This window comes from Metabacillus sp. RB-C-LZQ-3-1, assembly GCF_058315175.1.
On sequence record NZ_JBZFLI010000027.1, the window covers coordinates 1 to 52681 of the forward strand.

Below are 52681 nucleotides of genomic sequence, written 5' to 3' on the forward strand. Positions count from 1 at the left end.
AAACAAATAGAAAATGATCTATTTGTTCAAAGAAGAAAATGTACTTATTTGAATGTAAAGTTGAACAATTTTTCAATGTGGTTCAAGAGCTGGCTTGTCTATAACCTTTCGGTGTGACATGTAAGACCCTCTTAAAAGCCCTTCGAAATGAATGGGCAGAATTATAGCCAACTTCACTTGATATCTCCTCTATTGTCATATCGGTCTCTAGGAGCAACTTTGAAGCCTTATTAATACGGATTTTTTCAAGATAATCTGATACATATTCACCTAGTTTTTCTTTAAAGAGCTGGGAAACAAATTTTTCAGGAAAACCTACCTTTTCCGAAATTCGATATAATGATAAATCTGGATCATGATATTGATCTTCTAAAAAATCAATAATTAACTTAATTACCTGATCATTTGATTCCTTTTTTCTTTTATTAACCAAGCTACAATATTCATCAGCTATCGATTCAAATTCCTTCCAAACATGATTTATTCCAAGATTTAAATGAACTTGTAAAACTCTATTCACCAATTTGATCGAATTCTCGGAGCTTTGAGAAGTAGCCGAGTAACAAGCCTTTATCAGCGTGGATTTTATTTCTTCCAGTAATTGTTCCACAATCTTTGGTGATAGTTCTCTATCACCAAAATTCTCTTGAAAAATTTGTGTCATTATTTGTTTTATATCGTATGCTTCCCCTGTTTTCATCGCATTTATCAGTCGAAGTTCAAGATCCATTGGATAATAATACATACTTGTTTCTCTAGCCATATCTTGATACCAAAGTATCTCACTCTTTCTTATTTCAGCGAAGGTGGAATCTAATGCCTGCTTCGCTTCGGAATAAGAACGATTTATTTCTTTAAAATTTTGAAATGGTTTCCCTACATAGGCTGATATAGATATACGATAAGAATTAGCTACTGATGAACTAAGTTCTTTTAAAAGATGTTTTAACTCATCCGAGGCATTTATTTTATTTTCACGATTATCAGTTAAGATCATAACAATCTTATCTAAATTTAAATCCGTCATAATAATGGAGGGTTCTAGTTCTTTAATCGTTCGTTTAATGAGGAAACGGGATGCACTTAACTCATTATGAATTTCTTTATTCTCCATATCACCATAACCATTTATTTTTAAAATACATACATATCCAAACTCTCCTCTAAAGAGCACATTTAATTGTTCTGCCCTTTCAATCATACCTTCTTGATAATAAAATTCTCCACTTAGTAAACTTTTTATAAAGGAATCCTTCAATATATCTTTATGGTTCGTTATTTCTCTCTTTAAAAGTTTGTTATTAGATATTAACTTCGAAATATTACCATGTAAAAAGTCAAACTCATTATGATGTTTAGAAGTATCCGGACCAATTTGCTCTCTAACAACATCTATTAAGTTGTGGATTGGTGTACTATCACGGTAAGCAAGAATTAAACAGAGTAACATCCCTATGATAAGCGTGCTAAATGTAACAACCAAAGTTATTTGTTTGATAGCCTCCGCTTTTTCCATTAATCCTTCTTTAGGTATACCTGCAACATAATTCCATCCATTGAGATCAGACTGTATAGATAATAACATCGTTTCATCTTCTATTACTTCGTTAATTGAGCCTGTATCTTTTGTATACTTTTTGACAATTTCTTTAGCATGAGATTCATTAATACCCATTATTGTAATTAGATTTCCTTCTTTATCAGTGATAATGGCCCAGCCTCCATACTGCTTAGATATTCCTTCTAATAGTACATTTATTTTCCGCTGATCTATTGTCAAAACTGCTGTACCTAATGGTTGATTAAAACTATTGAAAGGAAGAGATTGAAGATATGTAATGACAGAAAGCTCCTTATTCTTACTCGTATATGAGCGAAGCGGGAGTATTTCGCCTTGATAATTTCCATGCAAAATAGTATTTTTCCAATGGACGAAGGAGAGATCATTATAATGGTAAGTTTCATAGAAGTGGTCAACTCTAAAAAAAACGGCACCCTCTTTTAGTACAGCATCATAATTTTTTAAATAAATATAAAAATCCTCTAAAAAATCGTTCGAATGAGTATATTTTGAAATAAAACGTGAGGTTTCTCTTAAGCTATAAATATCAATCGCATTAGATTCTGTTCTTGCCGTTAAATGTTGATTAAAATCCTCTAAAGCAATCTGTCTTGTAAATCTTTCAATCTCCATGATTCTGCTCTCTAAAATTTCTTTACTCTTGTTTAAAATCAATTTGCTCGTATCAATGGAGCTTGTCTTTGCAACATCAATTGACACTTGGTACGATATAAATCCGGTAATAAGTGGAAATATAAGAATAATAACATAAGATAATAAGAATCTTCTAAATACTTTGGTTGTTTTTGTTTTCAAGTACAAAGCCCCCCTTCCAAAAAGACAACGCTTTCATTTTGTGTGTATTTAAAAGAGGAATCACCATCCTGCCCCAACATTAAAAAGCTATCCTACCTTCATCTTATCACTTTTTTCTAATTATAAAAATAAAATTTAAGACCTAATCCTTTCTGCACTAAGGATAAAATTTCGTTTAATAGAAAAAAGTGTATGAGCTCCTTCGTATATTGGAGATCTTCCGGAACAATTGGCAGCACTAAACGTACAAATATTAATACACAACTTTTAACTATCGGAGCAGCAGTTTCTCGAAAGAGAGGGAACATATTTATCAAGCTTCAATGCCAGTGAGTTAACCATCGATAAGATCGTTGCAATGTGTGCGAGTTAATTGAAGCACATGGCTTCCAAAATTCGAAAGAGGTAAACAATATAGTAATTCATATTAATATTACTAGTATCATTAGGTATACGCATTACTGTCCAAAACGAATCAAGAACAAAAAAAGATCCAATCCTTTTTCTACCGAGGATTTGGCTCTTCTTTGTTTGATGATAATCCGTGAGGGATTCGATCGCACCCTACCATGTCAATAATGGGTGGGGAAAAACATAGGTAAATGTAATAAAACTGAGTTAAATAAGTATTAGTCCATTTATTTGAGCTCATACCTTACAAAAGCAATTTGTTTGCTATCTTTAGACCAAGAATTCACATTAATAGTACCTTGACCCCCAAACAGCTTTAGGAGCAAGCGGGAATCACCACCGGTACTTGACATTATTCGCAACTCAACGTCTTTATTAGCTGGGTGATCTCCAGGTTCGACATCCCCTTTACGATAAGAAATATACACTACTTTTTCACCATTTGGAGATACATGAGGAAACCAATTATTGCTTTCTTCAAATGTCATTTGTGTCTGTTCACTGCCATCAGCATTCATGCGCCATATTTGCATTAACCCAGAGCGTGTTGAATTAAACCAGATATGCTTACCGTCAGGAGAATATTCTGGACCATCATCAAGTCCCGGGAGGTCAGTTAACTGCTTTTCCACCCCACCGCTTGATGGGATTGTATAGATATCATACTGCCCGTTCCGTTCAGCACAGTAAGCCAATGTACTACCATCAGGTGACCAGCCGTGCAAATAGGATGGTGCCATAGGCGTAATGAGAGTCGGATTCCCCCCCTTCATCGGGAAAATATAAATGCGCGATTGACGGTCTTCCAAAGTATGATGACTAACCGCAATATGAGATTCGTCTGGAGACAAGACATGATCGTTGTTACAAAAAGTAGCAAATCCCGAATCTAGAACATTCGATTTGAGAGTAGTGATGTCAAAGGAGTAAATATAACCCCCACTGTTATAAATAAGCTTGCCATCACGAGTCCAATTTGGCGCTTCTATAACTTGATCAAATGTTGCCAACGTTCTTTTTACACCAGTTTCTACATTTAAGATTTCAAGAAAACTTTTTGTGTTTTCCCGTACCGGAAAATTAAATGGTTCTTTCAGTGTATTCATCCCTTTTTCTCCTTCTTTTTTAATTTTCACACCGTGGTATATGCTACTCGTTGAATTCTTAACAACATTGCTCCAGGTATTTTAAACGATACTAATAATCTCTTAAAACTAAAACCCAAATCTTTTAAATTGGACTTTTGACTATTGATTTTTATGCAAAAGCATACAATTTAGAGTACAATGGCCATTTATATTAGTGAAATATTATATAGTAAGTAAAGTTATTGTAAGTATCTTAAAAAATTTTCAGTACTATAAATATTTTCCTTACTTTATTAAAATAAAATTAGGTAATCAATAATACGATAATGTGGTTAACCGTATTTTTAAATTACCTATTTTATTCAATTGTGAATGAAGAAAGGAATTTAACTTAGTCATAGACATATGAGGTGGAAATAAAGAAAATGCCTTATTTTTTCACATTGAATAAGGTTTATATGTCACTACATGTAACTGACGCTTAATCTAGTACTCTATTACAAGAATAAGGAGATTATAATGATGAAAACAATTAAACTTGGAAACAGCATATTAGAAGTGCCAGCCGTTGCTGTCGGGTGTATGCGTATTAATTCACTTAAAAAAAATGAAGCTGAGAAATTTGTTCAAACAGCACTGGAATTAGGCGCTAACTTCTTCGACCATGCTGATATTTACGGTGGTGGAGAGTGTGAAGAAATTTTTGCAGATGCGATTCACATGAATGATGATATTCGTGAAAACATCTTTCTTCAATCGAAGTGTGGTATACGAAAAGGAATGTTCGATTTTTCAAAAGAACATATATTAGAATCTGTTGACGGAATTCTAAAACGATTAAATACAGATTACCTAGATGTTCTTCTTCTTCACCGTCCAGATACATTAGTTGAGCCAGAAGAAGTTGCAGAGGCTTTTGATACACTTGAAAGTTCAGGCAAAGTGCGTTATTTCGGTGTTTCCAACCAAAACCCAATGCAAATTGAACTCCTAAAAAAATCAGTTAAACAAACGATTGTGGCAAATCAGCTTCAATTAAGTATTACGAACGCAAACATGATCTCAAATGGTTTTAATGTGAACATGGAGAATGATTCTGCTATAAATAGAGATGGCAGCATTCTAGATTACTGCAGACTACACGATATCACGATTCAGCCTTGGTCTCCTTTTCAATATGGATTTTTTGAAGGTGTATTCCTTGGAAACGACAAATTTCCGGAATTGAATGAAAAGATTAATGAAATCGCCAACAAATATGAAGTTAGCAATACTACTATTGCAATCGCATGGCTATTACGCCATCCGGCAAATATGCAACCAGTTATCGGCACGATGAATATAAACAGGTTAAAAGATTGCTGTAATGCAAGCGACATACATCTTTCGCGTGAGGAATGGTATGATATCTTTCGTGCAGCAGGCAATGTACTGCCTTAATCATCTATTGATTAATCTTTACATAAGTATAAATAGACTAAACAAAGCACCCCTTACTTCTTGACTAAGAAGTAAGGGGTGCTTTGTTTTACAAACTTATCATCATTTCAGTACCTTATCTTTACTGAAAGTAATTGATGACTGTAGTATTCAATTTTGTTCTGTAAATCCCCCGTATAACTTCATTAGACTTCTTACTTTATTTTATTGTCCTTTGTATATATTACCTTATTCCAGCTTTCCTTGCTCCAATTATATCGTGTTTTCATCTCTACTCATTATCGTTATTGAAAACCTTCCAATCATTTCACCATACATTATAATCGGACAAATTCAAATTGAGCTTGAGCCAATTTCCTCATCTCTTTAGTCTCTTATAGGACTCCATGGTAAGCATTTTCAATTATTGCTTTTATATCTGTTGCTTTAGTTAATCTTGGATTAATTAAAACGTTTCCACTTCTCATCGAGTCTTCGACAAGCTTTGGTAATTTATCTAAAGTGACTCCCAATTCTTTAATATTTAAAGGAATATTTAATTGTTTATTTAAGTGAATCACAGCATCAATGGCTGATTCTGCCGCTTGTTGAACAGTTAACTGACTTGTATCCACACCTAACGCTCGTGCGATATTAGCCATTTTTTCAGGGCAAGCTGGTAAATTAAATTTCAATACGAATGGTAATAATGTGGCATTAGCTATACCGTGGGGGATATTAAAAACACCGCCAAGCGTATGTGATATGGCATGAACATTCCCTAAACGAGATTGAGAAAAGGCTGCACCGGCCAACATTGAAGCCACGAGCATATTCTCACGGCTGGAAAGATCACTTCCAACGAAATAAGCTTTTTCTATATTTTTCGCTATCATCTCAATCGCATAAAGGGAAAATGCTTCACTTGCAGGATTTGTCGTTTTTGATGTATACGATTCAATCGCATGAGTGAGCGCATCCATTCCAGTTGCAGCAGTAATATCACTTGGTAGATTAATAGTTAATTGAGCGTCAAGAAATGCATAAGTTGGAAAAAGAAATGGACTAATGACAGCTGCTTTAAAATGAGTTTTCGTATTTGTTACAATTGTAGAAGCTGTCACTTCACTTCCTGTTCCAGCTGTAGTAGGGATTACTGTTAATGGAAGACCAGGATTTGATATCTTGCCAACTCCCTCGTAGTCTAAAATATCACCTGTATTACCGGCCATTATCGCAATTGCCTTAGCAGTATCAATGCTACTACCCCCTCCAACAGCTAAAACACTATTCGGGTTATATTCCTTTAAAAGTTGAACCCCTAACATAATATTCTCTGAAGTTGGGTTAGGAACGACCTCATCGAATGTCTCATAAGAAATCGACGACTTATGTAAAGAGCTTTCAATTGATTCTAAAACACCAGCATTTTTTACTCCCTTGTCCGTCACTAAAAATACTTTTTCATGACCCATCGATTGAAGAAAGCTACCAATACTATTGGATATCCCTCTTCCCACTTTTACCGTAGTGGGAATAAAAAAGTTAAAATTCATATTAAACCGCTCCTTGATCATCAATTGGTCAACCAAAATGAACAGAAAAGGCAGGCTTCTACTGCCTCTTATTAAATTCTTCAATCTCTTCAATTAACCTTCGAGTTGCATCCTCCATATGTTCCCTCATGGCTTTTTCAGATGCCGCTACATCTTTCTGAGATACTGCTAAATAGATATTTAAATGATCTTGATAAGAAAAATCTGTATCGGTAACCTTACTCATTACAAGTTTTATCCAAGTTCTTAGAAGTGTTTGAATACTCATAAATATACTCTTAAAAACTGAGTTCTTAGACATTTCTACCAGTTTTAAATGGAAAGCAATATCGAGTTCAACAAAATCTTCTACTGATGAATCTTTAAGCTTTTTTAAAATAACCTCTAACTCCTTAATTTCTTCTTCGGTGCAACGCTCTGCAGCAAATTTCACAATGGAGATTTCTACTTCTTTCCTCGCTTCAATAATATCCATTATATGCTTTTCACCTAAAAGCAATCCCCATTCAATTGACTCTAGTAAGAACCCTGAATTTGCTTTTGTAAGATATGTGCCGTCTCCTTGTCTAACTTCAAGGATCCCTAATACATTAAGCACTTTAATCGCTTCTCTAATAGATGATCGGCCAACATCTAGTGCTTCTTGTAGTTGGCGTTCAGTAGGCAATTTTTCTCCTGGTTGAATACTTCCGGAAAAAATATAGTCTAATAATTTTCTCGTCAATTCTAACACGATTGAATTTTTCTTTATTGGTTCAAACTGAAATGTATTTGTCTGCATTGTTCAATTCCTTCTCTCATTTATCGATACCAAGACTCTAAATGATTACCCATAGAATATGAAAAGCATCGTAACCAAAGGTAGTCAAAGAGGTGATACCCCTTTAGAAATGTTATTTATGGTGATAGTTAAAAAAGGAAAGGAACCACTTTTCCAAAAGATAAAAAGTGGCTCTAGAAATTAAAATTGGCAAACAAATTATTTCTTATTTTGAGCATTGTAATTCTTTACATACTCATCATAAACCGCCTGTCCTCCCTGCGCCATGTACTGATCAACCAATGTTTTGTACAGGCTGTCTACTTCTGATGGCTTAGCAGCAATTAATTTTGCAAGCATCTGAGCAGAGAGATTCTTAAGCGAGGCATTGTATTTCGCATCGGCAGAATTCGGTGTCGAATAGTAGTAAGGAGGATAGTAATCCACAGACCCCACCTTTAATGCATTCTCTACTTCCTTTTCAAAACCTGGATATCCTGCAGAGATAGCTGCAACGTTCTTCTCTGGATCACCTAGCTCGATACCGTTTGAAAGGATATCATAGTCAAGGTTGTTTGCAACAGTCATCATCTTCTCACCTGAATTTGTCGTTCCTGTCTGTACTGGAACACCATTGACCATGTTGTAATCTTCGCCTTCCTTACCATTCTGAAGGAAAAGGGTTACCTCCGGGTCAGCCATCCAGTTAAGATATTTTATTGCAAGGTCAACATTTTTACTTGCTTTCGGTATAAGTATATACATACCATTAGGAGCGTAACCTGCCTTCGGATGTTTTCCTGCATCATTCATCCAAGGATCAATAGGCACAAGTTCTGCACCAGGGACGTTCTTTTTAAGATTGGTAAGGGTACCAGGAGCTGTCCTGAACGGACCATCCCAGTTCGAGGTAAATGCTCCAACTTTCCCATTGGAAACATCTGCATCTAACTGTTTTGCATCTTTGTCCGTAGCGAAACCTTGGCTAATCAATCCTTCATTATACATCTTGTTCATATATTGAACAGCTTGTTTAAATCCTGGTAAATTCCAGTTGTCCTGGTAACCTGGACTTGTCTGAAGTGTAGCAAACTCTTTTTCAGACAGATCAGATGGTTTAAAGGCTTCTGGTATATAACCTAACCCTGGATATGCAGGTTGAAGTGCATATCCATAAGGAATAACACCGCTTACATTTCCGGGATTCTTCTCTTTGAATGCAACCATAGTGTTATAGAACTCTTCTGGTGTAGTAGGAACAGGTAGACCTAGTTTATCGAGCCAGTCTTTACGGATAAATGTATTCATTCCCAGAAGTACAGTTCTCTTACCTGGTATTGCATACTGTTTACCGTTAAACTTACCATACTTTAATAAATCTTCCCCAAGATAATTTGTGAGGGTAGATCCATGCTCCTTAAGAGCTGAATCAAGTTCTGCCAATCCACCTTGTTGTGCATAATTATAAACAACACCCTGGTTGTAAGTGAAGACGATATCAGGTGCCTCACCTGCTGCCATCAATACATTTAACTTGTCTACCTCCTGTGTTCTAGGAACTGGAACAAACTTAACTGTTGCATTATACTTCTTGCCGAAAGTTTCGTTGATATACTTTGTCCAGTAGTTATTATTCAAATCTGGCTGTCCAGGTTTACCTCTGTCAAAAACTTCAACAGTTAAAGTTCGATGTTCTGTTGTATCCTCGGTTGTACCACTTTGTTTGCCACTTGATTCGTTACTCTGACAACCGACCAAAGCAGTAGCAAGTGCCAGCGCAGTCAAAGAAGCAAAGAAAGACCTTAGTTTCTTTACCTTCATAAAAAATCCTCTCCCTTTGTAAATTTTAATTTTTTATATAAATTTGCGAATAGATTAAAATAACCAATTTCACAAACCCATATTAACCTTTAGTTGCACCAAGAGTAATCCCGGATACAAAGTATTTCTGGAGCCAAGGGTACACTAGAAGAATTGGAACTGTACCAAACATAATACTGGCTGCTTTCAGTCCCTCTGAAGGAAGATTTAAGTTAACATTCTCTCCAGCCATTTGTTGTGAAATATTGATCACATTGTACAGCTTAAGCTGTATTGTATATAGATTTTCGTCTGTAATATAGAAAAGAGCGTCCTGAAAATAATTCCATCTGAATACCGCGTATAATAAAGCAATTGTGGCAAGTGCCGGCTTGGAAAGAGGCAGCATGATCTGAAGCAGCACCTGCAGATCATTGCATCCATCAAGGTAGGCAGCTTCCTCAAGGCTTTCCGGCAAGTTCTCAAAAAACGATTTCAAGATAATCATATTGAATACGCTCATCATACCCGGTAGAACCAGAGCATATGGGGTGTTCAACAGATTTAGGTCCTTTACAAGCATATAATCCGGAATCAAACCACCGCTAAAATACATGGTAAACACCATCACTAACAATATAACTTTTCTTCCCTTGAGCCTTTTTCTACTCAACGCGTACGCTGCCAAAACGGTGACCGTCAATGCAAGGAGAGCATATACCAGGACCAGAATGACAGTGTAAAACAATGAGTACAACATACCAGCGTCAGTAAATACAACTTTATAGGCTTCTATATTAAAGTCTATAGGGTATATAGTAACTAACTGGGATATAATCGCCCTATTGGAACTAAGTGAAGCCGAAAGCACATATAGAAAAGGAACTAGGCATACAAACACTGCTATTAAAACAATAAATGCTGCTGTATAGTCAAAAACTCTATTTCTTAATTTTTGTGACATTGTAAGTCCCCCCTTACCATATTCCTTTCCCGCCTAATTTCTTAGTAATAAAATTGGAAGCTAACAGAAATATTAAGCAAATTACGGATTGGAACAGACCCACAGCTGCACCAATTGAAAAATTTGCCGATTGAATACCTACACGGTAAACATAGGTACTGATAACGTCACCATAATCCATAACAAGGTTGTTTTGCAGCGTGAATGGACGGTCGAAATTAATGGCCATAATATTACCGAGCTGCAAGATTAGAAGGATCGCAATGGTCGGTCTAATACCCGGCAGAGTAATATGCCAAATTTTTCTTAGCCTTCCTGCGCCATCCACGTCAGCAGCCTCATATAGCTCTTTGTCAATTCCTGTCATAGCAGCAAGATACAAAATTGTCCCCCACCCTGCACTCTGCCATACTCCAACTAAAGAATAAGTTCCAATCCATGCAAATTTATCTGTTAGAAACGGTAAAGCCTCGCCACCCATACGGGTAATTAATGAGTTAATCATTCCTGTAGGTGAAAGCAACTGAGAAACAATCCCTCCGATAATAACCCAGGACAGGAAATGCGGCATATACAGTATTGTCTGACTTATCTTCTTAAACCTTTTAAATACCAGTTCATTTATTAGGATAGCTAATATAATTGGTGCCGGAAATCCTACAATTAAATCCAAGCCGTTAAGCACCAATGTGTTTCTAACAACCTGATAAAATTGTGGCGATGCAAATATTTCCTTGAATGTTGCAAAATTATTCCATTGACTCTCGCTCAAACCCGAAAACATGTTGTAATCCTTAAAGGCTATCTGTATACCATACATGGAGCCATATTTAAATAACAATATATAGGCCACAGGGATAATTAACATGAGATAGAGTACAATATCGCGCTTAATATAATAAAGGAATCCCTTCTTCTTTTGCAGAGGTGTTACTATGGTATTCTTTTTATTCAGAGCAAGATCATTTTCCATTCCTTTCATAAACTACAACCTCCGTTCTACTAAATAGAATCGTTTCCTTAATTTACTCGAGAATGAACGACATTTGGCGCATTCCCTGTTCAAAAGCACACTTGATTATGTAATCCATCTGCCATTCGTAGTTATTGTATTAGGTCACTAAGTTTAGAGACCTCATTCATGAGAATAAGCTCTTAATCGGAATATAGACAGAATTGCGGAGTTCAGCATCAAGGTATAATCCTTAAAGAACGAATTTTGTGTTGATTCACGCTATTATTTTTCAATGCTTTTTTAGAAGTTTCGAAGTTTCATTAGTTGCATTCTAATCACACTAGTATGCTAGTATGGTTAAGTAGAGAGCTCTAATTACTTCCTAGATCACGATTGAAGATTCCCTTTTGCTATTTTTCCGTTTATTTCTCTAGTGTAAAATGTTATGAGTTTGTTTTCATTTTTTGATCTGATGTTTCATCAATAACTTCGGCCTCTTCTTGGGCTATAATGCATAACTCTGCCGCCTTGAATGCATGAGCTTGCGTCATAGCATGTTCAGTTCCGTTTAAACAATCGAGAATAAATTCACCGAAGTACGGAAATCCGACCCTTCCGGTTACCTGCATATGCTTTTCACCTTCATGGTTGACTAAATATACATGATCAGCGGTGCTCTCTCTGCCGATATCTATATATTTCCGAATCTCTATATATCCTTCTGTTCCTAAAATCACAACTCGTCCATCTCCCCATGTTCCAAGTCCATCAGGTGTAAGCCAGTCTACACGAAAATAGAAGGTAGCCCCATTATCGGCTACAAGAGTGGCATCACCAAAATCCTGGAAAGATGGATAGTCTTTAAACTTGTAATTTGCCACTTTACTATGAAGGACTGTTGCATCTTTTGCACCTGAATAAAACAAAAATTGCTCGATCTGATGGCTTCCAATATCACATAAAATTCCACCAAAAGATTCAGGATCAAAAAACCAGTCTGGGCGGCTGTTCACGTTCGCTCGATGGGGACCAGTTCCAATTACTTGGACCACTCTTCCTATAGCGCCTTCTTCTATAAGCTGTCCTGCAAACACAGCACTTTCGACGTGGAGACGTTCACTATAGTAAATCCCCCATTTCAGTCCTGTCTCAGCTGTTTTTTGCTGAGCTTTTCTTAGTTGTTCTCTTTTTGTGAATGCTGGTTTGTCGACAAAGTAGTGTTTACCATGCTCCAGTACCTTCAAGCCTAAAGGACCTCGATCCGAAGGAATACAAGCACTTGCTATCAACTTAATTTCAGGATTTTCAAGAATTTCTTCTCCTGATGATGCTGCCTTAACTCCAGGATATTTTTCACAAAAGGCTTTTACCTTCTTAGTATCTGGATCATATACATGGGTTAATTCCCCTCCTGCTTCAATTAATCCATTACACATCCCATATATATGACCATGATCCAACCCAATGGCTGCGAAAAGAAATTCTCCCTCTTTCACTACTTTAGAAACATGACCTTTCGGTGCATAATTCATTCCATCCATTTTATCCATTTGGTTTCCTCCGCATCTTTTCAAATTAAAACAATTTTTATAGACTTATAGAGTTAGTTCCGAAGTTTTCAATGGCTTTTGTTTTTTCATAGAACTTAACTGATTGTTTTAACACCCCCTCTCTAGTATAAAAAGGACTATCCTCCTTTAATGGCAGTTTCACTGTTTTTCCAAAGCTTGCCGATTCATAAATCGCTGTAATTAATTCAAGTGTTTTTCTGCCTTGATATCCATCAATCATAACTTCTTCATTATTTTCAATTGCTGTTAACACATTGTGAATCTGTCCAGGATGTCCTTCATATGGAATATCCGGAAGTGCATCGTAGGCACGTTGAATTTCTTCTTCTAATTGAGTATCTTCCTCAGGAAACCCATTTTCTTTGGATTTTGATGCTTTTAATTTCCAAGGTGATGAAATTCGGGCATTTTTCCCTTGAAAAATTAATTGCTGTTCCTCACCATGATGGACGACAGAACTTGTAATCTGTGCCAAACACCCGCTATTGTATCGTCCAATAGCAATCGAGATGTCTTCTACTTCCGCATTATCATGAGAGGTATTACTCATAACAGCCGTTATTTCAGATGGCATCCCATTCATCCATTGGAATATATCGATATGATGAACAGCATGATTCAATGTGGGACCGCCGCCTTCTTTTTCCCAAGTTCCTCGCCACCATAAATCATAATAGCAGTGACCTCTCCACCAAAAGGAATCCACTTGTACGTGTACAATTGGCCCAATCAAATCTTGTTCCAGTATGTGTTTTAACTTCATCATTGGGTTAAGGAAACGGTTCTGAGCCACAACCGATAAGATTTTGCCGTTTCTGTCAGCCGCTGCATTCATAGCATCACATTCTTCCAATGAAGAAGCCATTGGTTTCTCCACCAAAACATGTTTACCTGCATCTAAGAAATCAATGGCTATTTGAGCATGTGTGTATGGGGGGGTACAAACGGAAACCAAATCAATATCCTTCCGATCCAGCAATTCCTTGTAATCTTTAACCGTTACAGCTTCGAGATTATATTCGTTGACAAGTTCAGCTGCCTTTTCCTGATAAATATCTGATATGGCTACAATTCTACATTTCTCTGGAAATTCCAAATATCCCTTAATATGTGCGGGCGAAATAGCTCCTGCCCCAATAATCGCTACATTAATCAATTTTCTGCCTCCTTAAAGATATTTTCCAATGGTCGTAGACCCTAAGACTTAATCAAAATAATTAGGGTACTTTTCCTTTAAAACTCTTTTTTCTATTCCCACTAACTGCAAATGCTCTGTAATCACCTTCTCTACAGAATCTGCGTCTCTACTCTTAATAAGGTTAAAAATCTGTTCATGCTGATAAATAATAAAATCCCATTCCATCCCTGAGGATGTACGCAAAGTTCTTAATCTTTTAAAGTGGGTGTTCATCTGCTGCAAAACTACCCATGTTTTGCTTTTCTTACAGCCGTCAAAAAGGATTTGATGAAATTGATCGTCTAATTCATAAAGTCTAGTAAAATTTTTCTTAGCATCGAATAATTTCTGCATGGCAATATTGGTTTCTAATTGGATAAAATAATCCTCAGGAAAATGTTCACAAGCAAGTCGAGCAATTCCTCTTTCAATGTTTTCCCTCATAAACCTAGCTTCTTCCACCTGTTCTAGATTAATCCTTGATACAAACGTTCCTCTTTGAGGATAGATTTCCAATAACCCTTCTTGCGCTAGCTTTTGAAATGCTTCCCTAACTGGTGTTCTGCTTACTTGTAATATTTCACTTATTTCCTTTTCAGAAATCTTTCTTCCAGGCTCGAGTTCTAATTTTAAGATTTGGGTCTTTATTGCCGTATAAACATGATCCCTGATAGACCCTTTATTATTTATTTTTGTTTCCGATAATAAATTCATGCTTCACCTCCAATAGACCACCTATTCATATAACTTGCGCGTATGTATACTACCACACCAGCTGATAGCTAGTAATGCGCCCTTTATTACTCTTAAATGATTGATAACGCTTACAAACACTCGTGAAAAAATCACTCTTGAACCACACTAGTATAGTTAAAATACTAGTACACCAAGAATTATATAATGATTTCCCAAATATTCCAATGAGAATTTTGAATATTTTTAATATTCTACACAAAAAGTGAAAATCTCCAAAAATTCGAGAATATTCTATTTAACATGTTTACAAAAAACGCATAACAGCTCCTCCGACAAATAGAGGCAGTTTTCACTTTTTAGATACACTACAAATTGTACTAATGCTAAATTAAAAATGTTAATGGAGAGCTTGAAAATGAAAATTAATTAGAGTAAATTGGCTCGGACATGGGAGTTGATCGGAGGACGATTGATAAATACCTTAATGGCTACGAGCCGAAAATATCCGTTAACGGACATTTTAGTAAAATAAAATAAGCTCCAAACCCTTATCTAGCAAGGGTTTGGAGCTTTTCAATTCGATGATCCGAGAGGGATTCGAACCCCCGACCCCTACCCTGTCAAGGTAGTGTTCTCCCACTGAACTATCGGATCAATATTTGATTTTATGTAACACTTAAAGCTACATATTCTATTATATTCAGTTAATCACTTTAAGTCAATACCTCTTCTCTATCACTGTTCGACTTATTTCCCAGAAAATATTTGAATCATGTCAAAATGGGAGTGGCGATATGACAAACCTCTTCCATTTTGACACGATTCTCATCATTCCTTTTCAAATTTAAACCTTTTTGCTTCTATTGAATGCCTTTTTCTTCAAAATACTTAGCTGCACCTGGATGTAGTTCCAGGTTTCCTAGTCCTTCAAGAGCTGTTTCAGGTGTGATAAATTCGCCCTTAGCATGTGTGATTTTATCTGTGTTTTCGAATAAGGATTTTGTCATCTCATAAACTAGTTCCTCATCTAAGTCGTCAGTAACTACTAACATCGCTTTTACTGCTACTGTATTTACATCTGCTTCAATATTATATGTTCCTGCCGCAACGGTATCTTTCGCATAGTATGGATACTGATCAATTAACGCTTGGATTTTGTCATCCTCTAGCGGGACAATTACGATATCATTTTGAGCTGATAATGCTTCTACTGCTCCTGTTGGAGTTCCAGCTGTAATAAATGCTGCATCAATTGTGCCTGCTTGAATACCATCAGTTGATTCATCAAATGATAGATTTTGCGGTTTGATATCTTTATCTGTTAAACCGTGAACCTCTAATACTTGCATCGCATTAATATAAGCTCCGGATCCAGGTGCTCCTACTGAAACAGCTTTGCCCTTTAAGTCTTCAACTGATGTAATGCCGCTATCTTTCGTTGTGACAAGCTGAACTGTTTCCGGATACAAAGATCCGATTGCCTGAATATTGTCAATGGCGTTTCCTTCAAACATTTCTAGTCCATCAATTGCGTATGCCGCAATATCTGTTTGTGAAAAGGCGATTTCTGCTTCACCCGCCCTTAAGGTTTCCATGTTCTCAGCTGATGCACCTGATGTTTGTGGTGTAATGTTGGCATTTGTGTTGTCTGTGATGATTTTCCCAATTTGGCCCCCGAGAGGATAGTACGTTCCACCTGTACCTCCTGTTAGTAGGCTTAAATCTTGCTTTTCACCTGAATTGCTTTCGGTTTCTGTCGTGCCTTCTTCCCCATTTGCATTCCCAGAATCAGTTCCGCTGCTACAAGCAGCAAGGACCATCATGAACGAAAGGACGAAGATAAACAACAAGCTATGGCGCGTTTTTTTCATCTCTGTTCCCCCTTTTATAAAATTGAGTTAAAGCGCAAGCTCTCTTTTATATATGATGGAATGATGCTGTACATGCATATGAATCTCAATCCTTTTTCCTATTTATCCCACTTTGAAGGAAAGCTAGCTCTCTAATATTTCGATGTAGTATCTTATTCCTAATACAAGAACTCTATAGTTTGTAACGAATATCAAGCTTATTATTTGGTAAACCTCCTCCCTCTTTAATTATATAAATACAAAATAGAACTGACCCTAAAAGAGTCAGCTCTATCCTTTAAACATTCACATTTTCACTTTTCTTTACAGCCGGAACCTTCTCCAGAGCTGCATCGAAATCCTTAATCAAATCTTCAACTTTTTCTAATCCTACACTTAACCTCAGCAACCCATCAGAAATACCTCGTTTTTCCCGTTCTGCTGGCGGCATTGCTGCATGTGACATTTTCGCTGGATACGAAAGGATCGATTCAACCGCACCTAAGCTTACCGCAAAAACTGGGAGCTGAACATTCTCAACTAAAGTCCTTACAGCATCCCCATCTGCTAATTTAAATGATAACACTGCTCCTGGCCCGTCTGCTTGATATCGCTGTGTATCATGCCCTGGATGGAAGCTTAATCCAGGGTAGTACACCTCTTCTACTTTTGGATGCTCTGATAAAAACTCGGCGATCTTCAACGCTGATGCTTGTGATTGCTGCAGGCGAACATGTAGTGTTTTTAAGCCTCTAAGGACTAACCACGCATCCTGTACGCCAAGTACTGCTCCAAATGCATTTTGCAACTTATATAAACGATCTCCCAATTCCGGGTCCTTAACTACAGCAAGACCTGCTAGGACATCACTATGACCTGCCAGAAATTTCGTTGCACTGTGAAGCACAACATCTACACCTAGCTCCAATGGTCTTTGAAGCTCTGGTGTTAAAAACGTGTTATCCAAAAAGGTTAAGCAATCATTTGCTTTTGCTAAATTCACGATGCCTTGAATATCTGTTACCTTTAGCAATGGATTTGAAGGTGTTTCCATATAGATGACCTTCGTGTTTGGTCTGATCTCAGATGCAACCTGATGAAGATCTGTCATATCTACAAACGTATGCTCAATACCAAAACGAGTTAAAACATCTGTAATAATACGAAATGTTCCCCCATACACATCCTCTGTCACCAATACGTGATCACCTTGTGATAATAATAAGAATGCGGTAGAAATAGCAGCCATTCCTGAAGAAAACGCTAAGCCTCTTGATCCGCCTTCAAGCTCTGCAATAGCTTGCTCTAATGCTTCCCGCGTTGGGTTTCCTGACCGTGCATAATCATACTTTCCAAATTCATCAATATTAAATTGATGAAAGGTTGAGGAATGGTGGATGGGCACACTTACCGATCCTGTGCTGCGATCCACTTTCGATTCATTATGAAGTAATTTTGTTTGAAATGACCAATCATGATTGCTCAACTGTTACCGCTCCCTTCATTGCCTTAAATGCTTGTGTTAAGTCCTCAATAATATCCTCAGCATGCTCAACACCTACTGAAAAACGCAACAATCTGTTACAGACACCATTTGCAATTCGAATGTCCTCCGGGATATCCATGTGAGTTTGAGTAGCTGGATACGTAATGAAGCTTTCAATACCACCTAAGCTTTCTGCAAACGTAATAGTTTTCAAGTTTTTCAGGAAAGGATTTACCCATGTTTCATCTTGTAAACGGAATGAAAGCATGCCGCCTTTTCCCGGATACAAAACATCTAGGACATCTGGATGCTCCTCTAAAAACTGTGCAACCTGCCCGGCATTTTGTTGATGCTGTCTCATACGAAGGGATAATGTTTTCATTCCTCTCATTAATAACCATGAATCAAATGGTGATAAAACCGCTCCGATTGCATTTTGATGCTGGAAGAACTCTTCACTTAATTCTTGACCTTTTGTCACAACTAAGCCAGCAAGAACGTCGTTATGTCCGCCTAAATATTTTGTTGCACTATGAATGACAATATCCGCTCCATCTAAAATAGGTGTTTGAAGCACTGGAGTGTAGAATGTATTATCAACAATGACTAAAATTTCATGTTTTTTGGCAATAGCTACTAATTCCTTAATATCTGCTTCCTGCATTAATGGATTTGTTGGTGTTTCAATGAATAGAGCTTTTGTCTTATCATTAATCCGTTTTTCCGTTTCTGCAGGATTTGTGAAATCATCATACTGGAAAGATAATCCGTACTTTCTCCACTCTCTTTCAAACAAACGGTATGTTCCCCCATATAAATCAGAGGATACGATTAATTCGTCGCCACTTTGGAATAAAGCCATGATCGTTTGAATTGCTGCCATACCTGAACTAAAAGCAAATCCTCGATCTCCATGCTCTAAATCAGCAATCGCTTGCTCTACAAGTAATCGAGTCGGATTTCCTGTACGTATATAGTCAAACCCTGTCGATTCTCCAATCCCAGCATGGCGATAAGCTGTTGAAAAATAAACTGGTGGATTAACAGTACCTGTTACTTTTTCACTTCGATTTCCAATTTGCGCTAATTTCGTTTCGATTCGTTTGCTCATGTTTGTGTCACTCCTAAAGTTTGAATTATTGATTATGGACATGAGAGAAAGCGTTCTGAGGCAAAATAAAAAGTCTTCCTCGTTAAGAAGAAGACTTTGCTGTTATTTAAAGTTCGCTTCTTCTTATCTCTCAAGCATAAAGCTGGTGTGGCTTGCTGGATTTAGCACCTTGGCACTCGTGGAAGATCTTAAATAGGAATTTGTTAACTTAATATTTACTTATTCACTAGAAGCTACATAAATTGTATATGGGCTTTTTAAAAGCACTCAAGTGCTTGCGGCTTGCGATGCAAGCCAGCGACAGATGATGGAAAATGCTTCGAACAAACAAAACCGCTTTGTTCGCTTCATTTTCCATCATCTGTCGGTGCTTTTAAAAACCAACTTTAGGTATCTTCTATGAAAGAAAATATCAATTACCTGATCTTCATTCGTTTTGAACCGGTTGCTGAGGCTTCATAGGGCCAGTCCCTCTGCCTCTCTTGATAAGAAATATATGAAATTTTTAGGTTTACTTTTTTTTACTACTTTACATGATTCAAGTATAGAATGCAATATAATTATTGTAATAGTTTGACTTGTTTAATCAATTTTAATTGTAAAATAAGTATAACTTTAATTGATACACGAAAAAAAACCGACATATTGTCGGCTTTTTCTCTACTTCGTTTTCTCATCAAAATAATTCACAGAATACATAGAACCTTCCGCAACCATTGTATTATCTTCTATATCATATGGATCTGGATGGCCAGCTTTTTCTACGACCGCTTTTTTTCTAGACAAAAGTATTTTCGCTTTATTTTTTATTCGTTGTATTCCATAGTTCATCTTTTCTTTTCTCTTTTTATCCTTCAATAAATATGAAGTAACACCTATTGTTGATAGTGCAACACCGGATAAAACCACTTTCCTTTTTAAAAAGGTTTGTTTGTTCATTTGTGATTCTCCTCCCACTTTTTATTTAATAGGTTTACTAGATACATTCCCTTGTCCCAATTTTTTAAACCTTTTTCCCCCTGCTTCTACATGCATTTTTAAGGATGAATCCCTGTCATCGTGTTAAAATAGTAAGGGGTTTCAAACAAATATGTTAAAGAGTATCATCAAGGAGGAGAATTATGAGTAAACAAACAGGTATCATAAAGGAACGTTCCTTTTATTCAGCTTCGCTAGAGGAAGAAATGACATTACTTATTTATCTTCCTGAAAACTTTTCTCCTTTGTACAAGTATAGTTTATTAATCGCACAAGACGGCCAAGATTATTTTAAGTTGGGCCGTGTTGGCAGACAAATTGAAGCACTCATGAAAGAAGAAGAAATTGAGGATGTTATTGTTGTTGGAATACCATACAACAATGTAGATGATCGAAGAGATAAATATCATCCAAATGGTGTAAAGGTTAAACAATACATACGGTTTCTCGCCCATGAGTTAGTTCCATATCTGGATCAAGAATTTCCAACCTACCAAATCGGCTATGGCCGTGCTCTTATCGGCGATTCTTTAGGAGCAACAGTATCGTTGCTTACAGGGTTAACATATCCAAATATCTTTGGTAAGCTTGTTTTGCAATCACCGTATGTAAATGATGACGTAATTGACATCGCAGAAAATTTCACTTCAACTACACGCCCTATTATCTATCATCAAATAGGTAAAAAAGAAACAGCCGTAAAAACGACTGATGGAGAGATCGTTGATTTTGTCACACCTAACCGCAAGCTTGCAAAGGTAATAGAGAAGAAAGGATTCTCTTATACATATGAAGAATTTGATGGCGATCATACGTGGAAGTATTGGCAGCCTTCATTGACGCCCATTTTCAAACACATATTTGAGTAATTTCAGGAAGAACGCTACGTACATATGTTTATTTTTAAAAATTTGTTATACTAACATTAAAATGATTCGTTTGGAGGGAATGACATGAAATACGGAATTGCCCTTTTTCCATCAAAAAAGCTACAAGACTTAGCTAATTCCTATCGCAAAAGATATGACACTCACTATGCATTAGTACCGCCGCATTTAACATTAAAAACACCATTTGAGGCAGAAGACAATGAAATAGAAGTCGTTGCCAAAGAGTTACGCGAGATTGCAGAAGCAACAAAACCATTGCACATATCGATTAAAAAGGTAAGCTCATTTTCACCAGTGAATAATGTTATTTATTTTAAGGTGGAACCAACTGACGAGCTAAAATCCCTTCATGAAAAATTACATACAGGATCACTGGCTGGTCAACCAGAATATGCATTTGTACCACATATTACAATCGGACAAAACTTATCAGATGATGAGCATTCTGATGTTCTAGGCAGTCTCAAAATGCTTGATATTCATCATGAAGAAGTTATTGATCGTTTTCACCTATTATATCAATTAGAAAACGGCTCCTGGACTGTCCATGAAACATTTTTATTAGGAAAGGAAAACGAATAATTGAACATACAACACGTGACAACAAAAGAACAACTAGAAGATGCATTTTTTGTTAGAAATACTGTTTTTGTAGATGAACAGCAAGTACCTGCAGAAGAAGAAATCGATCAATTTGAGAATGAAGCTGAACATGTTGTTTTATATGATGACAGACAGAACCCTGTTGGTGCCGGACGCGTTCGTATCGTCGATGGCATTGGAAAGCTTGAAAGAATTTGTGTTCTATCAACAAGCCGTAAAAATGGTGCAGGTCGAATAATTGTTGAAAAACTAGAGGAACTTGCAACTCAACAAGGTGTTAGCAGGCTAAAGCTAAATGCACAAACACACGCGATTCCCTTCTATGAAAAATTAGGCTATGAGGTTGTGTCAGACGAATTTATGGATGCAGGTATCCCACATGTTACGATGATTAAGGAAAGCGCAAGCGCCTTAAACAGCCTCGGGCAATAAGACGATTTAGAATAGAAGGCGTTCTTTGCCTTCAATTCTAAATTGGCTTATGACCTCGAGGGGCTAGGCGCTGGAGCTGGATGTCGAAGTGTTATCCATAATTCAAGAAATTTATAATTTACAATGTAGAAAAAAGCTAACCTATCTATGGTTAGCTTTTCTTCGTTACAAGTTTTTTTCGATCCTTTAATCCCGGCGGCTGCTCAAGCCAATTATGTTTAATCATGATATCCGCCCCGCTTTTTGCATATTCAGCAATTTCTATCGATAACCGCTCATAATCAACCGCTAAATCTGCTCGTTGGCTTGCCCCGGCTGCCGCAGAATAGTTTCCTATACCCGCAGCACTAAGTAACGATATTTGAAACATCATAAATTTATCTGAGTATGTTTGTGATGTTGACTCAGTTACACAAACGTCAGGAGAACCAGGAGCGATTATATCACTTTCTGATAATTTGTCTGTAAAGATCTTTACATGTTTTTTTGAAATTTCGCTTCCTTTTAACATATATTGTTGGATTTCCTTGTTTTGAGATGTCTGTCCAAAGCTCAGACATAATTTATTGCCAATTGAATTGGTTTGAATATTCATATAAAGATGAGAAATTTCAACAGCATTTAATGGTCTTTTTTCCGAAAAAGGATTTAATCCCCGAAGATATTTTTTTGAATCCACAAAATCATTGTCCTCAGGTACTTCTATGTATGGTGCTTGCACAAAAAAGCCTTTAGACATTGCCATTTCTAAGGTAGAATTATATAAATTTGCCGCTCCTTGCAAACATTTTGTAAAGAAAAGTCTAATATCTTCTCGGAAACACATGGCTAAAAATCCTGAATATCCAAGCATAGCGACCTTTGACATGTGATTTACATAAATTAATGTAAAGGTGTCAGAGTATAATTTAGGTGCATTTGTATAAACATCTTCATCCGAAAATCCTATTGGTTTCGCAAAACCTTGCTGCTGAAAAAATTCAACTAAAAAATTGATGTTATTTTGGGCCATTTGATAGGATTGCTGGACTTCTGCTTTTATTTCTTGATCGTCCAGGTTTGAGAGCATATGTGTTAACATGGACTTCACCATACTCTCGTTCAAATAGGTCGTCCAAAGAGCTGTGATCTCAGTTGAGGTCAGTGTATTATAGCCTGCCGACACTTATATCCCCCCTTCATTAGATGAAGATTTTTTAATTATTCTTTACTAACTTTCCTTTTTTATTACATTAATCTCTCTCCTAATTCTCATTGTATAAAAAACATGATGTCGCTAAAGATACTATATATGGACTTGTGTGACGGAGGGATTGGACATGCATTTTGGACAAATAACAATTGAACTGTGCTTTGGGTTTATTGCTCTTTTTGCCATCACAAGAATATTAGGCAAAACACAAATCACACAAATCACTACCTTTGACTTTATCTCGGCTCTTGTTTTAGGAGAATTAGTTGGGAATGCAGTTTTTGATGATCAAATTGGCATAGGTGAAATTATTTATGCTGTTGTGGTTTGGGGAATTTTAATTTTTACATTAGAAATGATTACACAAAAATTCAGCAAAACTAGAGGCTTTCTTGAAGGAAGTCCAACTATTATTATAAGAGATGGCCAAATATTAAAAGAAAATTTAAAAAAGTGTAAGCTCGACATTAATCAGTTGCAACATTTAATCCGATCAAAGGGTGTTTTTTCTATTCGTGAGCTTGAGTATGCTGTTCTGGAAACGGATGGTACAGTTAGCGTTCTAAAAAAAGCAGAATATGAAAACCCTACAAAATCAGATCTTCAAGTTAATCAAGAAAAAGTGTATATTCCGATCACACTCATTAGTGATGGCAAAGTATTAAAAGAAAACTTAATAGAAGCCGGTTTCAACTACACATGGCTTAATGAGCAATTAAAGCAACAGAATATATTTCGAACTGAGGAAGTTCTCTATGCAGAGTGGCAAAAAGGAAAAGGATTGCACGTCCAATCTTTTTAGAAAAGCCAAAAGGACTGTTTCAACAATAGACAGTCCTTTTTAACAGATAAGAAAGTATAAAATTTTGTACTTAGTTTTAGTAGTAGCTCCGAAGCACAGGATGTGCAAGTGCAGTCGTTGCAACAGATTTTGCGGTTTTAGACTGTCAGCGCTTATCACCTATCAAACTTCAGATCATCACCCTACGATAAGTCAACATCGGTTCGGTTCGCTTACCGTGTTTCCTAAATCTTTAGTCGATGCTCCTCTTAGTTTGTACGGCGATGACCAAGGCGCTTGCGCTTTTTATTGCTTTGGTTTTATCTTTAAACAATAATTTTCTATTTCTAGCTGTACCTTGTTCTCTCTAACAAGCATTGTCACATAGGCAGTAACAGCTGTTCGAAATAAAAGCCAAGAAGAAACCTTTACATTCCCAATATTCCATTTCATACATATTTGGCTAACCAGCTGTTCATGGGAAATGCCTTCCTTAAATTCATATACAAGCTTTTCTATCGATTTCTTAATCGAAACATGATAAGCAATATTTCGTTCAACCGTTTCTTGAAAATGTTCCTCAAACATACCATGTCCCGGTACAGCACCAGCACACGTAATGGTTTTAAGAATTTCAAGAGATTCGATTGTATCCTGTCCATCAATGATATATGGGATTTTGTGCTTCTCTAGCTGTTCAACCCCAAAATACGAATCAGCAGCAAAAAGAATTCCATCAATCAATAAGCCAAACTGATTAATGCTGTGTCCAGGAAGAGCGATGCATTGAAAAGCGGTTGTTCCAAAAGGATAAATCCCTTCTTTCACCACTTCATCAATCTTGATCGGTTTCCCTTCCAAAAATTTATTTCTCATTTCTGGCAGCGGCTTATTTCCTTGAAATAAATAAAGAGGCTCTAAAATTGGATTTTGCAGTATGGCCGACTCTAATTGAGGTGCGTATGTATAAATCTTTTCAACTGATTGGAGATATTCAGCACCACCATAATGGTCAGCATGTGCATGTGTAACGAATAAATGAGTAATCGGCAATTGCAGTAAGTGTAATTGCTTGATCACTTTTTTTATTGTTTGCTTGTCAATTCCAGCATCAATTAACAATCCATTGTCTTCATTTTTTACATACCCTATATTTACAGCGCCTTGAAAATAGTAACAGCTCTCATTTAGTTGGTGAAAATTCATGTTTTCCCCTCATATTTAACGTTTTTATACGTATTCGTTAAAGAGCTGCCCTTTTCCTGTATACACTGATGAATAGTGATTATTTTTCATTTTTTCCTTTAATATATCTGCAAATTTATTTGTTTCCGTTTTTGTATTTTCTCTGAGATGTTGTTGGTTTAGTTTAATTGAAGATGTTGGCAAAACATGTGCATAATGTTGCTGAACAGAGACAGACCGATTGACATATTGAGTGTATGTATCATGTTGTATTGGCAGGATATATCCCATTATTATCACCTCGTATTCTTTATTTCTCTATATTTTTGAATGATGAAACTATTTTCTTTCACTTTTCGTTCGGTTCTCATTCTGTTATCATAGTCCTTGTCGCTTAATTGAATGAACGTTAACTGAATTTTTATATACATACGATCAAAAAACCTATTTTATGGGAGGAGGACAACTATGAATTCAGCAAAAATGAAGGAATCAATTATCTCCTTAGCACAATTACCTCAACAAGAATTCCAGAGAATATATGAAGAAAGCTTAAAAGAAGCTGTTATTTGCAGGTGCTGTGAAAAGCCAGTGAAGCTATATTTAGGAATAAACCATCCTCCCTATTTTTATCACTCCAATCAAAAGCTGAATGAAGCATGTCAGAAGCAATTTAAGGTGGATTTTCCTGTTCAATTAGAGCCAGCTGTGGAGGTAAAGACAACAGAGAATTTCTCCGAACAAAATGGTTTTCGAATTCCAAAGTCAAGAAGCATTGCTACAGTTGACAAACCAGAAGAAAATGAATGGCGCGAACCAAAAACCCTTAAAGGGAGATCTCCATTTGTCATAAAAGTGAAAGCTCCTACGTCACTTTTAGGCATTCCTTTAGATATGGAACAAAAGGAAGCCGTCATAACAACAGAAGGACCTTTGCTTATTTTGGCTGGTGCTGGCAGTGGAAAAACACGTGTTTTGACAACAAGAGCCTTATACATGATCGAGGAAAAAAAGATCTCCCCTACATCAATGATGCTTGTCACATTTACTGCAAAAGCAGCTAAAGAAATGCAGCAACGGCTACTTGCAAATTCTTCTATACAAGCTTCAAAACTTAACCAATTGGTTATTGGAACTTTTCATAGCATCTTTTATAAAATTCTTCTTCATCATGACCGGGAAAAGTGGAATAGCGGGCGCCTTTTAAAATGGGATTGGCAAAAAGAGAGCTATTTAAAAGCTTCATGCAGAGAATTGGGAATTGATGAAAAGGATTTTCCTTTTGATCAAGCGATTCAGCAAATCGGTTACTGGAAAAATACAATGCAGTCACCCAATGATATCCACCCTGCTGATGATTGGGAGAAAACAGCTCTTACTCTTTATCGAGAGTATGAAGAGCAAAAACAGCAGCGGGGCCAATTTGATTTTGATGATATGCTAGTAAAATGCTATGAACTATTAAAGGAACACCCGACTATATTAACGGCTTATCAAAATCGATTTCAGTATTTTTTAATTGATGAATTTCAAGATATTAATCCAGTTCAATATAAGCTTATTAAGCTACTATCTAGTCATACTAACAATTTATGCGGTGTTGGTGATGATGATCAAACAATTTATAGTTTTAGAGGCAGTCAGCCGTCATTTATTTTAAATTTTAAAGAGGAATACCCTTCAGCAAAGGTGATTACCCTTTCTGCAAATTATCGTTCAGACCATCAAATTGTCTCAACAGCAAATGATGTGATATCCAAAAACAAACATCGGCTTAGTAAGCAAATGATCGCTCAATATGAATCGTCACACACGCCTATTGCTTTTTTTCCATATGATGAGGAGGAAGAGGCAACGATGATTCTTCAAGATATGAAGGAAAAAATTGAGGCCGGAGCAAAACCTGAAGAGTTTGCTGTTTTATATCGCACCCATACAGGTGGACGAGCTGTGTTTGAACGATTTATTCAATCAAGTATTCCTTTTATGGTTGAACAAGGTCAATCTTCCTTTTATGAAAGAAAAATGGTAAGGGGGATCTTATCCTATCTTCGCCTTAGCATGAATGCTGATGATAGCTCAGCCATAACCGAGTTGATTCGCGCACTATTTTTAAAACAATCTGTCATAAATGATGTAAAAGCTCTATCTATCCTACATGACTGCTCACTTGTTGAAGCCCTGCTTCATGTTAATGGGCTACCTAATTTCCAAAAAGCCAAGCTTAAGAAAGTCATTCCAAGAATCAACTCTCTTAAAACTGAAAAACCAGTTGCCGCTCTGTCAATCATCGAGAAGGATATGGGCTTTATCGATTATTTAAAAAAGCAAGGGAATGAAGGAAATGCCATGGAAAAAGGCTCTGATGATCTCAATGAGTTAAAGGTTGTGGCAAAGAAATTTGTAACTGTACATGATTTTCTCCAGCATGTCGATCATATGATTGAGACTCAGCAATCCATAAAAACGGTGAAGATGGAATCAGGGGTCCAGCTTATGACCATTCATCGCTCAAAAGGCCTTGAGTTTAAGCATGTATATGTACTAGGTGTTGTAGATGGATCTTTACCGCATGATTTTGCATTGGAGTCTGCTCGAAAGGAAAAGTTTGAACATCTTGAGGAAGAAAGAAGATTGCTTTATGTAGCGATGACACGAGCCAAAGAACATTTATATTTATCTGTTCCTTCGTATCGAAGAGGTCGGAAGGCGGCAGCTTCGAGGTTTATACGCGGAATGATGAACTAAAGTGGCAAATTTCATCTTTATTACTTAGTTTCGTACGGGTTACTCTGAGTTAACGTACTCAATTTTTGCAGGTTTCACGAGTTTTTTGCAACTTTTAAACTATTTTTATAGGTTTGACTCACATTCTTGCAAATTCTAAGTCTTTTTTGCAAATATGAGCTATTTTTTTGCAAAGCAGAACAAATTAAATTCGCAACATTCTGTTGCACAGACAGCATTTGCACGTCCTGTGCTTCTGAGCTGGATGTCGTGCGCTTATCCATTTTATAAATTCCTAAGCAACTAGAAAGGGATCTGACTACCAAAGTCAGACCCCTTCTTTTTCTTTATTTTTTATTCATCATTTTCGCAATTGTATTAAAATCTAATTTTTCGTTCCCATTAACAATTGATTGTACAATTTTATCTTCCATTTGCTTGTTAACTGGTTTATTGGCAATCTTAGAAACTCGTTGAATGACGCTTCGTACAGTTTTTTCATCTTTAAAGTTTGCACCTTGTAATGAGTTAGCTAATGCGAAAATATCATTCATGTTCACACCAGTTTTACCTTCAAGATTTTTAAAGAATTTGCTATCCATTTTCCCGCCTCCTTAATTCATGATATATCGTATGGTATTTCACATAAAATGTGATAAAAAAGTCATCTTTTTAATTAAGTGAAACTTCCATCAGTGTGGGATTTCTTCATCCCACACTGATGGTTAGTTGAACCAACCCGCCCTTTACGGGGCCAGTTATCCCCTAAACTCAGAAGTTTAAGGCGGGGGTCTTACTGCCCGGTAAGAGTGGGATAAAATCAAAGGTTTTCCACTGAACATCTTAAACATCTTAAAAAGACGAAAGTACGAGCAGTCAATCTTGCTCGTACTTAGTTCGTCAATAAAGCTTCATATTATTAGTTATAAAAAGAAGCACCAACAATGATTAAAAGGATGAATAATACTACGATTAATACGAAAGAACTTCCGTAGTATCCACCACCATAACCATAGTTACCTCCACCATAGCCGTAACCCATGTGCTAAGCACCTCCTCTACCCTAACTTCACTATAATCTATGTAGAGAATGAGGAAACGGTGTGGACGAATATACAGTGTGCATTCGTTAATTTTTCCTAGTTTTTGCTTCCACCCATTTTTCATATTCTATTGCGATGATTTCCATTCGGTGTTCAAAGTCTTCAGCCGCTTGGTCTAACGTATCCAATTGATGTTTTATGTCTAACAAATTTCTGTCTTCTCCAGCTTGGATATGATCATGCTTTCTCATGGTTGAATCTAGCCAACCTTCAAAAATAAACTCTAAAATACTCATATGTTCTCCCCAGTTTCTGTCTTTTTCAATTCATCATCAAAATAGTCTGCATACAAATTTCCATTAGAATCGATTTGACCGAGAAATACATCTTTCACACTTCGTTTTTTCTCTTGAAGCTTACTCTTTATCCAATCAATTGTATATCCCCCCTCATAGATCGTTTTTTCTAAGAAATGTCCATCCATGATAACGGTTAAAGGTGTTTTCAATTTTACCCCGTTTCCGAAAAAGTCTTCCCATTTTGTTGGCTGCTTTTCTTTTTTTAATAAAACACTTAACTCTCCATTAGTCTCTAAAATGGCAAATTCTACATCTGATACTTGAAAAATGTTTTTCTTGCGAAGCTGTTCAAGCAGCTCATCTGCGCTATATTTTTCATGCTTTAAATTTTCTTCTAATATTTTGCCATCCTGTATAAAAGTTGTCGCTTTTCCCTCAACAATGTCTCGAAACTTCTTGCTTTTAAGTGAAACATACGAGATCACAAGAGGAAATAACGTCCATATTAAAATGGAAACTACTCCGTTTATGATATTTAATTCAACATCCATTGTAATGGTTCCCGCAATATCACCAACTGTAATGCCAGCGATGTATTCAAAAAAAGATAGTTTGGATAATTGTTTTTTCCCTAATAACTTGGTAATTAAAAATAATCCAATGATAATACAAAATGAACGAATAACCACTTCAATCCAATTCGGCATTTTTCTTTCACCCTTCTTGTGGAATAAATGCTGAATATAGTATGTGTTATACCTGCGAAAATATGTTTTCGTACATTTTATTGCCTTTATAAGAAGTATTGGGAGTGAGTGATTTCCGCTGCAGGAAACTCGCTTTCCGTGGGGCGTGCGCTGAGCCTCCTCGACGCCAGCGTCTGCGGGGTCTCACCTGTCCCGCTTCTCCCACAGGAGTCTCGCACCTTTCGCTCCAATCAACCTAAATAGTGTTGTACAAAGGAACTTACATCAATAACCTTTTAGAAAAAAGCCAAAGAAAAAGAGACTACCGTTTACAAAGGTAGTCTCACCATTCAAACAATAATAAGCTGGTTGGAATCACACTCGTTTATTTTTCTTTCCACAGCCACAGCCAGTCTTTTTTACCTTTTTAGGTCTTGACACAGAAATCGCTTGATTTGAGTTAGTCGGTCTACCGGAAGGATTCAAATTTGCCTTTTTCATGATTATCCCACCTTCCTAACGAATTAATAAAGCTTACAGACGTTATATGAATGAAAAACTGATTGTTTTTAACGTCTACATGATTTCAGCTTCTATATCTCATCTTATGTGAAAATATTATTTTGTTTCTATGTGATTCGCCTATTCTACTAATTTACCTACGATAGATTCAATAATTCCAGCAAGCCCTGCTATAGCTAAGATCACAATTAATGGTTCAGCACCTAATGGCCAGATCCTCCATATTCCATATAAAAATGCCGTACACCAAACTCCTGTACACCAATAGCAGCTTAATAATTCACCAATCCATGCCCGCATCCCTTTACCTTTGATCTCAATATAAATTTCGGTTTCACCGTTTTCTTTTACCTCTTCAACCTCGTGATGGAAAGGACTACGAATAAAGCCTGTAATATTATCAAAAACCATTAACCGCGTTAACCGAAAAGATGCAAAAGCCAAAATCAGTAATTCTACCCAAGTGATCATCCTCTCCCACCTTTCTATAGATAATCCTTATACATTATGAATAGATTTTTCATTTATGAACTCGGACAAGATAAAAATTTTGTACCTAGGACATATCTCTAAATGATTCATTTGTCCGCTGGCATTTATAAGAAAAATGGGTGCAAAACCTGTATGTTTGACTCATTCAAAAGCTAGTGAATCTGCATTATATACAATTAAAAGGGAACACAACTAACCTCACGATTTCTTTCCTTCCCAAGCGTCCCATCTTAACGGTGAATGGGTTGTGTCCCCTTCTTACCTCTTATCGATGAAAGGAGTGAATTTGGATGTCAACTAGATGGTCTGCGTTAGATGATTGCAAATGCAAACATGAAAATACAACTCAAGATGCTGTTCAAGTAAGTGATACTGTTCAAGTTTCAGAAGAATTTATTCACATTAAAGATTCCTGCAACATTGATATTAAATCAACAGACACACAAGTTGCTGTTTCATTACAGGCAGCGATTCAAGTAGCGATTGCATTAGTTATTAACTTAACAATTGCTGATAGTAGCCGCGCTGAACAAGTGACTCAGGATTTGTTACAAAACTCTGTTATCAGGCAAGCGAATAAACAAAAAGTATTCATCGAGAACTCTCGTGATGTGACGATTACGACAAGTGATACAGATGTAGCCATTTCTCTCCAGGTTCTTATTCAAATTTTACTAGCATTGCTAGTATCAATTGATATCCTATAAAACTTACTAAGATAAATAAGAGAATATTTATGGGGAAGGGGTAGCTATATGCTATTTCCCCTATCCATTTATATATTGGAGGTGAACAACATTGTCTAATGATAAATTAGATCTTAAGGAAATCTCACAAACGATGATGCAGCTTTTTGTACAGGATGTATTAAGCAAAAACAATATTTCAAATGAAACTAAGAAAAAATTAACTGACGAGCAAAAAGAACAACTAAAAAAAGTAGTTGCAGATCTTCAGGCACAAGTTGATGAATTTGTTAAAGGAGCTAAGGCAAAAGAAGAAAAAACGGAAAAAATCGAGGAAGCGCCAAAAAACATGACACTACGTGAAATATTAAAAAATAAGAAGAAAGACAATTAAACTAAAAATGGGTATAAATACCAAGATGTTTGTCTTATACAAAATAGATTTTCAAACATTTAATAATAGTACATCGAAAGGAGGAATATTTAAATGCAAGCAAAACCTTATCAATGGGTAGCATTAGACCGCAATTCTTGTCATCCAACAAGCTGTAATTTTTCTAATGAGGTGGCTGGAGCTAACGTTCGTAACTTTGGTGACGACGATGCTACAGTTTCACAAGTAGCAAACCAAGTAAGTGAAACAGAGCAATTTTCTTCTGAAACAATTATCGTAAAAGATTCTTGTGACATCGATATTCATTCAACAGATACTCAAGTAGCCGTTTCATTACAGGTAGCACTTCAAGTTGCAATCGCACTTGTTATTAACCTAACAATTGCTGATAGCGCTCGAGCAGAGCAAGTAACTCAACAATTACTGCAGGAAGCTGATATTAGACAAACTAACAAACAAAAACTAGTAATCGAAAACTCAAAAGATGTAAAAGTAACAACAACTGACACTGATGTTGCGATCTCCTTACAAGTTCTTCTTCAAATCTTAATTGCACTAGTGGTTAACATCGACATTTTCTAATAATAGAAAGCAGGCTCGCCCTGCTTTTTTTCTATACAAGTGTCCGGTTCAGATTACATATTCTGTTTAAGAAAGCAGCTCGCATTTATATCTTCCTGCCCTTAAACAGACAAGTTTTACCATCTTTTTTTCATATATTCACCTAAATTCTTTCTGTATGAATCAAACAATATAGACGATAACCCACACCAACTAGTCATTTCCCACATAGTCTGTTAAGGACTAAAGTCAATAAATTATAAATTAAGGAGATGACTATTAATGGGTTGCAAAGATAAAAGAGACAGAGATAACAATTGCGTATGTGAAGCGGTAGAACAAATTTTAGCTGAGCAAGAAGCAGTAGAAGAAATTACATGCCCAACTAGCTGCTTCAGCAATTTATTAGGCCCTGTCACTGGTCCACAAAGAGACACAATTCCTTTCATCCTTTATGGAAAAAAAGGTGAGCTCTTTAAAGCATTCGGTAATGTTGGTGGATTCACAGGAGACATGACTTGCTTCCAAACAATCTTCTTCCGTGTTGAAGCTGTTGAAGATTGCTGTGCAACACTATCATTATTACGTCCTGTTGACGTTGATGGTAACACGTTAAGTGTATGTAATCCTTGTGACGAAGATTTCTTTGGTCTTGAAAAAACAGACTTCTGTATCGAAGTAGACCTTGATTGCTTCTGTGCTATCCAATGCCTATCACCAGAATTAGTGGACCGAGTTGCAGATGAAAGAAGAAAACACCACAAATAATAAAAACTAATCAAAGACTGCTGAATCACCGGCAGTCTTTTCTTTATCTATTCATGTGAAAAATATTACATAGCTTATTAAATTTGTCGCGATCTTTAAATATAGGCTTTTTCCCTAGAACTTATTACTTTCATCATTCTTATACTATTAATAAGAATGAATGGTGGGAGGGATATCGAAAATGAAACATAAAGATGCCTTTAACTGTGTATGTGATGCGGTCGAAAATATAATGAACCAACAGGAAGCTGTCGAGGAAACAATATGCCCGACTAGCTGCTACTCAAACCTATTAAACCCTGTCAAAACCCTTGGAGATACAATACCTTTTCTTCTCTTAAATGAAAAAGGTGAGCCATTTAAAGCTTTTGGTCATGTTGGCGGGGAATGTTTTGAAACAAACTTTTTCAGAGTCGAAAAAATTCATCATTGCTGTGCAACACTAAGACTACTACTTCCACTGAATTGTCATGGATATGCAGCTCATGAAATTTGTGATGTAAAAGAGCTTGTGAAAACTAGAAATTGTGTAGAAGTTGACCTTAGCTGCTTCTGTGCAATTCAATGCTTATCACCTCGCTTACTTGCTGGATAGCAGAAACTTTTTATATACTTTCTGATAGAAAAAAGTTAGACACATCGTGCCTAACTTTTTTTACTTAAGTACATTAAAACCCTAATAAATTAATTTCTTTAATTTGATTCATTTGTACATCAATTGGCTTAGGATGTGTTAAGGAACGGATCGTCACAATATCATTTTCTTCTGTCATAATCACTCCGCGGTAGGTTTCTTCAACTGTTATGATTTGACAAAGTGTTCTAGGCATATTTTTTGGTAAATTTTTAAAAAACTCGATCTTTTCTTGAACATTCATTTGTGTAATTGGTTTTCTTTGCTTTCGATACTCCTTGACTGTAGGCTCTTCATCTACCTGCTCTTCTTGCTGAATGGCGACAGCCGTACTAACAGCCTCTCGCTCATGAACATCTTCTACTACTTCCTCTATCGCCTGATTCACAATCTCTTCAGCTTTCTTCGGTCTTTCCATCACTTTCTGTTTAGCCTTTTTCACAACATGAGACTGCATATTCACATGAACACCATCTGAGTCAGGTTGAACAATATACATAAGGGGCTTCATTTTGTAGTTTTGCTTGTTGGTCATTCGTTTCCCTCCTATAGCATAAGTCTACACACTCAACATGTTATGCGAGAGTACTAGGTAATGTGCCTATTTTCTGCAGGCTTCTTATGGTTGATTCTACATTAAAAAGAAAAAGCGACTTAACCAAACGGCTAAGTCGCTTTATTTACTAATAAGGAATCAACAAAAAAGTTATGCTAAGATGTGGTATCCGGAGTCAACGTGAAGGTTTTCTCCAGTCATTCCTCTTGATAAATCACTGAATAGGAATAATGCAGTATCTCCAACTTCCTCTGGTGTTGTTGTACGGCGAAGTGGAGAACGCTCTTCAATATCTTTTAAGATCGAGTTAAAGTCACTAATACCTTTTGCTGAAAGTGTACGGATTGGACCAGCGGAAATTGAGTTCACGCGAATGCCATCTTTTCCGAGGTCACTTGCTAAGTATCTTACACTTGCTTCTAAAGAAGCTTTTGCTACACCCATAACATTGTAGTTTGGAAGGACACGCTCTCCTCCAAGATATGTTAACGTTACAATGCTTCCGCCTTCTGATAATAGACCTCTTGCTTCTTTAGCAACTGCAGTTAATGAATAGGAGCTAATGTTTTGAGCAAGCAGGAAGCCGTCGCGTGTTGTGTTTAAATATTCACCTTGAAGCTCTTCTTTATGAGCAAACGCGATACAGTGCGCGATCCCGTGAATCACACCAACTTGTTCCTTAATTGTTTCAAAGCATGTTTTGATTTCTTCATCACTTGTAATATCACAAGGTAAAACAAGTGAATCATTGCCCTCTAAAGATTCAGCTAAATCGCGAACAGATTTTTCAAGTCTTTCACCAGCATATGTAAAAATTAATCGTGCACCAGCATTATGTAAAGAACGTGCTATTCCCCATGCAATACTGCGCTTATTGGCTACTCCCATTACGACAATATTACGTCCTTTTAATGATAAATTCATGTACATCCTCCTTAAAATTAATACATGTTATTAGTACCTGGTTATAATTATATCATTGATTTCGAAAAAGTGCTATTTCATAATTTTGTTTTCATTTAATTAAACAAAATGCTAGCTTCAGTGCTTTCGATAAATTCACTATCATTTCTCCCCTACAAAAAAACTGACTCCATAATATAATGGCAACTAATACATAGTTTGCCCCGTCTTATCAGGAGTCAGTCTAATTGAATGAAATTTTTAATCTGCTATCCAACGTATCGGTGATAAATCTTTTTTGCTTCAGAGATATCCTTAGTTCCATGAATTAAAGCTCGGCCATCTTTAAAAAGGACAATTCGATGCTGACCGAATGTAAATGACATTAAAAACGGGTTTTCTAAAAACGCATCCGCTAGCGGCTTCACTCTTTCGGCCACTTGTTCAAATGCAAATTGCTTTGTTTCACTCGGTCTAATTTGGACAGTATCTCTCCCACAAAGAACGGCAGCCTTTGTTTCCAATTCAGCTGTTAAATAAGGATAAACTGGATTAGACCCGCATGTCGGACAAGCATTATTTTTTAAACGATCCATGTTGATTGACGAATATTGATTTTTCCACAAATCAAAGGATACTAGCTTTCCTCGTCTATTTTCTTCGTCTCCTACGAGAAGCTTTAACGCTTCAGCTGTTTGATGGGAAGCAACCATGCTGACAATTGGCGAAATGACTCCGACTGTATCACATGTCATCCCATCAAACGGAATATGCTTTAATAAACAGTGTAAGCAAGGTGTTTCATGCGGAATTATGGTAAAAGATAAGCCATAGCTTCCAACACAACCACCATAAATCCATGGAATCGTATGTTTCAATGAAACATCATTGATCAACAACCTTGTTTCAAAATTATCAGTGGCATCTACGATAAGATCCACACCTTCTGCGAATTCTTCAATATTGGCAGATGTCACATCTTCCACAAATGCTTGAACTTCCACTTCTGAATTTATTTTTTTTAGATGAAGCTTTGCCGCAACAGCTTTAGGAATACGATTTTGAGCATCAGCCTCTACATAAAGCTGTTGACGTTGCAAATTACTCCATTCCACATAATCACGATCAACAATCGTTAATTTCCCAATTCCAGCTCGAGCAATCATCTCTGCGTTTGCAGTTCCCAATGCACCTGCACCTACAACCAAGATATGTTTCTTCTGTATTTGCTCTTGACCTTTCTCTCCAATCGGAGAGAATAAGATTTGTCTTGAATAGCGTTCCATTAAGTCGTAATCATTCCTTCTGTTGGACTACTTGCAATTGCATAGTCTTTTTTAGCTATTCTACCAGCTTCATACCCTAATCTGCCAGCTTCAATAGCCAGCTTCATCGCAACAGCCATTTTCACCGGATCCTTAGCAGCTGAAACAGCTGTATTTAAAAGGACACCATCTGCCCCAAGCTCCATAGCCTGTGCAGCATCAGCAGGAGAGCCAATCCCAGCATCGATGATAACAGGAACCTTTGATTGTTCAATAATAAATGATAGATTAAGAGGATTTAATATTCCTTGACCAGAACCAATTGGTGAAGCACCAGGCATAATGGCATGAACACCTAATTCTTCTAATCTTCTTGCCAGCACGACATCGTCTGAAGTATAAGGTAAAACAATAAATCCTTCTTCTAACAGCATTTCGCTCGCTTTTAATGTCTCAACAGGATCTGGAAGTAATGAACGGTCACAACCGATAACCTCTACTTTGATCATGTCACATAATCCTGATGCCTTTGCAAGCTTTGCAATTCTCACAGCCTCTTCAGCTGTTTTTGCGCCAGCCGTATTGGGTAAAAGTGTATATTTAGACACATCCAGCTGCTCTAGAAAATTTGGCTGCGATTCTTCAAAAATATTCATTCGGCGAACGGCAAACGTTAAGATCTCTGCTTCTGACTGAGCAACAGCCTCTTTTTGAATCTCAAAGGACGGGTATTTTCCGGTCCCCAATAATAATCTTGATTGAAATACTTTATCAGCAATTTTTAACATACAATCATCCTCCTCCTACAAAATGAACTAATTCAATTTCATCCCCATGTTGAATCGGTGTTGATTCATATTGATCCTTTAAAATAATTTCCCGGTTATGCTCAACAATGACTAAACGATTTTCTAACTGATAAAAAGCTAATAACTGTTGTACATTCTTAACTTCCTCATTCAACTCAATTAATTCCCCATTAAGCTTTATGCTCATATCATCACCTCACAAATTGTGGTATATTTCGCGTTATGGAAAAAGCGCTCACATAGTTTTCATCCAGCTTTCTCTTTAATATAAGGTCCTTAATCATCGTCCCTGTTTTAGGAGCAAGGAGAATCCCATTTCGATAATGTCCTGTGGCAAACAGGATGTTGTCATCTTCAGGATGCACACCAATATAAGGTTTCCCATCATCTGACTGCGGTCTTAGTCCAGCCCAAGTGCTTAGTAGCTGTGCAGAAGATATGCTCGGCACAAGAGGGGTAATCTTTTCAATTAAAGATTGAATGCCCCCTAGAGACGGTGTCGTGCTCCAATTGTTTTCAACCATTGTTGCACCAACAACAAATCTTCCATCACCTTTAGGAACAATGTAGCAGTGATCATAAAAAATGGTCTTTTCCAAATGCAAATCATTACTTTTTACTGCAAGACATTCTCCTTTAACAGGCTTCATTCCATTAGGTAAACCTAGTTGCTTAAAGAAGTAACCGCTCCAGACGCCATTTGCTATGACTACTTTATTGCAGATATAGTCCTCTTGTGGTGTACAAAGTACATATTCTGTTGCTGATGTTTTTTTGATGGAATGAACAGCAGCATTCTCAATAAAAGTTGCACCAAGTAAACTGGCTGACTTGGTAAAAGCCTCACAAACATGTAAAGGTGAGACATGGCCATCCTCGGGAATATGAAGCGCTCCTTCAATACCGCTTGATATGAACGGTTCGTAATTTAAAACTGTTTCCTTTGTGTGCCATTCCAGTCCCTCATGATGTTGTGCCACTTGTTTTAAAGAAGCTGCTTCTTCTGAAGTAAATGCGATCTTGTACATCCCTTTATCGACTAGTTGAATATGTATCTGTGAAAGTTCAGAAAGCTCTTCTTGCAAACTATGGTATTGTCGTTGACTTTCTTTCGCAAACTGAAAAAAAGCATCATTCTGTTCGAGTTCAGAATTAGCACCAAGCATGCCTGCTGCAGCACTTGTAGCACCAGACCCGCCTTTGTCACGATCCAATACAAGAACAGAAACACCTTCTTTTGCCAATTGGTAGGCAATCGATTGACCAATGATTCCTCCACCAACAATTCCTACGTCATAGTGTTTGCTCATTGTATCTCTCCTCCACTGCTCTCGCTTTTAATTTCATCAACGCTTGCTTTGGGTCGTTACTTCCCATCACATAAGACATGACCGCTACTCCATTAACATTTGTTTGTCTAATTCTTTCAATTGTATCTGGAGTAATACCTCCTATGGCGATAACAGGTATGTTGACGTTGTTACAGATCTTCTCTAGCTGCTCAACACCTCGCGGCAATAGATCTGCCTTAGAGGATGTTTCAAAGATATGCCCGTATAATAAATAATCTGCCCCGTCTCTCTCACTAAGAATGGCTTCCTCTAACGAATGAACAGATCTTCCAATTCTAAATGAAGGACTGAATTTTTTTACTTCCTGAATCGAAAAGCCGTGGCTTGGTAAATGGAGATTAGGGATGTCATGTAAAATTGCAACATCCATTCGATCATTAATCACGAGCTTTTCTTTTGGTATACCTTTGGCCGCTAAAGCTGAAACAAGCCTCATGATCTCTGCAGCTGATTTTGTTTTCTCACGAACATGAATATAATCAACTTCACTGTGTATCATAGACAATCGCTTTATCAGTTCTTCAATACTCTGCTTGCCATCTGTAATGACATGAAATTCCACTTTTATTCACCTAAATTCTTTGACAAATAAAAAAACCACTTTTCCATAGAAAAGTGGTTTTACATACACATATATATATCATGCTGTAATCCACTTCCCTACGCTGGTATGAACCAGATCAGGTTTTAAGGGTCTTAAAGAAGCACTTTAATCTCAGCCCATTTTATAGGGCTCCCCTAGCGGTTATTTGTCAATATTCAGTTATTATCTACTTATTATCATACCAAATGTATGCAAACTTTCAAGAACAATTCTTTCACAAACAGAATTTATACTAGTTCAAGCTCCTGTTTTAGCTCGTTCACATATTCTCGTGACCCAGTCACAATAAGACGGTCTCCAAGTTTAAGATCTGTATCACCATGAGGAACAATGGAATCTTTCCCTCTAAAAATTCTTACGAAAATAATATCACCTGTAAACGGGAAATTACGTAATAAAATATTATCGTATTTTGGATTATTTAAATTAATTTGATAAAGGGTTGTTTCCTGATTCGTTAGAATTCTCATGACACTTGGTGCTTCAATGAGAGCACGGAGTACCGTATTTGTCGATAAAAGTGTTGAAAAGATATCAATTCCTTCATCCTTTAACTTACTTGCTAAATCTGGTGAACCGACACTTGCAATCACTCGATCAACCTGTTCCTCTTTTGCAAACAAGGCAATGTCAGCATTTTTCTGTTCATCACCAGTTGCAACAACGATCATATCTACATCAAATGCATTCTGCTCTTTTAAAGCATCAACCTGAAATTCACTAATTTCCTTGATTTCGAATAGTGATTCCGCTATTTGCTGATCAATTTTATCTTGTTGAATATGATAAACAGTTGTTTCATAAAGGTCATGATTTAATTCTCTTGTAACAGGTAATGTCATTTGATTAGCACCAATAAACGACACCTTAATTTTAGAAGGCCCGCCTTCATTTTTAGGGAAGAGCTTTTTAAAGAAAATTGGTGTCACAATACTAGTAATGACCGCAACTAAAATCAAGGCACCGGACATTTCAGATGTGATGATCTTCATTCTTTCCCCAATTGTTGCTGCTGCAATAACTAAAGATAATGTTGATGTTAAAAGGAATCCTGATGCTAATGTTGTTTTCATATCATACCATTTTTTCAAATATAAAATTGGGACAATTTTAGAAATTAACAGAGCAATAAACAATAAAGGAATTAAAATAAAAATCTTTGGATCTTTAAATAATGCCCATATATCTAAATCGACTCCTACCATCACGAAGAAAATCGGGATAAGAAAACCATACCCAAAGGAATCAAGCTTTTGTACCATTTCTTTATTAGGAGATAGAAGTGATACTAATACCCCTGCTAAAAAGGCTCCAAGAATATTTTCGGCACCAATCGTCTCAGATATTGCCACTAATAAAATGATTAAAGTGAAAACAGCCCGAGTCCCAATTTGAATCGTTCCCTTTGACATCGTTTCGATAAAGGAACGGTTCATAAATGTTTTCCCTAAGAAATAGAGAGCTACACCAGCACCAAATAATACTAATAGCAGCAATGTATTGTTTTCTCCTCCTCCATAAATAGAGGCAAAAACAGCAAGTAAAATCATTGTTACTAAATCTGCAATAACAGCGACTAGCAAAATAATTTGACCAATATTAGATTTCATAATCCCAGCATCTTTTAAGGTTGGGACAACAACACCTAGTGAAATTGTTGAGATAATCAATGTCATTAAGAAGGCATTGTCCATTAATCCGATCCATACAAACATATAGGAAAGGAGTAGTGATAAGGCAAAAATCCCCACAAAAACAATCGTTGATACTAAGAAAGTATTTGGAGCATTTTTACCTGAAGGAAGTTTTTCTTTCTTCTTTCCACTTGCAAATGCTGTAAAGTCGATTTCTAGCCCGCTAAGGAACATAAGAAAGATAAAACCTAGCATTGATAATGTCTCCAGCCACATATCCTGGTGAACAATATCAAAACCGCTTTTTCCAATGAATAATCCGACAATGATCTCAGCCACCACAACAGGCATAAAATTAATCTTTAAACGGTGAAGTAAAATTGGGGTTAAAAATGCTGCGAGTATAACAATAACTAATGAAGTTACAGACGCTCCATGCATTCTATCCCTCCTTTTTTATTTTTTCGTTTGTCTTTGCTAAAACGTATTGTTCATTTTAAAAATCTTTGACTGGAAGGATGAAGGCATTTACGAATAGTAAACGCCTTTAACCTAAGAACTACAACAGTTTAACGAATACCGAAATGTTTACAGTCTTAAATCTATAGTTCATATCATATACAACTTTAATTTTTTATTGTAACAATATGCTCGGGTCAGCTATTAGATTAAATATTGCATAAACAATGTTGCCATTCCAAAATAAATTAAAATACTAATAATATCATTAATGGTTGTAATAAACGGACCTGATGCAACAGCAGGATCTACCTTTAATTTGTGCATAATTAAAGGAATAAATGCTCCAGAAATTGTCGCCACTGTCAGTGTGGCCAAAATAGACATGCCTACTAAAATCCCCAGAAATAAAGTTCCTTTCCAAATAAACACGGTAAGAGCCACAACAATTCCGCATATCGCCCCTGTTATGAGTCCGGTACCAGCTTCCTTTACAATCATTTTGCTTAAACTATGATCCTCTGAATCTCCTAAAGAAATTCTTCTTACAGCAACCGCCAATGCTTGTGTACCGGTATTTCCAGCCATTCCTGCAATTAAAGGAATAAAAACAGCTAAGATGGCTACTTTTTCTAAGGTTTCTTCAAAACGGCCAATTAAACTCGCTGTAAACATTCCAAGGAATAAAAGGATAATTAACCATGGCAGCCTCTTTTTTGCTGCTGAAAAAGGACTTCGATCAGCTGAATCAACATCTGAAACAGCGGCCAATTTTGAATAGTCATCACTCGCCTCTTCATCAATGACGTCAACGATATCATCAACAGTGATGATTCCTAATAGATGATTTTGAAAATCAACAACAGGTAGAGCTAAAAAGTTATAGTCCTTCATTTTTCTTGCTACTTCTTCTTGATCCTCAGCAACACTTACAGAATACACACGCTCGTTCATAATCTCAGAAATCATTATATCTGGTTCACTTATTATAAGATCTCTTAAAGATATAACTCCAACCAGCTTCTCTTCTTCATCAATAACAAACACATAATAAATGGTTTCTGCATTTGGTGCTTCCTGCTTTAATATTTGCATTGCAGAATGTACCGTTTGATGAGCATGAATCGAGATATACTCCGTTGTCATAATACTTCCAGCTGTATATTCTTCATAATGAAGCAATTCCCGGATTTCTTCAGCTGCTTCATTGTCCATGATGGTTAAATAGCTTGCAACCTGATCTTTATTTAATTCATTCAAAACGTCAACAGCATCATCTGCATACATCTGGGCAAGCATCTGAGCAGCAAATGTTGGATCCATTTCAGATAAATATGTTTCATATTGACCATCTTCATCTTCAATGTTCTCAAACACAGCTGCCATTTCTTCTGGAGAAAGATATTGGTATACTGTACTTCGTTGATCAGAATCAAGCTTGATAAATAGACTCGCTTGATCATATGGATGTTGTTCTAAAAATACGGAACGAAATTCATCCATATTTTTATCTGTTAAACTTGTTAGAAGTGCTTCCTCTTCAAGCTCTACTTGTTCTTTCACTTCTGACATAAGTTTTCCTCCTCTCCTTTGGATAAATTATCTATAAAGTGAGACTTTCATCAGTGGAAGGTTTCTTTCATCCCCTACTGATGGGTAGCGAAATTTATCACGCTCAAAACGCCACATCCTGTGGCTTCGCCTGACTTGGCCATCCTGTCCTTCGTCGGATCTTTACGGGCAGTTATCTCCTATTTATCCTCTTTATTTCTCTCAAATCTTTAAATAGGAGTCTGACTGCCCGTTAAGAATGGGGAAAATGGAAAAACTTTCATGATTTCGACAAAAAGTTAAGCATTTCTACATATTGTGCTTTTACTCATAATAACTATAATATTCTATATGTGTTTAATGAATCAATAAGTTGAAGAGTATTTACAAAAATGAAACATATTTGAAAATCGAAAGCGCCTCGTTCAGCTCCGACAAGCATAGGCCACAGTTCAAGCACTTTATATTTTCCTAGCAAATACGTAAACGAAATTGCTTTGATCAAATTAAATTTTCAAAATCGATTCTTTGCAAATCGTTCACAATCCTTTAAGATTGTAAATGATACAATGAAGATGGACCGTTTTTCAAGTTAAAAGATTTTAGAAAGGGATCGACTATGACAAATGATAAATCCCCTCAACAACAAATAGATTATACGTTAATTTTTATATTATTTTTGTTAGCGATTGTCAGTACAATCGCTATTAATAGTGCTGAGACAACCTTACCTGCAACATTACAAAGCATCAATTTTTCGATGAAACAAATTCAATGGTATATCATTGGTTCAGTAGCCATTGTTGTGACAATGCTCATCGATTATGATCGTTTTAGACATTTTGCATGGTATTTATACGGTTTTGGTCTACTGCTATTACTTGGTTTAGAGATTTTACCTGAAGGGATTGTTCAAACAATTAAAGGTGCAACATCCTGGTATAAACTTGGACCATTAGGTAATTTTCAGCCATCAGAATTAATGAAAATTATCATTATTATTGTCTTGAGTAAGGTTGTTGCTGACCACCGCGAGACTTATCCACAAAATACAGTCACAGATGATTTTCTGCTTATAGGAAAAATTGCAGCAGTTGCTGGACCACCTATACTTTTGTTAATTCGTCAACCAGATATGGGAATGACAATGGTATTTTGTGTGATAATTGCTTCTTTACTGTTAATTTCAGGAATTAAATGGCGAATTATTTTGCCAGCGGTCATTACTTTTGTTGTCGGAACTGCAACATTTCTTATTTTATTTTTTAAGTATCCGGATATCCTTTTAAAATACATTCTTGGTGGTCAATCTTATCAATTGGATCGGTTTTATGGCTGGTTAAATCCTTATGAATATTCAGGAGAACAGGGCTTCCAGCTTGTAAAATCACTACTGGCGATTGGATCAGGAGAATTACATGGAAAAGGATATAATAACTTAGAAGTTTATTTGCCTGAGGCACATACTGACTTTATCTTTGCGATTATTGCTGAGCAATTTGGATTTATTGGCGGAAGTATTGTTGTATCATTATTCTTTTTGCTCATATACCGTATGATTCATATCTCTTTAGAAAGTAATGATCCATTTGGCAGTTACCTCTGTACAGGGGTTATTGGAATGATTACTTTCCAAGTATTTCAAAACATCGGCATGACAATCGGTCTTCTTCCTATCACGGGATTACCATTACCATTTGTTAGCTATGGCGGTAGTTCACTGGCAACATATATGGTGGCAATAGGGATTGTCCTAAACGTTCGCTCCCGTACAAGAAAATACATGTTTGACTAAAAAAGTGGTACTCTATTTTTAGAGTACCATTTTTCATATCCCCATAGCTTTAGCTATCAATAGATGACAGAGGTGACTGCACATGAAAATTGATGTCATAGGTGATATACATGGATGTTATACAGAATTTGAGGAGTTAACGAGGAAACTGGGCTATGAATGGGAATCTGGTATACCAGTCCATCCAGATGGAAGAAAACTATCATTTGTTGGAGATTTAACAGATCGCGGACCAAATTCTATTCAGGTCATCAATGTGGTTTACCAGCTTGTAAAAGAAAATCATGCCCACTATTCACCAGGCAATCACTGTAATAAGCTTTATCGCTTTTTTTTAGGTAACAAAGTACAAATTACTCACGGACTTGAGACCACTGTTGCAGAATATGAACAGTTACCTCCCGAGAAACAAGCTGATGTTAAAGCGAAATTTATATGGCTTTATGAATCTTCCCATCTATATCAAATTCTCGATAACGGCAAATTAATCGTTGCACACGCAGGTATTCGTGAGGATTATATAGGTAAGAACACCAACGCAGTCAAAACGTTTGTCTTATATGGAGATATCAGCGGCAAGAAAAATCCCGACGGAACTCCTGAGCGCCGTGATTGGGCCCAGCATTATCAGGGTAAGCCAATGATTGTATATGGTCATACCCCGATAAAGGAACCAAGGCGTGTTAACCGTACCATAAATATTGACACAGGCGCTGTATTTGGTAATAAACTCACTTCATTTCGTTACCCTGAGGATCAAGTTATTTCTGTTCCATCCAGTCTTCCATATGATGAAACAAGATTTAGGGAAATATGAAGAATAAAAGCGCAAGCGCCTTGTCCAGCCCCGACAAGCATAAGACGATTTGGAATAGAAGGTGTTCTTTACCTTCAATTCCAAATTGGCTTATGACCTCGAGGGGCTAGGCGCTGGAGCTGGACACCTATACTAAGTACAAAACTTATAAATTCTGATAGTAGAACAAAAGCGCAAGCGACTTGATCAGCCCAGGGCAAATAAGATGATTTAGAATAGAAGGCGTTCTTTGCCTTCAATTCTAAATTGTCTAGACCCTAGAGGCAGTACTTACGCGCCGTCTGTCGCTGTATCGGCACTTGCACATTTTTGGATGCCGAAGCGCTTATCCACATTTGATGCATTTTATAATTTCCAAAGCAATAAAAACAGCCCCACTATCATCACGTAGTAGGGCTAAGTAATTTGATCATATCCTCAGGCATTTCCGCCTTAAACTTTAGCTGCTTTTCTAACAAAGGATGCCAAAATGTCAGTTGTGAGCTATGAAGAGCCTGTCTCTTAATCTCTTTTTCATTTCCGCCGTAAAGTTGATCACCGCATAAGGGATGCCCGATCGAAGACATATGAACACGGATTTGGTGGGTTCTCCCCGTTTCAAGTACAAGCCTTACTAATGTTTTGTCATTTAATCTTTGAACTACCTGATAATGAGTAACAGCTTCCTGACCATCAATACAAACTTCTCTCTCAATAATGCTGTCTTTTTTCCGTCCAATCGGACTTGATATCGTTCCACAATCCAGCTTTATCACACCATGCACAAACGCCAGGTAGATTCGATGGATTTCCTTATTTTTTTGTTGAGCAGAGAATAAAGAATGGGCAAAACGGTGTTTCGCAACAAGCATAAGTCCTGATGTATCTTTGTCCAATCGGTTCACAATGTGAATGGTAGATGGAATGTTGTGTTTTTCATAATAATGAATCAATCCGTTTGCTAAAGTTCTTCTGATGTGTTCCCGAGATGGGATGGATGGAACAAATGGCGGTTTGTTAATGACTAAACAATGTTGATCCTCATAAACGATATCAAATGGTACTTCATCTGCATGTAAGCCTGAGCCTCTTTCCTCTTCAGGAAAAATAACTGTTAGAACATCTCCTTCTTTTAGCTTATGTCTAACTGTCACATGCTCAGCGTTTACTAAAATGTCCCCGCCATTAAATTTAATATCTGTTAATGCACGCTTAGAGATTTTCTTTGCTTTCACAAAGTCAAAAACAAGCATGCCAGCTTCTTCCTTCTCTATAATCCATTCAAGATGAAACGCTCTGTTCATTATTTTTCCGTATCTCCAACAAATGAATCCCTGACTCGCTTCCAAAATGGAAACGGCTTAAATCGGGCAAATCTCACATTTTCATTCGCTACTCTACATTGAATAGACTTAACATCTTTATGTAACAATGTTAAATGGTCAATTGTAATTTGAAAATCCACATCGTTTACCGGTTTTAACATACATGTATGATGCTCAGGCAAAATGAGCGGTGATCCAATTGTTCGAAAGACTCTGTTATTAATGGAAGCCATTTCTGCCAACTGAATGGCGCGTAATGAGGGGTGTAAAATCGCTCCGCCTAGTGCTTTATTATAAGCTGTACTCCCGGAAGGCGTTGAAATGCATAGTCCGTCACCTCTAAAAGTTTCAAACATTTGTCCTTTAATTTCAACGTTCATGACAAGCGTTCCTTCAATACTTTTTACCGTACACTCATTTAGCGCCAAATATCTAGCCTCTCGTCCACCATCATTATGACGGATAATAACCTCTAATATGGGATATTCAACGACCTGATACGGCGTTTTTGCAATGGCTATCACAAGCTTTTCAATCTCATCCGGAACCCAATCTGCATAAAAACCTAAGTGACCAGTATGCACTCCGATGAAGGCGGTTTTGTCTAGTCTGCTTCTGTAGCGATGAAATGCATATAAAAGAGTCCCATCACCTCCAACTGATATAACAATGTCCGGACAATCTTCATCATATTCAAGTTGAAAATCAAGCAAGTAGGTTTTCATCTTTTGCATGATTGAGTTTGAAATTGGATCACCCTTTGATGAAATAGCAAATTTCATAGTTACTACCCCTTTATTGTATTTATTTTCATAATAAGGCTAGTGTGCATTATTTTTTATCCGTCTTCCTTGAGAAAATAGCTTGTGCTTCTTGGATTTCCCCTCTAATCTGCGACATTTCTTCATCTAGTGAATACGCTGCTTCTGCTGCCCGTTTTAAACGAACTTTTATGTTATCCGGGATGTTTCCACTGTATTTATAGTTTAATGAATGTTCAATAGTTGCCCAAAAATTCATCGATAACGTTCGTATTTGAATTTCGACCAATAGCTTCTTTTCTCCTGCAATTGTCTGCACCGGGTATCTAGCAACAAGATGAAACGACCTGTAGCCGCTATCTTTTTGATTTGTAATATAATCTCGTTCCTCAATGATTTCCAGGTCATTTCGGCTCTTTAACATATTGACGACAAATCGAATATCATCGACAAACTGACACATCATCCTTATGCCTGCAATATCTTGAAGACCTTCTTCTAAATCTTCCATTGATATATTTTTCCGTTTGGCTTTATCTAAAATACTAGCAATAGGCTTCACACGACCAGTGACAAACTCTATCGGAGAATGAGAATGCTCCAGCTCATATTGTGATCGAATTCCTCTTAATTTTACCTTTAGTTCCTCTACTGCTTGGTTATAAGGAGCCAAAAATGATTTCCATTGTTGAGCTTCCACCTATGTATCCCCCTTACGCAACCGCCTGTTGTCCCTAACATATTAGGATAGTGAAAAAAGTTCTACTACTTTACTCTCCATTTCATCTCCATAATTTGCATTATCTTTAATATTTTCTAATAGATAACGTAATTCTTCTTTTAAATTTTCAAGCTCAATTTGTTGATCATTTATTTTCATATCGACTCTATACTCTTTGTCCAAAGCTTCTTTTAATTGCGGCCAAATTTGGTAAGGAAGGCTCGCATAGACAAACTCGTCCTTCGATTCTAATATATAAATAAAAGCCAAATGATCAGAATCAACAAGCATCTGTCCTTGAGCCTTTAAATCGCTTTGCTCTAATTCAGCTGAAATTTCTGCCGGCTCCAAAATTAATGTACTATTTTCTACTTTTGTTTCAACTAATTCAATTCTAGTATTCATATGTATCTCCTTCCATTACAATCCAAGATTATTTTACCATATTAAAAAGTCTCATGATAACATTGCGGACTATTTAAATTCGTTAGATAATAGGAAAAGCGGAAGCGCCCGTTCAGCGACGTATGAACTGGAGCACTCCGTAAGAGATAAAGCGAGACTTCCATTAGAGGGCGTTTATTTCCTCTAATGGATAGCGAGACTTATCCGACTTTTACGTGTAATCCACTCTATTTCCTGTTAAGGTCGGGAAAAGGAAACACGAAGAGCGATAGCGATTAGATGCTGACTTATCGCAAGGAGGAGTGTGAAGTTCACTTGTCGATGGGCGCTGGAGCTAGACACAAAAACTAGGCAAGTACCTTTCATTAAGTTTATTCCTTCGAAAAGCGGAAAAGCCTGTTTGAAACTTTTAATTAGTGAGGTCAAACCAATATGTCACAAGAAATAGAAATAGAATTTAAAAACCTATTAACAAAAGATGAATTTATTAAAATAAAAGAAACTTTCCAATTGAAAGATGAACAATTTTTTCTACAAGAAAATCATTACTTTGATACACCAGAATTTTCATTAAAAGAGCTTGGAGCTGCTCTTCGAATTAGAAAGAAACAGAATCAATTTATTTTGACATTAAAGGAACCGGCTGAGGTTGGCTTGCTGGAAACTCATCAAATGATTTCAGAAGAAACAGCCCAAAACATGTTAAAAACCGGAGAATTCGACGGTGGCCAGGTTACCGAGCGCTTAATTAGCCTAGGAATTGATAAAAAAGATATGACTTATTTCGGTACATTAGCGACATTACGTGCAGAAAAAAATTATCAAAATGGTTTATTAGTAATCGATCATAGCCGATATTTAAATAAAGAGGACTTTGAACTTGAATTTGAAGTAACAGATGAACAAGAAGGTAAAAGAGTTTTCCATGACCTTTTAAAGGAACTAAACATTCCAATTCGAGAAACAAAAAATAAAATCCGCCGATTTTATGAGCAAAAATATAGTGAGATGAGGTAAGATTTTTGGATGTTAAAATGAAGTATTATAAAACAATGCTTGAACTTCAGGCACTTCAAAGTTTCAATCAATCTCCAAATCAACCGAGTGAATCAACCTTTGAAACCAATTTCCAAGAGTTATTAAAATCGTTTATTTCCGCGACAACTAGTAAAGATGAAGCCGTGAAGACAGATGTAGCACCAGCATTATCTGCTCTGCCAAATTTAGTGATGAACTCTCCTGTTTTAGATCAATTGACTTCTGCTAGTCAATCTACGGCTCCAATGCAGGCAAACACAATTGATGATATCATCACTGAGGCTGCTGAAAAGTATGGAGTAGATGAAAAATTAATTCGTGCTGTCATTAAACAAGAATCCGGTTTTAACCCTACTGCTAAAAGCCATGCCGGAGCAATGGGGTTGATGCAACTTATGCCAGCAACGGCAAAATCACTTGGTGTTCATAACCCATTTGATGCTGCACAAAATGTTGAAGGTGGAACAAAATATTTAAAGCAAATGTTATCAAGATATAACGGAAATGTTTCACTTGCCCTAGCAGCGTACAACGCCGGGCCTGGAAACGTTGATAAATATGGTGGTATTCCCCCATTTAAAGAAACACAAAACTATGTAAGAAAAATCACTTCAACATATCAGGTATAGAATACTTGGCCGAAGACCATCACAAAAATGGTCTTTTTTTATTTTTTCTCATTAAGACAACTGTACTTTCAGCCTCGTTTTCATATAGTGAAACTTCCATCATTGTTTTTTTTCATCTCCCAATGATGGTTAGTTGAACCAATCGTACCTTTACAGGCAGTTATCCCCCACCTTCCTTCTTTGTAAATCCAGAAGCTTTAGGTGAGGGGCTTACTGCCCATTAAGATTGATAAAATAATGGTAAATATCTCATCTGAGAGCGGTTTGTTTGAGATATAGAAGCACGCTTGTTAAAATGTACTTATTAGAAAAACTTGGCTTATCGCCAAGTCCTATGACGAAAGCCATAGTTTATCTTATACTATCATCCATAAAATTTTTATACTTTCTGATAGTACATCGAAAACGAAAAACTTCCTATGATAAATTCATTTTTATATGAGAATCTTAGTATTTGAGTAGGTTATTTAGCACATCGAAAAGGAGAAATCAACATGACGAATCAACATTTAACACCTTATGATGCTATTGGAGAAGAAACTCTCTCGCGGCTTGTTGATACCTTTTATGCAAAAGTAGAAAAACACCCGCTTTTGGCTCCTATATTTCCCGACGATCTAACGGAAACAGCTCGTAAACAAAAGCAATTTCTGACACAATACTTAGGTGGGCCTCAACTCTATACAGAAGAACATGGCCATCCGATGTTAAGAGCAAGACACCTGCCCTTTGAAATCACACCATCAAGAGCAAAGGCTTGGATAAGCTGTATGGAGTCTGCAATGAAAGAAACTGGCTTGGAAGGAGAAATAAAGGATTTTCTCCTTCATCGGCTACAGCTTACAGCTCAGCATATGGTCAATACCTTTGAAGCGGAAGAAGAAAGCAACATTCAGAAAGAAGGCACAAACAATGACGGAACAACATGAGAAACAGAACGTATCCCTCTTCTTCTCCCATTGTCATGGACATCCAGATAAGCCAATTGAAATCTACATGTTTGTTGATCCTCTTTGTCCCGAATGTTGGGCATTAGAGCCAATCATCAAAAAGCTGCAAATCGAATATGGCCGTCTTTTCACGCTTAAATATATCATTAGCGGCCGTCTAGCAACATTAAATCTTACAAAGAGAAAAAGCCCTGAAAAGCTTGCCCAAGCTTGGGAAAAAACGGCATGTCGTACAGGAATGTCATGTGATGGTAAAGTATGGATGGAAAACCCGTTGTCAACTCCATATCGAGCATCACTTGCCATTAAGTCAGCTGAATTGCAAGGAAGAAAAGCAGGACTCCGCTACTTACGAAAACTGCAGGAGCTTTTATTTATTGAAAGTCAAAATGTTTCAGATGAAGAGATCTTAGTAGATATCGCAAAAAATGTTGGTCTTGATGTGACAGAATTTCGTAAAGACCTTCACTCTGAGAGTGCAGCAAAAGCATTACAATGTGATCTAAAAATCACATCTGAAATGGACGTCCAGGAAATCCCCACTCTTGCCTTTTTTAGTGAAGAAGTAGAACAAGAAGGATTAAAAATTACTGGAATGTATTCTTACGATATGTATGTCCAGCTCCTAGAGGAAATGGTTGGTGACGTGATAAAGCCTTCACACACTCCTCCATTAGAAATTTTCTTACAGCATTACCAATTTGTTGCTTCATCTGAGATTGCAATGGTTTATAATATGACGTTACATGAGGTAGATAAAGAGCTTAAAAAGTTAGTCCTTTCTCAGACAGTTGAAAAAGTTCAAGCAAAGCACGGAACATTTTGGAGATATATCGACATTAAGTAGGGAATGACTTGAGTCATTCCCTTACTTCGTTCCTAGAAAGAAAATCAGGAAATGATATCATTTTGGAAGGATTTCCCTTCGGCAATAGTCAATCAATTCCATGTGATTTATTTCAGCTGATTTTCATCATCAAATCCTTGAAATCTCCACATTCATGATCATCTTTCAACACAAAAAACACAAAGTA

General features: G+C 36.7%; 53 protein-coding genes, 1 tRNA gene and 2 riboswitches. Of the genes, 17 read left to right on the forward strand and 37 right to left on the reverse strand.

What is annotated here, in order from left to right; genetic code table 11:
* Window positions 1-82: 82 nt before the first annotated feature.
* Together AC4GZ8_RS24120 and AC4GZ8_RS24125 are read right to left on the reverse strand one after the other, a co-directional pair.
* Window positions 83-2377, reverse strand: coding sequence for a helix-turn-helix domain-containing protein (locus AC4GZ8_RS24120; protein ID WP_491084426.1), 2295 nt, complete (start codon window positions 2375-2377; stop codon window positions 83-85).
* Between the two features lie 638 nt (window positions 2378-3015).
* Window positions 3016-3894: a TolB family protein gene (locus AC4GZ8_RS24125; RefSeq protein WP_491084427.1), complete on the reverse strand. Its 879-nt coding sequence runs from the start codon at window positions 3892-3894 to the stop codon at window positions 3016-3018.
* A gap of 504 nt (window positions 3895-4398) precedes the next feature.
* Here AC4GZ8_RS24125 and AC4GZ8_RS24130 point away from each other — a divergent pair.
* Window positions 4399-5316, forward strand: a complete 918-nt coding sequence (locus AC4GZ8_RS24130; protein WP_491084428.1) for an aldo/keto reductase — start codon at window positions 4399-4401, stop codon at window positions 5314-5316.
* Window positions 5317-5690: 374 nt separating this feature from the next.
* Here AC4GZ8_RS24130 and AC4GZ8_RS24135 read toward each other — a convergent pair whose 3' ends face one another.
* The 13 genes from AC4GZ8_RS24135 to AC4GZ8_RS24195 all read right to left on the reverse strand — a co-directional run bounded on the left by AC4GZ8_RS24135 (window position 5691) and on the right by AC4GZ8_RS24195 (window position 20160).
* Window positions 5691-6851 (reverse strand): iron-containing alcohol dehydrogenase, encoded by a 1161-nt coding sequence (locus AC4GZ8_RS24135; RefSeq protein WP_491084429.1) that lies wholly within the window; start codon window positions 6849-6851, stop codon window positions 5691-5693.
* Window positions 6852-6909: 58 nt separating this feature from the next.
* Window positions 6910-7632: a FadR/GntR family transcriptional regulator gene (locus AC4GZ8_RS24140; RefSeq protein ID WP_491084430.1), complete on the reverse strand. Its 723-nt coding sequence runs from the start codon at window positions 7630-7632 to the stop codon at window positions 6910-6912.
* Window positions 7633-7830: 198 nt separating this feature from the next.
* Window positions 7831-9369, reverse strand: a complete 1539-nt coding sequence (locus AC4GZ8_RS24145) for an extracellular solute-binding protein (protein WP_491084431.1) — start codon at window positions 9367-9369, stop codon at window positions 7831-7833.
* A gap of 145 nt (window positions 9370-9514) precedes the next feature.
* Entirely contained in the window at window positions 9515-10375 is an 861-nt protein-coding gene (locus tag AC4GZ8_RS24150) for a carbohydrate ABC transporter permease (protein ID WP_491084432.1), read from the reverse strand.
* Between the two features lie 13 nt (window positions 10376-10388).
* Complete coding sequence (locus AC4GZ8_RS24155) at window positions 10389-11357, reverse strand: ABC transporter permease (protein WP_491084433.1); 969 nt, start codon at window positions 11355-11357, stop codon at window positions 10389-10391.
* 416 nt (window positions 11358-11773) lie between these two features.
* Window positions 11774-12880: a Gfo/Idh/MocA family protein gene (locus AC4GZ8_RS24160; RefSeq protein WP_491084434.1), complete on the reverse strand. Its 1107-nt coding sequence runs from the start codon at window positions 12878-12880 to the stop codon at window positions 11774-11776.
* 37 nt (window positions 12881-12917) lie between these two features.
* Window positions 12918-14057 carry a Gfo/Idh/MocA family protein gene (locus tag AC4GZ8_RS24165; protein WP_491084435.1) on the reverse strand — a complete coding sequence of 380 codons (1140 nt, stop codon included), beginning with the start codon at window positions 14055-14057 and terminating at the stop codon, window positions 12918-12920.
* Window positions 14058-14105: 48 nt separating this feature from the next.
* Window positions 14106-14792: a GntR family transcriptional regulator gene (locus AC4GZ8_RS24170; protein ID WP_491084436.1), complete on the reverse strand. Its 687-nt coding sequence runs from the start codon at window positions 14790-14792 to the stop codon at window positions 14106-14108.
* Between the two features lie 564 nt (window positions 14793-15356).
* Window positions 15357-15428 (reverse strand) — tRNA-Val (locus tag AC4GZ8_RS24175).
* Window positions 15429-15634: 206 nt separating this feature from the next.
* The gene (locus tag AC4GZ8_RS24180; protein WP_491084437.1) at window positions 15635-16645 is read right to left on the reverse strand and encodes a TAXI family TRAP transporter solute-binding subunit; all 1011 of its coding nucleotides are present in this window, start codon (window positions 16643-16645) and stop codon (window positions 15635-15637) included.
* A gap of 277 nt (window positions 16646-16922) precedes the next feature.
* Window positions 16923-18110, reverse strand: coding sequence for a cystathionine beta-lyase (gene metC / locus AC4GZ8_RS24185; RefSeq protein ID WP_491084438.1), 1188 nt, complete (start codon window positions 18108-18110; stop codon window positions 16923-16925).
* Window positions 18097-19221 carry a methionine biosynthesis PLP-dependent protein gene (locus AC4GZ8_RS24190; RefSeq protein ID WP_491084439.1) on the reverse strand — a complete coding sequence of 375 codons (1125 nt, stop codon included), beginning with the start codon at window positions 19219-19221 and terminating at the stop codon, window positions 18097-18099. The genes metC and AC4GZ8_RS24190 overlap by 14 nt, the downstream gene beginning before the upstream one ends.
* 354 nt (window positions 19222-19575) lie before the next feature.
* A riboswitch (SAM riboswitch) is annotated at window positions 19576-19713 on the reverse strand.
* Window positions 19714-19881: 168 nt separating this feature from the next.
* Window positions 19882-20160, reverse strand: a complete 279-nt coding sequence (locus AC4GZ8_RS24195) for a YbyB family protein (RefSeq protein WP_491084440.1) — start codon at window positions 20158-20160, stop codon at window positions 19882-19884.
* Between the two features lie 182 nt (window positions 20161-20342).
* Here AC4GZ8_RS24195 and AC4GZ8_RS24200 point away from each other — a divergent pair, with 182 nt between their 5' ends.
* The 3 genes from AC4GZ8_RS24200 to AC4GZ8_RS24210 all read left to right on the forward strand — a co-directional run bounded on the left by AC4GZ8_RS24200 (window position 20343) and on the right by AC4GZ8_RS24210 (window position 22124).
* A complete protein-coding gene (locus AC4GZ8_RS24200; RefSeq protein ID WP_491084441.1) occupies window positions 20343-21068 on the forward strand; it encodes an alpha/beta hydrolase in 726 nt (241 codons plus the stop codon).
* Window positions 21069-21152: 84 nt separating this feature from the next.
* Window positions 21153-21671 carry a YjcG family protein gene (locus AC4GZ8_RS24205; RefSeq protein WP_491084442.1) on the forward strand — a complete coding sequence of 173 codons (519 nt, stop codon included), beginning with the start codon at window positions 21153-21155 and terminating at the stop codon, window positions 21669-21671.
* Window positions 21672-22124, forward strand: a complete 453-nt coding sequence (locus AC4GZ8_RS24210) for a GNAT family N-acetyltransferase (RefSeq protein WP_491084443.1) — start codon at window positions 21672-21674, stop codon at window positions 22122-22124.
* 151 nt (window positions 22125-22275) lie between these two features.
* On the opposite strand, the gene AC4GZ8_RS24215 is transcribed toward AC4GZ8_RS24210, so the two are convergent.
* Entirely contained in the window at window positions 22276-23289 is a 1014-nt protein-coding gene (locus tag AC4GZ8_RS24215) for a DUF3231 family protein (RefSeq protein WP_491084444.1), read from the reverse strand.
* 154 nt (window positions 23290-23443) lie between these two features.
* Here AC4GZ8_RS24215 and AC4GZ8_RS24220 point away from each other — a divergent pair, with 154 nt between their 5' ends.
* Window positions 23444-24118, forward strand: coding sequence for a YetF domain-containing protein (locus AC4GZ8_RS24220; protein WP_491084445.1), 675 nt, complete (start codon window positions 23444-23446; stop codon window positions 24116-24118).
* Between the two features lie 285 nt (window positions 24119-24403).
* Here the strand turns inward: AC4GZ8_RS24220 and AC4GZ8_RS24225 are convergent, their stop codons facing one another.
* A complete protein-coding gene (locus tag AC4GZ8_RS24225; protein ID WP_491084446.1) occupies window positions 24404-25303 on the reverse strand; it encodes an MBL fold metallo-hydrolase in 900 nt (299 codons plus the stop codon).
* 24 nt (window positions 25304-25327) lie between these two features.
* Window positions 25328-25573, reverse strand: coding sequence for a hypothetical protein (locus AC4GZ8_RS24230; protein ID WP_491084447.1), 246 nt, complete (start codon window positions 25571-25573; stop codon window positions 25328-25330).
* Between the two features lie 177 nt (window positions 25574-25750).
* Here AC4GZ8_RS24230 and AC4GZ8_RS24235 point away from each other — a divergent pair, with 177 nt between their 5' ends.
* Entirely contained in the window at window positions 25751-28030 is a 2280-nt protein-coding gene (locus AC4GZ8_RS24235; protein WP_491084448.1) for an ATP-dependent helicase, read from the forward strand.
* 326 nt (window positions 28031-28356) lie between these two features.
* On the opposite strand, the gene spoVIF is transcribed toward AC4GZ8_RS24235, so the two are convergent.
* From spoVIF to AC4GZ8_RS24265, 6 genes are all read right to left on the reverse strand, one after another.
* Entirely contained in the window at window positions 28357-28611 is a 255-nt protein-coding gene (gene spoVIF / locus AC4GZ8_RS24240; protein ID WP_491084449.1) for a sporulation-specific transcription regulator SpoVIF, read from the reverse strand.
* A gap of 317 nt (window positions 28612-28928) precedes the next feature.
* Window positions 28929-29051: a YjcZ family sporulation protein gene (locus tag AC4GZ8_RS24245; RefSeq protein WP_491084450.1), complete on the reverse strand. Its 123-nt coding sequence runs from the start codon at window positions 29049-29051 to the stop codon at window positions 28929-28931.
* An 87-nt stretch (window positions 29052-29138) separates the two neighbouring features.
* Complete coding sequence (locus AC4GZ8_RS24250; protein WP_491084451.1) at window positions 29139-29348, reverse strand: hypothetical protein; 210 nt, start codon at window positions 29346-29348, stop codon at window positions 29139-29141.
* Entirely contained in the window at window positions 29345-30058 is a 714-nt protein-coding gene (locus tag AC4GZ8_RS24255) for a DUF421 domain-containing protein (protein WP_491084452.1), read from the reverse strand. Before AC4GZ8_RS24255 ends, AC4GZ8_RS24250 begins: the two co-directional genes overlap by 4 nt.
* A gap of 354 nt (window positions 30059-30412) precedes the next feature.
* Window positions 30413-30538, reverse strand: a complete 126-nt coding sequence (locus AC4GZ8_RS24260; RefSeq protein WP_491084453.1) for a hypothetical protein — start codon at window positions 30536-30538, stop codon at window positions 30413-30415.
* Window positions 30539-30679: 141 nt separating this feature from the next.
* The gene (locus AC4GZ8_RS24265) at window positions 30680-31030 is read right to left on the reverse strand and encodes a DUF1360 domain-containing protein (RefSeq protein WP_491084454.1); all 351 of its coding nucleotides are present in this window, start codon (window positions 31028-31030) and stop codon (window positions 30680-30682) included.
* Window positions 31031-31341: 311 nt separating this feature from the next.
* Between AC4GZ8_RS24265 and AC4GZ8_RS24270 the strand changes: the two genes are divergently transcribed.
* The 5 genes from AC4GZ8_RS24270 to AC4GZ8_RS24290 all read left to right on the forward strand — a co-directional run bounded on the left by AC4GZ8_RS24270 (window position 31342) and on the right by AC4GZ8_RS24290 (window position 34055).
* Window positions 31342-31758, forward strand: coding sequence for a spore coat protein (locus AC4GZ8_RS24270; RefSeq protein WP_491084455.1), 417 nt, complete (start codon window positions 31342-31344; stop codon window positions 31756-31758).
* A 91-nt stretch (window positions 31759-31849) separates the two neighbouring features.
* Window positions 31850-32131 (forward strand): hypothetical protein, encoded by a 282-nt coding sequence (locus AC4GZ8_RS24275; RefSeq protein WP_491084456.1) that lies wholly within the window; start codon window positions 31850-31852, stop codon window positions 32129-32131.
* Between the two features lie 93 nt (window positions 32132-32224).
* Window positions 32225-32713, forward strand: coding sequence for a spore coat protein (locus tag AC4GZ8_RS24280; protein ID WP_491084457.1), 489 nt, complete (start codon window positions 32225-32227; stop codon window positions 32711-32713).
* Between the two features lie 261 nt (window positions 32714-32974).
* Window positions 32975-33460, forward strand: coding sequence for a CotY/CotZ family spore coat protein (locus AC4GZ8_RS24285; RefSeq protein WP_491084458.1), 486 nt, complete (start codon window positions 32975-32977; stop codon window positions 33458-33460).
* A gap of 181 nt (window positions 33461-33641) precedes the next feature.
* Window positions 33642-34055 carry a CotY/CotZ family spore coat protein gene (locus AC4GZ8_RS24290; protein WP_491084459.1) on the forward strand — a complete coding sequence of 138 codons (414 nt, stop codon included), beginning with the start codon at window positions 33642-33644 and terminating at the stop codon, window positions 34053-34055.
* Between the two features lie 73 nt (window positions 34056-34128).
* Here the strand turns inward: AC4GZ8_RS24290 and AC4GZ8_RS24295 are convergent, their stop codons facing one another.
* The 9 genes from AC4GZ8_RS24295 to mgtE form a co-directional block, all read right to left on the reverse strand.
* Window positions 34129-34629, reverse strand: coding sequence for a CotO family spore coat protein (locus AC4GZ8_RS24295; RefSeq protein WP_491084460.1), 501 nt, complete (start codon window positions 34627-34629; stop codon window positions 34129-34131).
* A gap of 171 nt (window positions 34630-34800) precedes the next feature.
* Window positions 34801-35574 carry an enoyl-ACP reductase FabI gene (fabI, locus tag AC4GZ8_RS24300; RefSeq protein WP_491084461.1) on the reverse strand — a complete coding sequence of 258 codons (774 nt, stop codon included), beginning with the start codon at window positions 35572-35574 and terminating at the stop codon, window positions 34801-34803.
* Window positions 35575-35822: 248 nt separating this feature from the next.
* Window positions 35823-36839, reverse strand: coding sequence for a thiazole biosynthesis adenylyltransferase ThiF (locus AC4GZ8_RS24305; protein WP_491084462.1), 1017 nt, complete (start codon window positions 36837-36839; stop codon window positions 35823-35825).
* A complete protein-coding gene (locus AC4GZ8_RS24310) occupies window positions 36839-37606 on the reverse strand; it encodes a thiazole synthase (RefSeq protein ID WP_491084463.1) in 768 nt (255 codons plus the stop codon). Before AC4GZ8_RS24310 ends, AC4GZ8_RS24305 begins: the two co-directional genes overlap by 1 nt.
* A gap of 4 nt (window positions 37607-37610) precedes the next feature.
* Window positions 37611-37814 (reverse strand): sulfur carrier protein ThiS, encoded by a 204-nt coding sequence (thiS, locus tag AC4GZ8_RS24315; RefSeq protein ID WP_491084464.1) that lies wholly within the window; start codon window positions 37812-37814, stop codon window positions 37611-37613.
* A 4-nt stretch (window positions 37815-37818) separates the two neighbouring features.
* Window positions 37819-38937: a glycine oxidase ThiO gene (gene thiO, locus AC4GZ8_RS24320; protein ID WP_491084465.1), complete on the reverse strand. Its 1119-nt coding sequence runs from the start codon at window positions 38935-38937 to the stop codon at window positions 37819-37821.
* On the reverse strand, window positions 38921-39541 hold the full coding sequence (gene tenI / locus AC4GZ8_RS24325; RefSeq protein WP_491084466.1) for a thiazole tautomerase TenI: 621 nt from the start codon (window positions 39539-39541) through the stop codon (window positions 38921-38923). Before tenI ends, thiO begins: the two co-directional genes overlap by 17 nt.
* A gap of 78 nt (window positions 39542-39619) precedes the next feature.
* Window positions 39620-39729: riboswitch (TPP riboswitch) on the reverse strand.
* 81 nt (window positions 39730-39810) lie between these two features.
* Window positions 39811-41658, reverse strand: a complete 1848-nt coding sequence (locus AC4GZ8_RS24330; protein ID WP_491084467.1) for a monovalent cation:proton antiporter family protein — start codon at window positions 41656-41658, stop codon at window positions 39811-39813.
* Between the two features lie 222 nt (window positions 41659-41880).
* Window positions 41881-43248, reverse strand: coding sequence for a magnesium transporter (gene mgtE / locus AC4GZ8_RS24335; RefSeq protein WP_491084468.1), 1368 nt, complete (start codon window positions 43246-43248; stop codon window positions 41881-41883).
* 598 nt (window positions 43249-43846) lie between these two features.
* On the opposite strand from mgtE, the gene AC4GZ8_RS24340 reads away from it, so the two are divergent.
* Together AC4GZ8_RS24340 and prpE are read left to right on the forward strand one after the other, a co-directional pair.
* Window positions 43847-45022: an FtsW/RodA/SpoVE family cell cycle protein gene (locus tag AC4GZ8_RS24340; protein ID WP_491084469.1), complete on the forward strand. Its 1176-nt coding sequence runs from the start codon at window positions 43847-43849 to the stop codon at window positions 45020-45022.
* Between the two features lie 82 nt (window positions 45023-45104).
* Window positions 45105-45839: a bis(5'-nucleosyl)-tetraphosphatase PrpE gene (prpE, locus tag AC4GZ8_RS24345; RefSeq protein WP_491084470.1), complete on the forward strand. Its 735-nt coding sequence runs from the start codon at window positions 45105-45107 to the stop codon at window positions 45837-45839.
* A 383-nt stretch (window positions 45840-46222) separates the two neighbouring features.
* On the opposite strand, the gene AC4GZ8_RS24350 is transcribed toward prpE, so the two are convergent.
* Genes AC4GZ8_RS24350 through AC4GZ8_RS24365 form a run of 4 tightly spaced genes read right to left on the reverse strand, consistent with a single transcriptional unit; the run spans window position 46223 to window position 49030 of the window.
* Window positions 46223-47122 carry an RluA family pseudouridine synthase gene (locus AC4GZ8_RS24350; RefSeq protein ID WP_491084471.1) on the reverse strand — a complete coding sequence of 300 codons (900 nt, stop codon included), beginning with the start codon at window positions 47120-47122 and terminating at the stop codon, window positions 46223-46225.
* Window positions 47122-47925 carry an NAD kinase gene (locus AC4GZ8_RS24355; protein WP_491084472.1) on the reverse strand — a complete coding sequence of 268 codons (804 nt, stop codon included), beginning with the start codon at window positions 47923-47925 and terminating at the stop codon, window positions 47122-47124. The genes AC4GZ8_RS24350 and AC4GZ8_RS24355 overlap by 1 nt, the downstream gene beginning before the upstream one ends.
* 49 nt (window positions 47926-47974) lie before the next feature.
* Complete coding sequence (gene yjbM, locus AC4GZ8_RS24360; protein ID WP_491084473.1) at window positions 47975-48604, reverse strand: GTP diphosphokinase; 630 nt, start codon at window positions 48602-48604, stop codon at window positions 47975-47977.
* 42 nt (window positions 48605-48646) lie between these two features.
* Window positions 48647-49030, reverse strand: a complete 384-nt coding sequence (locus AC4GZ8_RS24365) for a UPF0738 family protein (protein ID WP_491084474.1) — start codon at window positions 49028-49030, stop codon at window positions 48647-48649.
* Between the two features lie 432 nt (window positions 49031-49462).
* Between AC4GZ8_RS24365 and AC4GZ8_RS24370 the strand changes: the two genes are divergently transcribed.
* The 4 genes from AC4GZ8_RS24370 to AC4GZ8_RS24385 all read left to right on the forward strand — a co-directional run bounded on the left by AC4GZ8_RS24370 (window position 49463) and on the right by AC4GZ8_RS24385 (window position 52494).
* Window positions 49463-50047: a CYTH domain-containing protein gene (locus AC4GZ8_RS24370; protein ID WP_491084475.1), complete on the forward strand. Its 585-nt coding sequence runs from the start codon at window positions 49463-49465 to the stop codon at window positions 50045-50047.
* A gap of 17 nt (window positions 50048-50064) precedes the next feature.
* The gene (locus tag AC4GZ8_RS24375) at window positions 50065-50697 is read left to right on the forward strand and encodes a lytic transglycosylase domain-containing protein (RefSeq protein WP_491084476.1); all 633 of its coding nucleotides are present in this window, start codon (window positions 50065-50067) and stop codon (window positions 50695-50697) included.
* Between the two features lie 494 nt (window positions 50698-51191).
* Entirely contained in the window at window positions 51192-51626 is a 435-nt protein-coding gene (locus AC4GZ8_RS24380) for a globin domain-containing protein (RefSeq protein WP_491084477.1), read from the forward strand.
* Window positions 51610-52494, forward strand: coding sequence for a ClpXP adapter SpxH family protein (locus AC4GZ8_RS24385; RefSeq protein WP_491084478.1), 885 nt, complete (start codon window positions 51610-51612; stop codon window positions 52492-52494). The genes AC4GZ8_RS24380 and AC4GZ8_RS24385 overlap by 17 nt, the downstream gene beginning before the upstream one ends.
* Window positions 52495-52681: the final 187 nt, after the last annotated feature.

What these genes read in the sequence shown, in the direction of transcription:
- AC4GZ8_RS24190 (WP_491084439.1), bottom strand. Translation starts at nt 19,221, where the DNA reads ATGAGCAAACGAATCGAAACGAAATTAGCGCAAATTGGAAATCGAAGT.
- AC4GZ8_RS24365 (WP_491084474.1), bottom strand. Translation starts at nt 49,030, where the DNA reads ATGAATACTAGAATTGAATTAGTTGAAACAAAAGTAGAAAATAGTACA.
- AC4GZ8_RS24330 (WP_491084467.1), bottom strand. Translation starts at nt 41,658, where the DNA reads ATGCATGGAGCGTCTGTAACTTCATTAGTTATTGTTATACTCGCAGCA.
- AC4GZ8_RS24310 (WP_491084463.1), bottom strand. Translation starts at nt 37,606, where the DNA reads ATGTTAAAAATTGCTGATAAAGTATTTCAATCAAGATTATTATTGGGG.
- AC4GZ8_RS24265 (WP_491084454.1), bottom strand. Translation starts at nt 31,030, where the DNA reads ATGATCACTTGGGTAGAATTACTGATTTTGGCTTTTGCATCTTTTCGG.
- AC4GZ8_RS24280 (WP_491084457.1), top strand. Translation starts at nt 32,225, where the DNA reads ATGCAAGCAAAACCTTATCAATGGGTAGCATTAGACCGCAATTCTTGT.
- AC4GZ8_RS24285 (WP_491084458.1), top strand. Translation starts at nt 32,975, where the DNA reads ATGGGTTGCAAAGATAAAAGAGACAGAGATAACAATTGCGTATGTGAA.
- AC4GZ8_RS24180 (WP_491084437.1), bottom strand. Translation starts at nt 16,645, where the DNA reads ATGAAAAAAACGCGCCATAGCTTGTTGTTTATCTTCGTCCTTTCGTTC.
- prpE (WP_491084470.1), top strand. Translation starts at nt 45,105, where the DNA reads ATGAAAATTGATGTCATAGGTGATATACATGGATGTTATACAGAATTT.
- thiO (WP_491084465.1), bottom strand. Translation starts at nt 38,937, where the DNA reads ATGAGCAAACACTATGACGTAGGAATTGTTGGTGGAGGAATCATTGGT.
- AC4GZ8_RS24170 (WP_491084436.1), bottom strand. Translation starts at nt 14,792, where the DNA reads ATGAATTTATTATCGGAAACAAAAATAAATAATAAAGGGTCTATCAGG.
- AC4GZ8_RS24295 (WP_491084460.1), bottom strand. Translation starts at nt 34,629, where the DNA reads ATGACCAACAAGCAAAACTACAAAATGAAGCCCCTTATGTATATTGTT.
- AC4GZ8_RS24125 (WP_491084427.1), bottom strand. Translation starts at nt 3,894, where the DNA reads ATGAATACACTGAAAGAACCATTTAATTTTCCGGTACGGGAAAACACA.
- AC4GZ8_RS24195 (WP_491084440.1), bottom strand. Translation starts at nt 20,160, where the DNA reads ATGAACAAACAAACCTTTTTAAAAAGGAAAGTGGTTTTATCCGGTGTT.
- AC4GZ8_RS24235 (WP_491084448.1), top strand. Translation starts at nt 25,751, where the DNA reads ATGAATTCAGCAAAAATGAAGGAATCAATTATCTCCTTAGCACAATTA.
- AC4GZ8_RS24340 (WP_491084469.1), top strand. Translation starts at nt 43,847, where the DNA reads ATGACAAATGATAAATCCCCTCAACAACAAATAGATTATACGTTAATT.
- AC4GZ8_RS24220 (WP_491084445.1), top strand. Translation starts at nt 23,444, where the DNA reads ATGCATTTTGGACAAATAACAATTGAACTGTGCTTTGGGTTTATTGCT.
- AC4GZ8_RS24250 (WP_491084451.1), bottom strand. Translation starts at nt 29,348, where the DNA reads ATGAGTATTTTAGAGTTTATTTTTGAAGGTTGGCTAGATTCAACCATG.
- AC4GZ8_RS24135 (WP_491084429.1), bottom strand. Translation starts at nt 6,851, where the DNA reads ATGAATTTTAACTTTTTTATTCCCACTACGGTAAAAGTGGGAAGAGGG.
- AC4GZ8_RS24205 (WP_491084442.1), top strand. Translation starts at nt 21,153, where the DNA reads ATGAAATACGGAATTGCCCTTTTTCCATCAAAAAAGCTACAAGACTTA.
- AC4GZ8_RS24375 (WP_491084476.1), top strand. Translation starts at nt 50,065, where the DNA reads ATGAAGTATTATAAAACAATGCTTGAACTTCAGGCACTTCAAAGTTTC.
- spoVIF (WP_491084449.1), bottom strand. Translation starts at nt 28,611, where the DNA reads ATGGATAGCAAATTCTTTAAAAATCTTGAAGGTAAAACTGGTGTGAAC.
- AC4GZ8_RS24130 (WP_491084428.1), top strand. Translation starts at nt 4,399, where the DNA reads ATGAAAACAATTAAACTTGGAAACAGCATATTAGAAGTGCCAGCCGTT.
- AC4GZ8_RS24370 (WP_491084475.1), top strand. Translation starts at nt 49,463, where the DNA reads ATGTCACAAGAAATAGAAATAGAATTTAAAAACCTATTAACAAAAGAT.
- AC4GZ8_RS24150 (WP_491084432.1), bottom strand. Translation starts at nt 10,375, where the DNA reads ATGTCACAAAAATTAAGAAATAGAGTTTTTGACTATACAGCAGCATTT.
- AC4GZ8_RS24355 (WP_491084472.1), bottom strand. Translation starts at nt 47,925, where the DNA reads ATGAAATTTGCTATTTCATCAAAGGGTGATCCAATTTCAAACTCAATC.
- fabI (WP_491084461.1), bottom strand. Translation starts at nt 35,574, where the DNA reads ATGAATTTATCATTAAAAGGACGTAATATTGTCGTAATGGGAGTAGCC.
- AC4GZ8_RS24270 (WP_491084455.1), top strand. Translation starts at nt 31,342, where the DNA reads ATGTCAACTAGATGGTCTGCGTTAGATGATTGCAAATGCAAACATGAA.
- AC4GZ8_RS24260 (WP_491084453.1), bottom strand. Translation starts at nt 30,538, where the DNA reads ATGAAAAAGGCAAATTTGAATCCTTCCGGTAGACCGACTAACTCAAAT.
- AC4GZ8_RS24200 (WP_491084441.1), top strand. Translation starts at nt 20,343, where the DNA reads ATGAGTAAACAAACAGGTATCATAAAGGAACGTTCCTTTTATTCAGCT.
- AC4GZ8_RS24230 (WP_491084447.1), bottom strand. Translation starts at nt 25,573, where the DNA reads ATGGGATATATCCTGCCAATACAACATGATACATACACTCAATATGTC.
- thiS (WP_491084464.1), bottom strand. Translation starts at nt 37,814, where the DNA reads ATGAGCATAAAGCTTAATGGGGAATTAATTGAGTTGAATGAGGAAGTT.
- AC4GZ8_RS24350 (WP_491084471.1), bottom strand. Translation starts at nt 47,122, where the DNA reads ATGAACAGAGCGTTTCATCTTGAATGGATTATAGAGAAGGAAGAAGCT.
- AC4GZ8_RS24385 (WP_491084478.1), top strand. Translation starts at nt 51,610, where the DNA reads ATGACGGAACAACATGAGAAACAGAACGTATCCCTCTTCTTCTCCCAT.
- AC4GZ8_RS24160 (WP_491084434.1), bottom strand. Translation starts at nt 12,880, where the DNA reads ATGGATAAAATGGATGGAATGAATTATGCACCGAAAGGTCATGTTTCT.
- AC4GZ8_RS24155 (WP_491084433.1), bottom strand. Translation starts at nt 11,357, where the DNA reads ATGAAAGGAATGGAAAATGATCTTGCTCTGAATAAAAAGAATACCATA.
- AC4GZ8_RS24140 (WP_491084430.1), bottom strand. Translation starts at nt 7,632, where the DNA reads ATGCAGACAAATACATTTCAGTTTGAACCAATAAAGAAAAATTCAATC.
- AC4GZ8_RS24245 (WP_491084450.1), bottom strand. Translation starts at nt 29,051, where the DNA reads ATGGGTTACGGCTATGGTGGAGGTAACTATGGTTATGGTGGTGGATAC.
- AC4GZ8_RS24305 (WP_491084462.1), bottom strand. Translation starts at nt 36,839, where the DNA reads ATGGAACGCTATTCAAGACAAATCTTATTCTCTCCGATTGGAGAGAAA.
- AC4GZ8_RS24255 (WP_491084452.1), bottom strand. Translation starts at nt 30,058, where the DNA reads ATGCCGAATTGGATTGAAGTGGTTATTCGTTCATTTTGTATTATCATT.
- AC4GZ8_RS24380 (WP_491084477.1), top strand. Translation starts at nt 51,192, where the DNA reads ATGACGAATCAACATTTAACACCTTATGATGCTATTGGAGAAGAAACT.
- AC4GZ8_RS24290 (WP_491084459.1), top strand. Translation starts at nt 33,642, where the DNA reads ATGAAACATAAAGATGCCTTTAACTGTGTATGTGATGCGGTCGAAAAT.
- mgtE (WP_491084468.1), bottom strand. Translation starts at nt 43,248, where the DNA reads ATGTCAGAAGTGAAAGAACAAGTAGAGCTTGAAGAGGAAGCACTTCTA.
- AC4GZ8_RS24225 (WP_491084446.1), bottom strand. Translation starts at nt 25,303, where the DNA reads ATGAATTTTCACCAACTAAATGAGAGCTGTTACTATTTTCAAGGCGCT.